This window comes from Lysobacter olei (assembly GCF_054777355.1).
The window spans coordinates 173,015-227,961 of the sequence record NZ_BAAHAT010000002.1 but is presented as its reverse complement, the minus strand read 5'-3'; the positions used below and the strand labels follow the sequence as shown (position 1 = coordinate 227,961).

Here is a 54,947-nt window from a genome sequence, read left to right as displayed (position 1 = left end):
CAGGGTCGCCTTCAACCGCCGGCCTTCCGCATTGAAGTAGCGGCGCTCGTCGCGCCACGTGGGAAAGCGGGCTTCGACTTCGCGCCAGAACGCGCGCGAGTGGTCGTGGTGGATCAGGTGACAGAGCTCGTGCACCAGCACGTACTTGAAGGCCGATGGGCGCGCCAGCACCAGCGACAGGTCCAGCGTGACCGACCCGTCCGGCGCCAGCGAACCCCATTGCGAAGACATCACCTTGAACCGCACCTGGCGCGGCGCGCGGGGCAGGCCGGGCAGGTAACGCGGCAGCCAGCGGCCGACATCGGTGCGCCCCTGGGCTTCGTAGAAATCACGTGCGGCACGCTGGATGGCGGTGTCGCGGGCCTGCTGCGGCAGCGAGAACACCAGCGCCTCGGCATCGTCCTCGGGTTGCAGCCGGGTGGTGCGACCGGCTTCCCAGCGCAAGGGCACGCTGCGCCCGCGCAGGGGCAAGTGCGTGGTCTGGTCGCGGACCAGCGTGGCGCTGGCTTCGCCGGCGAAGCGTTGCAGTTGCGCGTCCAGCCACGCGGCGTGTTCGGCGACGAAACGCTCGCCCGTGGCGCTGCTGGCACGCGGGGGCAGGGTCAGGCGTGCACCGCGCTCATCCACTGACAGCTTCAGGCGTCGTGCCCGCGGATCGCGAACGCGAGCGACCTCGATCGTGCGGCCGTCGGGCAGCACCAGGTCGAACGCGTCGCGCTCGATCGCGCGGGGCGATGGCGCCAGAAGGCGGAACAGGGAAGTCATGCGTGGCCGTGGGGTGGCTTGCCACGATTGTACGGATCGGCGCGCGGCGTGCGTGACGACGTCCGTGCCATTCATCGCCGATCGCGCGTCCATCGCTGGCTCGGGTCGCGCATTGTCGGATCATCCTTGATGCCGGCCGGCCCCGGTCGACGTCAGGCCGGCAATGGCGCATTCCCGATGCAGCCCCTTGGTCGGAGGCGCGCCGCGCGAAGATCAGGCCTCGGCCTTGCTCAGCTTCAGCGCGCCTTCCAGCACGGTGAACAGGCGGCGCACCTCGGCGGACAGCAGGATGAAGCGTGCGTCCAATTCGGCGCGCAGGTCGTCGCGCTCGGTGCTTTCCAGTTCATCCACCGCACCATCGAGCAGCTTGAACTTGCGCACCACCAGGTCCTCGCCCAGCACGAACGACACGTGGTCATCCAGCGTCAGCGCCAGGCGCGTGACCTGCTTGCCGGATTCCAGGTGCTTGGCGATCTCATCGCTCTGCAGCTCCATGCGCTGCACCTTCACCACCGCGCCCTGGTCGATGGGGTCGCGCAGCTCGCACTCATCCCCGAGCGACAGGCCCTCGGGCAGCGGGTCGCCGGCCACCCAGCCGGTCAGCACTGAGCGCGGCGCGACTTCGGCGTTGAGCGGCAGCGCGGGGAAGCTGCCCAGCGCGCGGCGGATCTCGCTGACCACGTTCTCGCCGCTCTTGCGGCTGCTGGTGTCGACCACCACGATGCCGTGGCCCAGGTCGAGCAGTGCGTCGGTGCGGGTGGGTTTCACGAACGCGCGCGGCAGCAGGTCGGTGACCAGCTCGTCCTTCAGGCGCTTGCGGGTGCGGCCGCCGGGCTTGCGCCCTTCCTTCTGCTCGATCTCCGCCAGCTTCTTCTGCAGCATGTCGTTGACCACCGCGCCCGGCAGGATCTTGTCCTCGCCGCCCACGGCCAGCCAGATTGCGTCGCCCTGGCGGTGCGACAGCGCTTCGGCATCGCGGCCGAACGGGCTGATGAAGCCGCGGCTGGACAATTCCAGCGGGCCGACCGGCTTGAGCTGGCATTCGTCCAGGCCGGTGTCGAGGTCGTCGAGCTTGGTGGTGGTCGGGAAGCGGAACAGCGTCAGGTTGCGGAAGAACATCAGAGGCCCTGGTTCGATACGGGGAGGGCGCCGGCGGCACCCTGGCTATCAGAAACGATCATCGTGTCAGGTGCTGCGACGCGGGTCGCGGCATGCGCGCAACGGATGCAATCACGCACGCGCGGCGCTGCGGGCAGTTGTCGCACGGCGGCATTCAACCCGCGGGTACCGAGTCGCCCTCCCGACCAGCGGCGTCCTCGGTTGCTGCCTCACCGGCGAGCCACGCGTGCGCGTCGGCCTTCGTGCCGTGCGCGCCCAGCGACAGGAAGTCGAAGAGGTTGGGGTCGCTGAGCTGCGACGGGCGGATGTCGCCCAGCGCGCGCGCGATGGTCTCGATGCGGCCCGGCGTCTCCTTCTCCCACGCGTCCATCATCCGTTTGACCTGCTTGCGCTGCAGGTTTTCCTGCGAGCCGCACAGGTTGCACGGAATGATCGGGAACGCCTTGGCCTCGGCGTAGGCGCTGATGTCATCCTCCCGCACGTAGGCCAGCGGGCGGATCACCACGTGCTTGCCGTTGTCCGACAGCAGCTTGGGCGGCATGCCGCTGAGCTTGGCGTGGAAGAACAGGTTGAGGAAGAACGTGGCCACCAGGTCGTCGCGGTGGTGCCCCAGCGCGATCTTGGTGATGCCGTTTTCCTCGGCCCAGGTGTACAGCGCGCCGCGACGCAGGCGCGAGCACAGCGAGCACATGGTCTTGCCTTCCGGCACCACGCGGGTGACCACCGAGTAGGTGTCCTGCTCGATGATGTGGAACGGCACGCCGATCGACGTCAGGTAGTCCGGCAGCACGTGCTCCGGGAAGTCCGGCTGCTTCTGGTCTAGGTTGACCGCGATGATCTCGAAGCGCACCGGCGCCTTGGCCTGCAGCTGCAGCAGGATGTCGAGCATCGTGTAGCTGTCCTTGCCGCCGGACAGGCACACCATGACCTTGTCGCCGTCCTCGATCATGCCGAAGTCGGCGATGGCGCGGCCCACCTGGTGGCGCAGGCGCTTGGCCAGCTTGTTGGCTTCGTGCGCGGCGCGACGCGCGCGCGGCACGAACGCCGCCGGCTCGGTCAGCGCGAGGGGCTCCACGCCCGGTGCGGACGCGGAGAGGGAGTCGGGGTGCAGGGGCAGGGCGGTACTCATGGACCGGCCATTCTACCGGGACCGCGCACCCTGACGTTTGAACGGGTGGCGCGGTAAGCTCGGCACATGCACGAGTGCGACGACCCCGCCACCATCGCCCGCCGTCTGGCCGAATTGCGCCAGGAGCATCGCGACCTGGACATGGCCATCGGCCGCCTGCATGCCGACATTGCCGCCGACGAGCTCGCCGTCAAGCGGCTGAAGAAGCGCAAGCTGTGGCTGAAGGACTGCATCACGCGGCTGGAATCGTCGCTGATCCCCGACGAGCCTGCCTGAGGCCACCCTTCACGCGCGCGGTTCGCGACCGGCCGGCGCAGCGCCCGCCGGCCTGGTCGATGCCGTGGCTCAGCCCGCCGGCGTTTCTGCCACCGAAGCCGGCGCGGCCTTTGCGCCCGCTTCCGGACTGACCTTCTCGATCGTGTGCCGCAGCTCGCGGCCCAGGATCACCTTCGCATCCTTGGCCCACGCGTCCAGGCGATCGTCGAAGGTGAGCTTGCCGTTGCTGTCCACCCAGACCAGCTTGAGTTCACGCAGCTTCTGGATGAAGCCGCGGAACAGGGTCTTGTCGAAGAACTCCGGCGCGGCCGGCGCGTACAGCAGCGACAGGCGCTGCGCGGCCTGCTGGCACAGGCTCTCCAGCTCGCCGGCGCTGAGCGTGCCGGCGCCGTTCTTGGCCAGCACCGAGATGGTGATGTAGTAGCGCTCGAACGCCTGTTGCAGCGAGTGGCCGATGGCGCGCAGGCGGAACACCTCGTCGGTCTGCCCGGCGTAGCGGCTGAGAATGCCGCCGTCATCGTCGCTGACGCGTTCCAGCAGGCCTTCGTGGATGAAGGCGTCGACGGTGCGGTGCAGGCGTTGGGCGAACTCGTCCTCGCTCCACGGCAGGAACAGTTCGCCCTGCAGGAACGGGTACACGCTGCGGCCCAGGCGTTCGACCGTGCGCAGGCTCATGCGCCGGTTGTTCTGGAAACAGCACGCAATCCACGAGGCGGCCGTGAACAGGTGCAGCACGTTGTTGCGGAAGTAGCTCAGCAACACCGCGTTGTCGCCGCCCACGCTCAGCACGTCGCCGAGCGGGTGCGGGGTGCGGGTCAGCACGCTGATCTCCTCGCCGTGGGCGATGATCTCGGCGGGGGTATGCGGAGTAACGGTGACGCGGTCCGAATACGGCAGTTCGGCCAGCAGGTGCTGGCTCAGCGCGATCTGCGCCAGCAGGTCGCCCTCGCCCATCGCATGCTTGGGCGTGGACAGCAGCGCCAGCGCGAGCAGGTTGATCGGGTTGACGTCGGCGGCACGGTTGACGTTGACCTGGATGCGCTGGCCCAGCGCGCTGACCGTGTCGGCCAGCCACGCCGGCTTCTCGTCCTCGGGCACCGGCCTGCCGTCCCAGTCCGGGGCGTGCTCGCCCAGCACTTCGGTCAGCTTGATCGGCTCGCCGAAGTTGACCACCACCTGGCCGTAGTTGCTGCGCAGCACCTTGGGGATGCCCATCAGCAGCTGCCAGATCGATTCCTTCTCCTTGGGCTTGCCGGAGAGTTCGTCGAGGTAGCTGTTGCCTTCCATCAGCTTCTCGTAGCCGACGTACACCGGCTGGAACATCACCGGGCGCGTGGGCTGGCGCAGGTACGCGCGCACGGTCATCGCCAGCGTGCCGCCCTTGGGCGGCAGCAGCCGGCCGGTGCGCGAGCGCCCGCCTTCGATGAAGTACTCGATGGAGTAGCCGCCCGACACCAGCTGCGCCATGTATTCGGAGAACACCGCCGAGTACAGCGCGCTGCCGCGGATGCTGCGGCGGATGAAGAACGCGCCACCCTTGCGCAGGATGGTGCCGACCACCGGCAGGTTGAGGTTCACGCCGGCCACGATGTGCGGCGGCACGATGCCCTTGGTGTACAGCAGGTAGCTGAGCAGCAGGTAGTCCATGTGGCTGCGGTGGCAGGGCACGTAGATCACTTCGTGCCCGGGCGCGGCTTGCTTGAGCTTGTCCAGGTGGTGCACCAGCACGCCGCGGTAGATGCGGTTCCACACCGGGGTGAGGATGAAGCTGAGCGAGCGCACCACCGGGTGCGAGTAGTCGGCCGCGATTTCGTAGGCGTAGGCGTGCGCCTTTTTCCACGCTTCGCCCAGCGAGGACTTGTCGCGGCGGGCCTGGTCGGCGATGGCGTCCTTGACCGTCTCCGCGGCGAGAACCGCGTCCACCAGCAGGCGGCGGGTCGAGAGGTCGGGTCCGATCACCGCGGCGCGGATGCGGTGGAAGTGGGTGCGCAGCACGCGCGAGAGCTTGCGAACGGTGCGTTCGGGCGGCAGGCCTTCGTCCACCTGCTGGCGCAGGCTGATCGGCGGCGAGAAGCGCACCAGCGTGCCGCGGCCGTTGAGCGCAATGGCCATCAGGCGGCGGAAACGGCCGACCAGGGTCCAGTTCTCGGAGAACAGCACCGAGAACCAGCCGCTCTGCTTGTCCGGGGCGCGGCCGACGAAGATCGACACCGGCACCAGTTGCACGTCCAGGGCCGGGTCGGCGCGGTGGGCCTCAAGCAGGCGCGAAAGCGATTCGGAGCGGGTCTTGCCCGAGGGCGGGCCGGACGGGGCCAGCGCGCTGGCGTTGCGCCGCGACAGCGCCACGTAGGCGCGCTTGCGCCCCAGCGGGTCGCCGGGCAGCGGCTGCATCGGCGAGGGCAGGCCGTATTCGCGGCAGGCGCGCTCCAGGATCAGGGCGTTGGACAGCCCGTAGTCCTCAAGCACGTAGCAGACCGGGCCGCCGGTCCAGTCGCGCGCGTAGTCGCCGGGCGACTCCGGTTCCACGGTCAAGGTGATCCACGGCTCCAGCACGCGGCCGAGCAGGCGCGTCCACCACGGGCGACGCGCGGGAGCGCCGGGGCGCCGCTCGGGCGGCGTCGGGGCCGCCGGAGGCAACGGGTCCGGCGGCAGGGCGGCGCGGTCGGCCTCGGATTCGGGAAACGGCAGGGGTGTCTGGTTCGGCATCCGCGCCATTATGCCGGCATGCCGATGGCGGACGGCTAGCGGGCGGCCGCCGCGGGGGCGCTTGCCGGGGTCCCTGCAGGGGCGGGCGCCGGCCGGGAGGGCGGTGCGGCGGGTGGCGCCGCCGGTTCGTCGGGCCCGGCAGGGGCCGGCTGGACCGCGGCCGCTTCGGCCTCGGCGTGGCGCACCAGGTCGGCCAGGTACCACTGGCCGTCGCGTCGCTCCGCGCGCACCTGCGCGTCGATGGGGCGCCCGGCCAGCGTGTAGCGCACGCGCAGCCGCGCCGTGTCGCCGGTCTGCTGGGCCACGGTGGCCTGGACGCTGTCCAGGGCGGCGTCCAGGTCCAGGTCGTAACTGCGCAGCACGTCCTTGGTGGTGCGGAAGAACGGCCCCAGCCGCCCCAGGGACTTGTCCATGCCCGCGCTGGCAAAGCCGTCCGGGCCGGACAGCCCCGTGCCCCGCGCGGCCCGGATCAGCTTGGGCAGGGCGGCACGGGCGCGCTTGCCGTCGGCCAGCGGCGCGCGTTGGCCCCAGTGGCTGAAGGCCGCGATCATCTGCATGTAGTGGTCGCGTTCCTCCTTGCTGTACTCCTCGGCACTGGCCACGTACTGGCCCGCAAACAGGCCGAGCGTGGACGCCGCCGAGCGCAACTCGCGCTCGGCGCCCGAGAACTGCTGCTTGAACGTGGCCTTGAGCTGGCGGTCCGCGCCGGGGGCCGACAACGCCGTGATCATCGGGCCGATGCGGTCGTCCAGCGGCAGCTCCGTGAGCGGCCATACGGTGTGGCCCTCGCGCCACGCCTGCTCGAGGCGGGCGTGCACGGCCGGGGGTGCCGCATGCCGGGCGTAGCCGGCCAGGTCGTTGCGGCGCAGGTCCTGCATCAGGCGGCTGAGGGCCTCCGCCGGGCCGAGCGGTTTGGGCGGCGGCGGGGGCGGCGCCGGCGCACGCTCGCATCCCGCCAGCAGCAGGGCGAGAGTGAGCGTGCTCAGCAGGCGTCGGAACGAGGTCATGGTGGGCGGCTTCCCCAAGTCGCCACCGCATCTTGGCGGGCGACGGGCGACGGGACAAGCCAAGCCGGTTCCGGATCGGCCGGTTCGCGGACAAGAAAAAGGAGGCCAGAGGCCTCCCTTAAGTCCGGCCGAAGCCGGAGGACATCGAGTTGTGGCGCAGTTCCGGGAAGCCCCGGGACGGAATACAGCGTACCTGCGCCGCATATTTAATGCAACACATTCGACAGCAGTCGTAAGTTGTTGATTTTTGACGATGGATCAGGGCGCAACGTTCAAAACATCGAACTTGGCCTGGCGTCGGGCCTCGCGCGGCTGGCGCCAATCGTTGTTGAACACCGCCGGCTCCCAGCCACCATAACTGGGATTGGGCAACATCCACCAGCGTTCGCCGAACCAGGCCTGGTGCTGGGCGTACAGCGCATCACGCGCCTCGGGGGTGTTGGCCACGACCTGGACGAAGTCGCCCAGCTGGTCGCCGAACTGCATCAGCACGCGGTAGTGGCGGCCGGCGAGCTGGCGGCGGCAGTTCTTCTCGCTGCCCTCCTGCTCGCAGCCCTCGACCACGGTGCCAAGTCCGAGGAACACGTCGTCGTTGGCCACCGGCATGCCGACCGCCTTGAGGTTGGCGATGGTCGCGTCCTTCAGGTGCACGGCGCGGTTGGACAGGTACAGGATGGTGACGCCACGCGCACTGGCCGCGCGCGCGAACTCCACCACGCCGGGCACGGCCGAGGCCTTCTGCTCGCGCACCCACGCGTCCCAGGTGGCTTCGTTGTATTCGCCGCCGTCGCGCACCAGGCGCGCCTGGTAGGGCGAGTTGTCGAGCACGGTCTCGTCGATGTCCATCACGACGGCCGGCTTGAGCTTCCCGGCGGCGTTGGCGCGTTCCTCCGGCACCAGTGCGTCCCAGCCCGGCGTCTTGAGCGCGCGATCGAGGTTGGCGGCGGCGGCGCGGTAGGCCTGCAGGCTGGTGGCGCGGTATTCCACGGCACGCTGCATCCACAGCACCGCGTTGAGGTTGTCGTTCGCCGCGGCGGCGTCAGCGGTGGCCGTCGCCGACGTCGTGGGCGAGGTGTCCGGCGCGGTGACGAGGGCGCCGGTGTGCTGGCAAGCGCTCAGCGCGAAGGCACAGGCCAGGGCGATCAGGGCGGGGGCGCGGAAGTGCATGGCAGTCCGGACGGGGAAAAGGACGGGCGAGTGTAGCCCACGTCCATGACAGTGCCGATGGCGTGGCGTGGCGGTCGTGACGGTCGTCCGCGGCTGCCGCGTCCACGTGCCGAAGGCCTCAAACCGCGGGCGGATGCGGCGGGAGCCTGTCGGGCGTCTAGGCCGATGCCGCCTCGTACAATTCGATCGGCAGACCGTCCGGGTCGGCGAAGAAGGTGAAGCGGCGGCCGGTGTACTCGTCCACGCGCAGCGGTTCCACGGCCACCCCTTGCGCGAGCAGGTGCGCGGCCGCCCCAGCGACGTCATCGACTTCGAGCGCGAGGTGACGCAAACCGCAGGCTTCCGGACGCGAGGGCCGCGGTGGCGGCTCGGGAAACGAGAACAGCTCGAGTTGGCTGCCGTCGGGCAGGGCCAGGTCGAGCTTCCACGAGTCACGGGCGTCGCGATACGCCTCGGCCACCACTGGCAGGCCCAGCACGGTGGTGTAGAACGTCTTGGAACGCGCGTAGTTCGAACAGATGACGGCGACGTGGTGGATGCGGCGCAGGCCGAGTGGCACGGATCAGCTCTCCAGTAGCGCGCGGATCGCGTCGAACCCGGCTTTGGCACGCTCCTTCTTGTGCTCGGCATCGAGCGCGGGGTCGGCGCCATCGCGCTGCAGCTCCGCAGCGGGCAACTCGTCGAGGAAGCGGCTGGGCTTGAGGCGGATCCTCTCGCCCCAGCGCTGCGTTTCCTTCGAGTGCGACAGCCACAGCCGCTCCTTGGCGCGGGTGATGCCCACGTACAGCAGGCGCCGTTCTTCGTCGATGCGGCCCTCGTCTAGGCTGGCGTCGTGGGGCAGGTTGCCGTCCTCCACGCCGACGATGAACACGTAACGGAACTCCAGGCCCTTGGAGCCGTGCATCGACATCAGCCGCACCTGGTTGCCGGCGTCGCCCTTGTCGGCGTGCGACAGCAGCGCCAGTTGCGCGGCCAGTTCACCCGGGCCGGCGCCCTTGCCGCCGTCGAACCAGTCGGCCAGCTCTTCCAGGTTGGCCTTGCGCCGCTGGAAGCCGGCCTCGTCCTTGCTCTGCTCGCGCATGGCGTTGAGCAGGCCGCTGCGTTGCGCCAGTTCGCGCACCAGTTCGGCAGGCGTCAGGCGCTGAGCGTCGCGGCGCAGGTTCTTGACGATCGTGCTGAAGCCATCGACGGCGTTGGCCGCGCGCGGCGCCAGCTGCTTGAGCACGCCGATCTGCTCGGCCGCGCGCGCCATCGGCATCCCGCCGTGCTGCGCCATCTCGGCCAGCTTGGCCAGCGTGGTGGCGCCGACCTCGCGTTTGGGCGAGGTGACTGCGCGCAGGAACGCCGCGTCGTCGTCGGGGTTGGCAATCAGGCGCAGCCACGCCAGCGCGTCCTTGACCTCGCCGCGCTCCAGGAACGCGGTGCCGCCGGTGAGGTGGTACGGCACTCGCAGCAGCTGCAGCGCCTTTTCCAGCGCGCGGCTCTGGTGGTTGCCGCGGAACAGGATGCAGAAGTCGCTCCACGGTGCCTGCTTGGCGCTGGCGATGAACGCGATCTCGGCGGCGACCTTCTCCGCTTCATGCGCGCTGTCGCGGCACTCCCACACGCGGATACGCTCGCCGTCGGCCTGGTCGGACCACAGCGTCTTGGGGTGCTCGTGCGGGTTGTTGGCGATCAGCGCGTTGGCGGTGCGCAGCACGCGGTTGGAGCAGCGGTAGTTCTGCTCCAGCTTGATGATCTCCAGCGTGGGGTAATCCACGCCGAGCGAGAGCAGGTTGTCGGGGTTGGCGCCGCGCCAGGCGTAGATCGACTGGTCGTCGTCGCCCACGCAGGTGAACAGGCCCTTGGGCCCGGCGATCGCCTTGAGCAGGCGGTACTGCGCGTCGTTGGTGTCCTGGCATTCGTCTACCAGCAGGTAGCCGATGCGCTCACGCCAGGCCAGGCGCAGGTCCTCGTGTGATTCGAGCAACTGCACCGGCAGGCGGATCAGGTCGTCGAAATCCACCGCATTGAAGGTGGTCAGGCGCGCCTGGTAGCGCGCGTACAGCAGCGCGGCCTCGGTCTCGCGGGTGCTGCGTGCGGCGGCCAGCGCCTCTTCCGGCGACAGGCCCGCGTTCTTGGCGCGCGAGATCAGGTTGCGGGCGTCGTCGACCACGTCAGGCTTGCTGCCCGGTGGCAGCAGGTCCTTGATCTGCGCCGCGCTGTCGTCGCTGTCGAACACGCTGAAGCCGCGGCGCAGACCGGCGTGCGCGTGATCGATCTGCAGCATCTTCAAGCCCAGCGCGTGGAAGGTGCAAATGGTCAGGCCTTCGGCGGCGTCGCCCTTGATGCGCTTGGCCACGCGCTCGCGCATTTCCTTCGCCGATTTGTTGGTGAAGGTGATGGCGGCGATGCGCTTGGCGGGCATACGCCCGGACGCGATGAGGTGCGCGATCTTCTCGACGATGACGCGCGTCTTGCCGCTGCCCGCGCCGGCAAGCACGAGCAGGGGGCCGTCGGTGTGCAGGACGGCGGCGTGTTGGGGGGGATTGAGGCCGTGCATGGAGACGATGAAGGCCCGCGGGCCGGCATGGCCCATCAGTTTACCTGTCTCCGGCGGTCTGGACCGGTACCCTTGTCGACCTCCCCGATAAGGAATGCAAGGAATGCCCCTGTTCAGACCCGCGCTCGTCGCCCTGTGCCTGACCGTGCCGCTGGCCGCGCCTGCCAAGGAACGTGCCGCGCCGCCGCCCGACCCGATGCTGGCGCCGGAACTGATGCGCGCGGGCTTCATGGAAGGCCACCAGGACATGAAGTACCGCCTGCTGGGTCAACGCGCCTACCGCGAGAAGCGCTACGACGACGCCTTTCGTTTCTTTCGCCGCGCGGCTTTTTATGCCGACAAGCCGTCGCAGGGCATGATCGCCGAGATGTACTGGAACGGCGACGGCATGCCGCGCGACCGCGCGCTGGCCTATGCCTGGATGGACCTGGCCGCCGAACGTGGCTACCAGGGGTTCGCAGGGTTGCGGGAGCGCTACTGGGCCGCGCTGGACCCGGCCGAGCGTGAACGGGCACTGGGCGAGGGTGCGGCGATCTATGCCCGGTATGGCGACGAGGCGGCGCGCCCCCGGGCCGACTTCCAGCTGCGCCTGGCCCGCCGCAGCGTCACCGGCAGCCGGACCGGCATGGTCGGGGCGCTGACGATCACCATCCCGACGCCCGCTGGCGAAGAAGTCGTGGATGGCAGCAAGTTCTACGACGAGCGCTACTGGGACCCCAAGAAGTACTGGGCGTGGCAGGACCAGGTGTGGATGAAGCCGCGGATCGGCAAGGTCACGGTGGGCGAGGCCGAAGTGGTGCGCGATGAGCCGGCGGCGTCGCGCATTCCTGCCACCGCCCCCGAAGTGAACGCGCCCGTGCCTGAGGTGCCGCCCGAGCCGTGAGTGGGCCCCTTGGCGCGCAACCCACCTCGTTGTTAGGGTAGCCCGGGGCCAAGGGTGGTCCTGTCGATGGCGGCACTGACTCGGAGGAGCAAGGGATATGTGGACAGGTGCGTGGAAGGGGCGGGTGCTGGTCGCCGCCTTGGCGGTGGCGCCGGTGGTCGTGGCGGGCGAGCCGGTCAAGCTGACCGACGCGAGCTTTCTGGACGTCGACGCGCAGTTGAAGGCGGTCGAGGGCAAGCCCAATGAGGTGTCCCGGCTCGCCGGGCTGAAGGCCTATCTCAGCCGGGACTACAACGGTGCGCGCACGCAGTTCGAGCGGGCCGCGTATTACGCCGACAAGTTTTCGCAGCACTACCTCAGCCTGATGTATTGGCATGGCTCCGGCGTGCCCACCGACCGTGTCCAGGCGTATATCTGGGCAGACCTGGCTGCCGAACGTGGCAGCCGGCAGATGCTGCTGATCCGCGAGAAGATGTGGTCGGAGCTGACGGCCGCACAGCAAGCCCAAGCCGCCGAGCAGGGCGTGAACTTCTACGCACGTTACGGCGACGAGGTCGCCCAGCCGCGCGCGGAGAGTGCATTGCGGCGGTTTGCCGATGACATGACCGGCAGCCGGGCGGGCTATGACGGACAGATGCTGGCCACATCGGGCAAGCCCGTGAGCGGTCAGTTCTTCGCCAAAACCGGCAGCAATGCATCCTCGTTCACCCAGACCGCGGTGGGCACGCGAGAGCAGCTGTATGGTGCCGCCAGCCATGGGATGGACCGCTACTGGGCTGAGCAGGACTGGATGCTGGAAGGCAAGGTGAAGGTCGGCCCCGCCGTGCCCGTGAGCGACGCCAAGACGGACTGAACCCGCCCGGACGGGCATCGCGCCCAGGCGTTGGAGCGCGGCCGGTGGGCCCGCCCCCGTTACACTGGCGCGATGGCCAAGCTCTACTTCTACCACTCGGCGATGAACGCCGGTAAGACCACCACGCTGCTGCAATCGGCGTACAACTACCGCGAGCGCGGCATGCGCGCCTTGATCCTCACGCCGCGGCTCGATCATCGCGGCGGCAGCGGCACGGTGGCCTCGCGCATTGGCCTGCAGTCCGACGGCATCGCCTTCGACCGTGACCAGGACCTGCTGGCCGCGGTGCAGGCCGACATCGCCGCGCATGGCCCGCTGCATTGCGTGCTGGTGGACGAGGCGCAGTTCCTGTCGAAGGCACAGGTGTGGCAGCTGAGCGAAGTGGTCGACGCGCTGCGGGTGCCGGTGCTGTGCTACGGGCTGCGCACCGACTTCCGCGGCGAGCTGTTCGAGGGCAGCCAGTACCTGCTGGCGTGGGCCGACGAGATCACTGAAATCAAGACCATCTGCCACAGCGGCAAGAAGGCGACGATGACCGTGCGCGTGGACGAGCAGGGACGCGCGGTGCAGGACGGCCCGCAGGTGGAGATCGGCGGCAACGAACGCTACGTGTCGGTGTCGCGCGCGGAGTTCAAGAAGGTGATGCGCGGTGAGGGCGTGATCGAGCCGCTTCAGCCGCCGCTGTTGTAAGCGGCGGCCAGCGTTCCCCGCGATGGGTGGGGTCCGCGGTTGACATTGCCTTGGCGTCGGGCCGCGTGATACCACTGCTGGTGGCGTGATCAGCCGATATCGGACACGGACATGGACTGGCGTCTTCGAACACTCTGTTGGACGTTCCTGCTGGCCTGCGGTGTTTCTTCCGCCGAGGCATCCCCCCGCGAACTGCCCAGGCTCACCGAGGCCTCCGTTGGCACGCTCAGCGAAATGGTTGCCAAGGCCAAAGGCAGGCCCAATGAGGAGTATCGGCTGCACGGCCTCATCGCCTATGCCCAGCGTGACTACAAGCAGGCGGTGCGGCACTTCGAGCGGGCGGCCTTCCATGCCGACAAGTACGCGCAGCATTACCTGAGCCTGATGCATTGGCACGGCATCGGTGCGCCGGTGGACCACGTGCTTGGCTACGCGTGGTCGGATCTGGCTGCCGAACGCGGCACCACCAAGCTGCTGTTGTTGCGCGAGAAGATGTGGCAGGAACTTTCACTGGACGAACAGTCCGATGTCGGTGTCCGGGGCGCTGCGTTGTACGTCCGCTATGGCGACAGCGCCGCTCAACGGCGTACCGAGAATGCGATGCGTCGCTTTGCCAGCAACATGACGGGAAGTCGGGTCGGCTGGGGCGGACAGCTGGAGGTGGCTGGCAGGCCTTCGGGTGGCTCGTTCGAGATCTGTGGGGCAATCAACGCCAGCGGCAGTGCCAACGTGCAGTTTGCTTCTGCCGCGGATCTCTACGGGATTGATTTTGACCAGTACTGGCGACAACAGGATCTGTTAATCCAGACGGGTTCGGTGGAGATTGGGCCGGTGGAGCCAATTCGCTCCCCCACGCCTTGAGCCCGCTTGCGATGGGTGCCGTGCGGCGCGTGGGTCGGCGCGAAGCCGTCGCGACCGCCTGCTTCTTCTGCCGTCGCTGCAACAAGGTTTAGCGCAAGCGCCGGCAGGTTGCCTCGATGGCGACGATCTCTCGGGTCAGTGACCCGCCTTCGGGCCGCCATCGGGCCAAGGGCGTGCGCACGGCGTCCAGCGAAGCCGCGGCGGCCGGTGACGGTGGCTGCTGGCGGCAGGCGGCTTCGGCGCGATACGCGGCCACGCGCACGCGGGCCAGCATCGCGTCCGGTGAGGTGCCCGCTCGCGCGGCCTGCGCCTCGAGGTCGCGCAGCGCCCGGTCGTCACCGGCCTGCGCCCGCAGACGTGCCCAGGCGGCGGCCGCGGTGATCGACTCCGGGTGATGCGGGCCCCACGCGCGCTGCAGGGTGGTGGTGGCGGTGCGCAGGGTGGCCGCCGCCGCAGCGGTTTCGCCTGCCGCCCCTTGGGCCAGCCCCAGTTCCAGCAGTGTTTGGCCGTGGGCGGGGTGGTCATCCCCGTCGAGCCGTTGGCGCAGGCGGGCGGCTTCCTGGAGGGGGGGCACCGCTTCTGTGGCGAGCCCGGTCTGGCGCAGCGCGTTCCCGTGCGCCATCAGGGCTTCGGCCACTAATCCGGCATCGCCGGTGCCGCGGGCGGCACTGACAGCCTGTGCCAGCACGGCCAGTGCGCGGCCTTCGTCGCCCAACTCCCAGTCGGCGCGGCCCTGTGCGACCAGACTGCGGATCACGTCCGGGTGTTGCGGGCCCAAGCGTGCCCCCAGCTGTTGCGCTACCCGGCCCCACTCCTCGCGCGCTTGGCGGTAGTGACCGCTCCGCATCTGCAGCGCGGCCAGCTGTTGGCGCGCGGCGATGCTGGCGGGGTGGTCCACGCCATTGGCCTGCACACTGATCGCCAGCGCATTGCCGGCCTCGCGCTCGGCGGCCGCCAGCTGGCCGCGTGCCTGGTACAGGCTGGCCAGGCTGCGGCCGATGTCGACCAGCATCGGGTGGCGCGGCCCGGCGGCTTCGCGCAGCGTCGCGCGTGCATCCTCCAGCTGGCGTATCGCGGTGGCCACTTCGCCTTCGTCGGCATGCAGGTTGGCGATGTCCATCCGGCTGGCCACCTCGCCGATGCGGTCGCCCGTGCCCTCCCGACGGAGGGCCAAGGCCTGCTCGAACAACTGGCGCGCGCCCTTGCGCTCGCCGTTGGCGCGGCGGCAACGGCCCAGCTGCGAATAGAAGTCGGCCACCTGGGGCGGCAGTTGTGCCTGCTGCCGGCGAGCCCCGGCCAAGGCCGGTTGCATCAGGTCGATGCAGTCGCGCGGGCGATCCAGCAGCCGCAGTACGCGGCCGCGCTGGGTCAGCGATTCCAAGTGCAGGCTGTCTGGCACATCCGGGCTGTTGTCCAGGATCATGGCTTGCCGCTCCAGGAGGCTCTTGGCTTCGGTGTAGTCACCCAGTCCAATCCGCAGCCGTGCGACCAAGCCGATCAACTCGGCGCGCGCGCGGGGCTGCCGCGCCAATTCACGCTGGCCGCGGTCCAGCGATGCGTCCAGCAGGCCACGCAGGTCCAGCGGTTGTCCGCCACCGCCCACGCTGGCGTTCTCGAACACGCCCAGCATGAAGTCCTGGATGGCCTGGGCGCGCCCGGCTTCACGCACGGCCTCGCGCGCTTGCCACGCCACCAATCCCAGCGCGGTGATCATCACCAGCACCACCAGCGTGCCGCTGGCCAGGGCCCAGCGGTGGCGGCGCACGTACTTGCGCAGCCGGTAGCCAACGCTGTCCGGCCGCGCCATCACCGGGCGCCCCAACTCGTGGCGACGCAGGTCCAGGGCCAGAGCCTCCACCGAGGCGTAGCGCTGCACGGCCTGCTTGGACAGCGCCTTCAGCACGATGTTGTCGAGGTCGCCGGCCAGCACGCGCGCCCGGCGGCGGAGGACGTGCGCATCGCGCGGGTGCCGCTCGGCCTCCCGCAGCAGGGTCTGCGACGGTCGCAGCGGGTCCGCGGTGAGAATGGCCTCTTCCCACGCAGCGTCGCTCTTGCGCGTGGGCCGGTACGGCTTGCTGTCGGTGAACAGCTCGTACAGCACCACGCCCAGCGAGTACACATCGGTCATGGTGCTGACCGGTTCCCCGCGCACCTGTTCGGGGGCGGCATAGTGCAGGGTGAAAGCGCGCGCGCCGGTGCGCGTGCGCTCGACCACGGGCGCCTCGCGATCGAGCAGCTTGGCGATGCCAAAGTCGAGCAGGCGCACGTCGCCCGCCGGGGTGACCAGGATGTTGGAGGGCTTGAGGTCGCGGTGGACGATGAGGTTGGCGTGGGCGTGGCTGACCGCGTCGCAGATCTGGTGGAACATCTGCAGGCGCCGTTCCAACGGCGTGTGGTTGTCGCGGCACCAGTCGGTGATGGGCACGCCATCGACGTACTCCAGCGCCAGGTACGGCAGCCCGTCCTGGCTGACACCGGCGTCCAGCAGGCGTGCGATGTGCGGATGGGTGAGGCGTGCCAGGATCTCGCGCTCGCGCGTGAAGCGCAGGCGCAGGTTGGTGTCGGCCAAGCCGGGGCGCAGCAGCTTGAGTGCGACCCGTCGCTGGTACAGGCCATCGGCCCGTCCCGCCAGCCACACTTGCCCCATGCCACCCTCGCCCAGCAGCCGCTCCAGCCGATACGGTCCAATGACCGCACCGGGGCCCGGTCCGGCCGGAATGTTGATGGCGGGCTCGGCGAGGAAATCCGCGTGCGATTCGTCCAGCGAAATCAGCGTGCCCAGCTCGTCCGCCAGTGCCGCGTCCTCGTTGCGCATCGCCTCCAGGTGCTGGGCGCGTGCATCGGGCTCAAGCTCCAGCAGCGCGTCGAGCAGCGGTGACAGCCGTTGCCAGCGCTCGGGGTCCATTGCGCGGCCGTTAGGACTCTCGCAGCGATGCGAGCAGGAACATGCGCGCCTTCTGCCAGTCGCGCCGGATGCTGCGCTCGGAGCGCTGCAGCAGGGCGGCGATTTCCAGTTCCGACAGCCCACCGAAATAGCGCAGTTCCACCACCTGCGCCAGGCGGGGGTCGACGGCGGCCAGCCGGTTCAGCGCGGTGTCCAGCCCGAGCGTTTCCTCGTCCAGCCGCAGGCCGCCGGAAATGTCCTCCGGCAGGTCGGTCACGCGGTGCAGGTCACCGCCGCGTTTCTGCGCCAAGCGCTGGCGGGCATAGTCCACCACCACGCTGCGCATCGCCGAGGCGGCGTAGGCGAAGAAATGGCCGCGGTCGTCAAACTGCGCCTCGCGTCGTCCGATGAGCTTGAGGTAGGCCTCGTGCACCAGCGCGGTGGCGTCGAGCGTGTGGCCGTGCTGCCCGGCGAGTTGCCGGCGGGCCATGGTGTGGAGTTCCTGATACAGCGTTGCGAGCACGCGATCGAGCGCACCGCGGTCACCGTCGCGCGCTGCATCCAGCAACACCGTGATTTCGGCGGTATCGGACATTCCACCTCCCCCGAGGCTTTTCTGAGGCGACTATAGCGCGTTGCAAAGCGGTGTCACGCGGCGGCGCGGCGACATTTTCTTGGCATTGAAATTGCGAATGCGTGGTGTCGGCCCAAGCCGTGACCGCGCGCACGAACCCGGCGGGCCGCCGGCCGGCGTCACCGGACTCAGCGTTGGCAGTGGCCGCACCAGACGCTGGCGCGCTGGCCGATGGTCGCCTGCTTCAACAACCGCCCGCAGCGGGGGCAGGGCTCGCCGCCGCGCCCGTAGGCCGACAGCTCCTGCTCGAAGTAGCCGGGCGCACCGTCAGGGCTGATGAAGTCGCGCAGCGTCGTCCCGCCGCGGGTGATGGCGTGGCCGAGGATGGCCTTCACCGCATCGGCCAGTGCCGCGTAGCGCTCGCGCGAGACCTTGCCCGCTTCCCGCAAAGGCGAAATCCCCGCGGCAAACAGCGCCTCGGCGGCATAGATGTTGCCCACGCCCACCACCACTTTCTGGTCCATGAGGAAGCTCTTGACCGGCGCGACGCGCTTGCGGCTGCGCGTGAACAGGTAATCGCCGTCGAAGGCGTCCGAGAGCGGCTCGGGTCCGAGGTCGCGCAGCAGTTCGTGCTGCTCGCCGGCCGGCTGCCACAGCAGGCAGCCAAAGCGGCGCGGGTCGTTGAAGCGCAGCACCTGGCCGGAGTCGAGGGCGATATCGACATGATCGTGCGCGCGAAGCGGCGTGTCGGCGGGCAGCACGCGCAGGCTGCCGGACATGCCCAGGTGCAACAGCGCGCTGCCGGCCGACGTGTCCAGCAACAGGTATTTCGCCCGCCGCCGCACCGCGTCGATGCGCTGGCCGGGCAGGGTGTCCACGATCTCGTACGGGATGGGCCAGCGCAGGTCGGGGCGGCGCAGCACCACGCCCGTCACGCGACGGCCTTCGACGTGCGGGGCCAGGCCACGGCGGGTGGTTTCGACTTCGGGCAACTCGGGCATGCGCGCAGCTTACCGGCTGCTACGGGTGACCGGAGGGCAGTAACGCGGCGGCGCGGCCGCCACGCACGCGGCGGTCGGTGATGGTTCATGCGTCGGGCGGTGGGCCGATGGCATGATCGGGTGGTCCTGGTCCCGTTCCGGAATGCCTGATGCCGGCCCCCGATTCCGCCTGCCCGCGCCCCGCCGCGCGTCGTCACCCTCGCCCCTCGCGACGGGGCGGCCTGGTGCTGGTCGCCGCATTGGCCGCATTGGGGTCGGTCGGCGTGGCGGCCCAGGTGACGGCGACGCGCGATTACCTGGCGCGCATGGACGCCGACGGCAACGGCCGTGTATCGCTGCCCGAGTACCAGGCCTGGATGGGCTACGCCTTCGCGCAGATGGACCGCAACCGGGATGACCGCCTGACCCCGGATGAGCTGCCCGGCGGCCGCGGCCGAGAAGTCAGCCTGGCCGAGCACCGTCAACGTCTGGCGGACGCCTTCCACCGCCAGGACGCCAATCGCGACGGCGCGCTGGACGCACGCGAACTGGCGGCGCCGCCCCGCTGAGCGCGGTGGTGGCCGGCGGCATGGCCCGCCCGTCGGGCTGATGCGACAACACGCCCACGCACCCCCGCGACACCACCGCGCCGCAAAAGAACAACGCCGGCCCAGGGCCGGCGTCGTCCTTTCAGCACACGACGGGGGTAATCACTCGCGGATATCCACGTCCTTGGTCTCGCGCAGGAACAGCGAGCCGATCACGAAGGTCATCACCGCGATCACGATGGGGTACCACAGGCCGTAGTAGATGTTGCCGGTGGCCGCCACCAGGGCGAAGGCGATGGTCGGCAGGAAGCCACCGAACCAGCCGTTGCCGATGTGGTACGGCAGCGACATCGAGGTGTAGCGGATGCGGGTCGGGAACAGCTCGACCAGCCACGCCGCGATCGGGCCGTAGACCATGGTCACGTAGATCACCAGGATGGTCAGGATCAGCAGCACCATCGGCTTGTTGATGCGCGCCGGGTCCGCCTTCTCCGGATAGCCGGCCTGCGTCAACACGGGCTTGAGCTCGCCGAGGAACTTCTCCGATGCGGCCTTCGCCGCCGCCTTGTCCAAGCCTGCGCCTTCGTAGCTGGCGGTTTCGGCCGAACCGACCATCACCTTGGCCACGCTGCCCGCCGGAGCGGCTTCCACCGTGTACGGCACGCCCGCCTTGGCCAGGGCCGAGGTGGCGATGTCGCACGAGCTGTTGAACACCTTCTTGCCGATCGGGTCGAACTGGAACGAGCAGGTCGCGGGGTCGGCGATGACCTTGGCCGGCGCGCTGATGCTGGCTTCCTCGATGGCCGGGTTGGCGTAGTGGGTCAGCGCCTTGAACAGCGGGAAGTAGGTCAGCGCGGCGATCAGGCAGCCGGCCATCACGATCTTCTTGCGGCCGATCTTGTCCGACAGCCAACCGAAGAACACGAAGAACGGCGTGCCCACGATCAGCGCGCCGCCGATCAACAACCACGTGGTGGTGCTGTCGACCTTGAGCGACTGGCTGAGGAAGTACATCGCGTAGAACTGGCCGGCGTACCACACCACGGCCTGGCCGGCGGTGGCGCCGAGCAGGGCCAGCAGCACGATGCGGCCGTTCTTGGAGAGGAAGCTCTCGGTCAGCGGGGCCTTCGACAGCTTGCCTTCGTTCTTCATCTGCTGGAACAGCGGCGACTCCGACAGCTGCATGCGGATCCACACCGACACGCCCAGCAGCACGATCGAGACCAGGAACGGAATGCGCCAGCCCCAGGCCTCGAAGGCTTCCACACCGATCGATTCGCGCACACTCAGGATCACGACCAGCGACAGCAGCAGGCCGATGGTTGCGGTGGTCTGGATGAAGCTGGTGTACAGACCGCGCTTGCCATCCGGCGCGTGCTCGGCGACGTAGGTCGCCGCGCCACCGTACTCGCCGCCCAAGGCCAGGCCCTGGAGCAATCGCAGCACGATCAGGATCGCCGGTGCCGTGATGCCGATGCTGGCGTAGCTGGGCAGCACGCCCACCAGGAAGGTGGAGATGCCCATGATGACGATGGTGACCAGGAACGTGTACTTGCGCCCGATCATGTCGCCGAGTCGGCCGAACACCAGTGCGCCGAACGGACGCACCGCGAAGCCGGCGGCGAAGGCCAGCAGCGCGAAGATGAAGCCGGTGGTTTCATTGACGCCACTGAAGAACTGCTTGGCGATGATCGCCGCGAGCGAGCCGTACAGGTAGAAGTCGTACCACTCGAACACGGTGCCGAGGCTGGAGGCGAAGATGACCTTCTTGTGGCCTTTGGTCAGCTCGCCCGCCGACGTGTGGGATGCAGTGATGCTGGACATGCGGTGGTCCTCGCTCAGAAGCTGTACTTGACGTGGGTCTGCAGGCGATTGAGCTCGCCGGCGTCACCGTTTTCGAGTTCGCGCTTGCCCCAGATCAGCTCGGCGCCCACTTCCAGCTTCGGCAGCGGGGCGTAGATCAGGTTCACGTGCGCCGACTCGGCAGACTTGGTGATGCCAAGCCCGGTCAGGTCGGTGGGGTTGTCGTATTCGGCGAACGAATAGAACAGGTTGCCGCGCAGCTTCGGGCTGAAGACATGGCGCCAGCCAGCGAAACCGGAGATCAGGTCGATGTTCTCCAGGTCGCCCGTGGCATCGAGCACCGCGTCGTTGTTCAGCGCCAGGCCCACGTAGCGGCCGATGCCGCTGCCGCCGGTGACCATGTAGCGGAAGTCGTCGCTCTTGCCGACATTGAACTTGCCCGACACGCTCACGCCGTAGCCGGTGCCGCTGGAGCTGATGTCCGCCGGACCGTTCTGGTACTTCAGCTGGCGGGCCAGGCCGGCGATGCCGAAGTGGCCCCACGCGCCCTTGGCGGTGTAGCGCGCGGTGACGTCCGGCATCGCGCCGTCGTCGCCGGCCACCTGCGCCATGTTGCCGCGGAACGGCGTGTACACGGTCTCCGGGTTCTCCACCGAGAACGACCACGGCCCCTTGGTGTAACGCACCTGGGCCTGGCGCACGAATACGGTGCCTTCCGTGGGGCCGAGGAAGTCGACCGCATCGGGCAGCGCCGCCGCATCCTGGAAATTGGACCAGGTCTGGCCGGCCAGCCAGTTGTTCCAGCTCACATAGGCGTGGCGCAGCGTGACCGCATAGGTGTTGGTCGCGACCTCGTTGCCGGTGAAGGCGGTGCTGCCGCCACCGAACAGGTCGAACTCGAAGTAGGACTTGAGCTTGTCGCCGCTCTCCAGCTCGGTATCGGCGCCAAGCCAGAAGCGCGAGAACGCCACGCCCATGTCGGTGTCGGTGCCCGACTCCTTGTTGGCGCCACCGCCCACCGGGATGGTCTTGGGCACGTAGAACAGCCGGCCCACCGTGCCATCGGCGATGTCGCCGTCGTTGGTGCGGGTGATGGACGAATCCAGCTTGATGAAGCCGCCATAGCTGAAGCGCGTGCCGGCGTTGGCACCCGTCAGGATCGGCGTGGACTGGATCCCGGGCTTCGCGGCAGGCGCCGGTGCGGGCGTGGCCTGCGCGGTTTTGACTTCGGTGATCTGGGTCTGCTGTTGCTGCTGCTGGGACACCAGCTGCTGCACCATCTTCTCCAGTTCGACGACGCGTGCTTCGAGCTCTTTCTCCTTCGCGGTCTGCGCGAAGGACAGGCCCGGCAGGCCCATTGCGAGCACCAGCGCGGCGGCGAGCGCGCGCTTGCGCGGCGTCGGCGGCAAGCCGTGCGAACTACTGCGGTTTGACATGTTCCCTCCCAAGGACAGCCGTGCCGTCTGCACGGTCGCGGCCAGCCTGCGTGGCTATCGCGCTGCACAACCATTCGCCATTGGTCTAGGAAACCTGCTTGAATGCGCGGCTTTAAGACCATGGTCTAAACGTTGGGCCTACCTGCTGCAGGGTGTGCTTGCGGCACACTTGGGCCAACGGCGCCGTGCCTGCCGCGCCACGCCAACGCTTAGTGCCACCGACCTTGGGAGTGCGCCATGAACCAGTCTGCCAACGTGTATCCGGTCAAGCCCGACTTCGCCGCGAAGGCGCGCTACACGCGCGAGCGCTACGAGCAGGACTACGCCGAGTCGGTGGCGCAGCCTGAAGCGTTCTGGGGCCGCATCGGCCATCGACTGGACTGGATGCGCGCACCCACCCAGATCAAGGATGTCAGCTACGACCTCAACCATTTCCGCATCCACTGGTATGCCGACGGCGAGCTCAACGCCAGCGTCAACTGCCTCGACCGCCACCTCGCCACGCGCGGGGACAAGACCGCGCTGATTTTCGAGCCGGACTCGCCGGACCAGCCCGCCCAGCACATCACCTATCGCGACCTGCACGCGCGCGTGTGCCGCCTGGCCAACGCCCTGCGCGGCCTGGGCGTGGTCAAGGGCGACCGCGTGACGCTCTACCTGCCGATGATCCCCGAGGCGGTGGTGGCGATGCTGGCCTGCGCGCGCATCGGCGCGATCCACTCAGTGGTGTTCGGGGGCTTTGCCGCCAACTCGATCGCCGACCGCGTGGCCGACTGCGGCAGCAAGCTGATCATCACCGCCGACGAAGGCCTGCGCGGCGGCAAGAAGGTGCCGCTGAAGGCCAACGTCGATGCCGCGCTGAAGATGCCCGGCACCAACAGCGTGGAAACCGTGTTGGTGGTGCGCCACACCGGCGGCGCCGTGGACATGCAGATGCCGCGCGACCGCTGGTACGACGCGGTCATCGAAGGCCAGCCGCTCGAGTGCCTGCCCGAGCGCATGAACGCCGAGGATCCGCTCTTCATCCTCTACACCTCCGGTAGCACCGGCAAGCCCAAGGGCGTGCTGCACACCACCGCCGGTTACCTGGTCTATGCCTCGTATACCCACGAAGCCGTGTTCGATCTGCAGGACGACGACGTCTATTGGTGCACTGCCGACGTGGGCTGGGTCACCGGCCACAGCTACATCGTGTACGGGCCGCTGGCCAACGGCGCCACTTCGCTGGTGTTCGAAGGCGTGCCCAACTACCCGGACTACTCGCGCTTCTGGCAGGTGATCGACAAGCATCAGGTCACCATCTTCTACACCGCGCCCACCGCCATCCGCGCGCTGATGCGCGAAGGCGAGGAGCCGGTGCAGAAGACCTCGCGCAAATCATTGCGCCTGCTGGGCAGCGTCGGCGAGCCGATCAACCCGGAGGCCTGGCGCTGGTACTACGACGTGGTGGGCGAGGGCCGCTGCCCCATCGTCGACACCTGGTGGCAGACCGAGACCGGCGGCATCCTGATCAGCCCGCTGCCCGGCGCCACCGACCTCAAGCCCGGCTCGGCCACCAAGCCGTTCTTCGGCGTGGTGCCCGCGCTGGTTGATGCCAGCGGCCAGGTGCTGGAAGGCGAGGCCGAAGGCAACCTGGTGCTGCTCGACTCGTGGCCGGGCCAGATGCGCACCGTGTACGGCGACCACCAGCGCTTCATCGACACCTATTTCCGCACCTATCCCGGCACTTACTTCACCGGCGACGGCTGCCGCCGCGACGCCGACGGCTACTACTGGATCACCGGCCGCGTGGATGACGTGATCAACGTGTCCGGCCACCGCATCGGCACCGCCGAGGTGGAAAGCGCGCTGGTCAGCCACCCCAAGGTGGCCGAGGCGGCGGTGGTCGGCTTCCCGCACGACCTCAAGGGCCAGGGCATCTATGCCTACGTGACCCTCAACGCCGGCGAGACAGCCAGCGAGACGCTGCACAAGGAGCTCATCGCGCACGTGCGCAAGGAGATCGGCCCCATCGCCACGCCCGACCACCTGCAGTGGGCGCCGGGCCTGCCGAAGACCCGCTCGGGCAAGATCATGCGCCGCATCCTGCGCAAGATCGCCGAGAACGCGCCGGACCAGCTGGGCGACACCAGCACCCTGGCCGACCCCTCGGTGGTGGACTCGCTCGTTAAGGAACGCCGGGTGCCGTAAGGTATGGCGATGGCCACCCTGCTCATTGCCGACGACCACCCCCTGTTCCGCGAGGCGCTGCGCGGCGCCGTGGCGCGCGTGCTGCCCAATGCCGCGCTGCACGAGGCCGACAGCGTAGACGCGCTGTATGCGCTGGTCGAGTCCTATCCTGACGCCGACCTGCTGCTGCTGGACCTCAACATGCCGGGTGCGCAGGGCTTCAGCGCGCTGGTGCATCTGCGCGCGTTGTACCCGCAGCTGCCCATCGTGGTGGTGTCGGCGCGCGAGGAGCCCGCGGTGATGCGCCGCGCACTGGACCACGGCGCCATTGGCTTCATCCCCAAGTCGGCCGATGCTGCGACCTTGGGGCAGGCGATCGCCACCGTGCTGGACGGCGACCGCTGGGCGCCGGCGTCGGCGCTGAGCGCACCCGCCGCGGCGGCCGACGAGCACGACGCCGCCAACCGCCTGCGCGACCTCACGCCGCAGCAGTTCCGCGTGCTGCAGATGCTGGGCAGCGGCCTGCTCAACAAGCAGATCGGCTACGAGCTGGGCGTGTCCGAAGCCACGGTCAAGGCGCACGTCACCGCCATCCTGCGCAAGCTGGGCGCCAACAACCGCACCCAGGCGGTGCTGATTGCGGGGCGGCTGGCGCTGGACCCGAGTGCCATCGTGCCGCCGCCTGAGGAAGGCGACTGAGCGCACGTCGCGTACGACCGTCAAAACCCGCGGCCCGCCCATGAGGAGCCGACGGCTGTCCCTCCGTCTCCTCGACGCCGATGGCGTCGGTGACAAGGCGCTCTACATCCACCTGTACACCGATCCGGCCGTGATGCGCCGGATCGCCATTGACACCTCGCCGGAGGGCGCCGCGCGCGCGTTCCAGACGGTGTGTCGCCACAACCGGCGCGAGGTTCCCGGGCACCGCACCTGGCGCATCGACTGGCACGGCGAAGACGGCCTGGCGCCGGCTGCCGAAGGCGTTGGCATCGCCGCCTTGTCGCGCGCGGGCGACGCCGCCGAGCTGGGGGTGATGCTGCGCGAAGGCTGGTGGAACCGCGGCGTGTCCAGCGAGGCGTTCACCCTGGTGCTGGCGCACGCATTCGGGCCAATGGGGTTGGCGCTTGTGCACGCCGAACGGCCGGACGACGACCACGCGCTGATCATCGACCGCCTGCTGGCGCCCTTCGGTTTCCGCCGCGCGCCCGAGCGTGCGTCCGCACCGGGCCGCTGTCGCTGGGAACTGCCCCGCACCCACTGGCGACCGGCCGCCGCCAGAACGTGACAGGCTTTGCACTATCGGGCGGTGTATGGTTAATGTGACGGCTCTGCCAGCGCTGGGGAGAGCGGTCGCAGCATGTCCACGTCGGTTGCCAACCTGCCGGGCAGTCTTACCTGCGTCGGCCTGGGGATGATGCTGGGGGCCCACCTCGGCCCACGGGCGCGTGCGCACATCGAACAGGCCGACGTGGTGTTCGTACTGGCATCCGACCCGCTGGTGGAACTCTGGCTGCAGGACATGAACGCCGACGTGCGCAGCCTCCAGCCCTATTACGCCGAGGGCAAGCCGCGCCACGGCACCTACCGTGAGATGGTCGAGGCCATGCTGGCCGAAGTGCGCGCCGGTCGCCGCGTCTGCGGCGCGTTCTACGGCCACCCCGGCGTGTTCGCCAAGGTGCCACACGACGCCATCACCCGCGCACGCGCCGAGGGCCACGCTACCAGCATGGAGCCTGGGGTTTCAGCTGAGGATTGCCTGTACGCCGACTTGGGGATCGACCCCGGGCGATACGGTTGCCAGCATTACGAGGCCAGCCAGCTGTTGTTCTACCGCCGCCGCATCGACCCCAGCGCCTACCTGGTGTTGTGGCAGGTCGGCGTCGCAGGGGATCGCACGTATCGGCGCTTCTCCACCGGCGCAGCGCACCGGCACCTGCTGGTGGAGCGACTGCTCGAGGACTACCCCGCCGATCACGAGGTGGTGATCTACGAGGCGGCCACCGTGCCGATCATGGAGCCCCGCATCGAGCGAGTTGCCTTGCGCCAGCTGACCGACGCGGAGATCCATCTGCATTCCACCGTTGTGTTACCACCTGCGCGGTCGCTGCTCCAAGATGAAGTCATGCTTGCGCGCATTGAGGCGCTGGAGCAGTCCCTGGCGCGCAGGGAAACGGCCAGCATCCATGCAATTAGTCAGATGCATTCCACTGCTGAATCTTGAAGGAGTCGAAGAATGTCGAAAGTCGTGCAGTTTCTCGAAGTCCTCGGTGCTGGACCCGGCGGGCTAACCGACTCGCAATACCTCGCCGCCGTCGATGCTGCGAACCTCGACAACAACAGCCGGTCCGCCCTGGTTCGGCGCGACAGAGAATCACTCAACGAGCTGCTTGGCGGACGGGCCCAGGTAATCGCCTATGTGTTCACGCCGGAGGAGGAGCCAGATGGCGACGCGCCTATGCGGGATGTTCCGGACGATGACGATGGAGGGGCTCCTGAAGATGAACCCAAGGTCTCGATCGCGGCTTGATGAGCCGAGCATGGAATTGCAGATTGGCTGCAGGCCCAAGGGGATGATAAGAGCATGTGCGGCCTGCTTCCTGCTGGCCGCAATTCTCTCATTCCCAGGTGTCGGATTTGCTTCAGGCAATATCGATGCCCTGCTTGCGCGGGCTGAAGGTGCACGCAACGTCGATGCGAAAGAATTTCAGGACACGCTTGCGCAGCTTAGGTCGATTCGCGAGAAGGCCACGGCAACCCAAGCAGATCACATTGATCTGCTTGGTGCGTATGGTTGCATCCTCGAAGGTGATCATGCCAAGGCGATCAAGGTCGCGTCACAGTTATTCAAGGGGGCAAGGGACGTCAACATCCGGTTTCGTGCTGGATTGTTGGTCACTAACAGCGCAGCTGCAATCCGTGATTTTCCGCTTGGACTGCGCTACCTGACCACTACCCTTGCGCTCGATGCCGGCAATGTCGAGCCCAACCTGCGCCAAACGGCACTGGGCGTTTCGGCCTTGCTTCACAACCAGCTCGGCCAATATTCGCTGGGGAAACACTACGCTGAGCGCTTGCTGCTTCAGCGGTCAACCCCTCGTAACCGATGTGTTGCCAAGCAGTTGCGGCTTGAAGCGCTATATGGGTTAGGCAGTTGGGCCAAGTCGGACGACGAAGTTGACGAGGCAATCGCCGACTGCGATGCGCAAGGCGAAGCTATAGCCAGCAACCTGTTGCGCGGCTATTTGGCTAGACATTTTGTCTCACTAGGACAGGTATCCCGTGCTGTCGAACTTCTTGAGTCCCATCTTCCCGAAGTGGAGGAAACCCGATATCCATACTTGATCGGCGAGATAAATGGATTGCTCGCCGAGTACAAACTGATGATGGGCGATCCAGATGCCGCTGACCGACACGCGCAGGCAGTGCTTGAGCGGGGTGAGAAGGATGTTCATTCGCTGCCCGTCGTCACAGCGCATAGAGTGCAGTACGAGACTGCGTTAAAGCGAGGTGATATTGCCATCGCCCTTGGGGAGTACCGTAAGTACGCAGAAGCGGATAAAGCCCGCCTCGACGAGATCAAGGCCCGCGAGTTCGCGTTCCAGCTCAGCCGCCACGAACTGCAACAGAAGAACCAGGCCATCGAGTTGCTGGAGAAGCAGAACGAGGTGCTGACGTTGCAGCAACAGGTCTCGCAGGCGTCGGTCCAGAATTCACGTCTGTTGCTGACCCTGTTGGGCTTGGTCATCACGGCCATCGCCTTGTGGGCCTACAAAGTCAAACGCGTGCAGGTCGCCTTCCGCCGCCAGGCAGAGGTGGACGGGCTCACGGGCATCAGCAACCGCTCGCACTTCCGCGAGAACGCCGAGGCGCTGCTGCAGAAGTGTGCCGGCGCCGGCCGCGAGGCCTCGCTGGTGCTGCTGGACTTGGACTACTTCAAGCAGATCAACGACACGCACGGTCACGCCGTGGGCGACTGGGTGCTGCAACAGGTCGCGGTGGCCTGCAAGGCGGCCTGCCGCGAAGGCGACGTGTGCGGCCGACTGGGTGGCGAGGAGTTCGGCATCCTGTCCTGCGGCAGCGACATGGACGCCGCGCGACGCATCGCGCAGCGCGTGCGTGAAAATCTGGCGGCCATCGACACAACCGTCATTGGCCAGCCGGTCACGGCCAGCTTTGGCCTGACCACGTCGGGGCGCTCGGGCCATGCGTTTGAGGCCATGTTCACCCACGCCGATGCCGCGATGTACCAGGCCAAGGCCGGCGGCCGCGACCGGGTGCGCGCCTTTGGCGAAGACGGCGTGGCCTCGGCGACCGTGCTGGAGCTGGTGCGCGGCTAAGCGGACGTCCGCGCGTCGCCGCCCGGGGAGGCGACCGTGTGCCGCTGCGCTGCCAGGAAGGCGCGCAGCGACGCCGGCTTGAGCGGCTTGGTCAGCACCGGACAGCCGCGCTCGCGTGCGGCCAGCTTGACCGCATCGCTGCCGTCGCCCGTGACCAGCGCCGCCGGCAGCGGCGCGCCCAGGCGCTCGCGCAGCGCGTCGATCACGCCCAGGCCATCCAGCCGATCGTGCAGGTGGTAGTCCACCAGCAGCACGTGCGGCAACTCGCCCAGCAGCGCCATCGCCTCGTCGGCACTGGCGGCGGTGAACACGGTGACCCGCCAGCGCTCCAGCAGCGTGCGCATGCCATCGAGGATCTCGCGGTCGTTGTCCACGCACAGCACGCGCAGCCCGGCCAGGGAGTCGGCGATGACGTTGCCGTCTGGCGCAGGCGCCTTGGGCGCCTGCAGCGCCGGTGCGGGCGGCACGGTGATGGTGAACACGCTGCCAAGCCCCACCCGCGAGCGCACCGACAGCGGGTGGTTCAGCGTGCGCGCGATGCGCTGGCAGATCGACAGGCCCAGCCCGAGGCCGCGCTCGCCGCCGACGCCCGGTTGGTCGAAGCGGCGGAACTCGTCGAAGATCTGCTCCAGGTGGTGCGCGGCGATGCCCGGGCCGGTGTCCCACACCTGCAGCTCGATGCGACCGGCCGCGCGTTGGCGCGCGGTCATCAGCACGCCGCCTTCGCGGGTGTAGCGCAGCGCGTTGGCGAGGAAGTTCTGCAGCGCGCGACGCAGCAACCGGCGGTCGCTGCGCACCGGCAGCGGTGTCGTCGGTGCGCGCACGCGCAGCTGCAGCCCACGCCCCGCGGCGCTGGGGGCGTACTGCGCGGCCAGTTCACGCAGCAGTTCGCCGGCATCGAAATCGGTGATCTCCGGTTTCAGCACGCCGGCATCCAGGCGCGAGATGTCCAGCAGGCCGTCCAGCAGGTCTTCGGCGGCGCGCAGGGAGGCGTCGATGCGTTCGGCCAGGTGCTGCTGCTCGCTGCCGTCGGGACTTTCGCGCAGCGCGGTGGTGAACAGGCGCGCGGCGTTGAGCGGCTGCAGCACGTCGTGGCTCACCGCAGCCAGGAAGCGGGTCTTGGACTGCTGCGCGGCCTCGGCCTCACGCGTGCGCAAATCCACGCGCTGTTCCAGTGTTTCGTTGACCTCGCGCAGCTGCTGCTCGGCGCGCTTGTAGTCGGTGACGTCGCTGTAGCTGGTGACGTAGCCGCCGCCGGGCAGCGGGCGGCCGCGCATTTCGATCACCTGGCCGCTGGCGCGCACGCGCTCGAACACGTGGGGCGTGCCGGCGCGCATGTGGTCCATGCGCCGACGCACCTTTTCCTCGATGGGACCGGGGCCGAGTTCGCCACGCTCGGCGTTCCAGCGGATCAGGTCGGCGACCGGGCGGCCGACGTACAGCATGCCGTCGGGGTAATCGAGCAGCTCCTGGTAGCGCTTGTTCCACGCCACCAGGCGCATGTCGCGGTCGACCACGCTGACGCCCTGGCTGATGTTGTCCAGCGTGGTGGACAGCACCTGCCGGTTGAAGCGCAGCTCCTCATTGGCCTCGTCCAGCACCGCGACCACCTCGCCCAACTCCATGCCCGAGCCGCGCAGCGCGGTGGTCAGGGTCAGGCGCGCAGAGGCGGCGCCGATGGCGGAGGCCAGCAGGCGCTCGGTGAACTGGGCGAGGGCGCGGTCGGCGGGGCGCTCGGGGTTCCAGGTGTCGTACTGCTGCGCGGCGTAATCCTCGAATGCGCGACGGGCGTGGCGGTCGCCGACGATGCGCTCGGCCAGCGCCAGCAGTTCACCGCTGCGCACGCTGCCGGCCCAGCCGCCCGGACCGAGCGGCGGGCGCTGCACGTAGGGGTCAAGGAACGGCGCGGCGGCCAGCTGGTCCTGCAGGCGCGGGCGCTTGCGCACCGAGACATAGACAAACCCTGCCACGTTGAACAACAACGACCAGAACGTGCCGTGCGTCAGACGGTCCCAGCCGGTGACGCCAAACAACTGCTCCGGCCGCAGCGACTGGATCCCCAGCGGCCCGGTCGCGATCCATTCACCCTCAATCCATCCGCCCTGCGCCAGGGCGGGCAACAGCAGCGTGTAGGCCCACACGAGGGTGCCGGCCAGCACGCCGGCCAACGCGCCCTGGCGGCTGGCGCCGCGCCAGTACAGGCCGCCGATCAGGGCCGGCGCAAACTGTGCGACCGCCGCAAACGCGAGCAGGCCGTGCTGGGCCAGCGTGTCCTGCCCGATGGAGCCGCGGTGGTACGCATAGGCCGTCATCGCCAGTGCGAGGATGGTGATGCGCCGCACCCACAGCACCTGGCGGCCAATATCCGGCCCCTGGCGCAGCGCTTTCGAACGCAGCAGCACGGGCATGACCAGGTCATTGCTGACCATGGTCGCCAAGGCCACGCTGGAGACGATCACCATGCCGGTGGCCGCGGAGAAGCCGCCGATGTAGACCACCAGCGCCAGGGTGTCCTGGTTGAGCGCCAGCGGCAGCGCCAGCACGTACGTGTCCGGAAGGGCGCCGGTGCCGGCCAGCACCGACTGCCCCGCCAGCGTGATCGGCACCACCAGCAGCGAGAACAGCACCAGGTAGCCGCCAAACAGCCAGCGCGCGGCGCGCACGTCGTTGGGGTCCTGGCACTCCACCACCGCCACGTGGAACTGGCGCGGCAGGCACAGGATGGCGGCGAAGGCGAGCAGGGTCTGAGCCACGAAACCGGTGGGCAGGTCGGGTGTCACCACCACCCTCGCTGCATCGGCCATGCGTTCGCCCAATCCCCCCGTGCCGGGCAGGTGGGTCAGGGCGAACGCGCCGATGGCCACGAACGCCAACAGCTTGACCAGCGACTCCAGCGCAACCGCCAGCACCATGCCGTGGTGGTGCTCGGTGGCATCGATCTCACGGGTGCCGAACAGGATGGAGAACACTGCCAGCAGCAGCGCGATGTAGAACGCGGGGTCGCCCAGCACGCCGGGATTGGCCGGGGTGTCGGCCAGCACCTGCACGCTCATCGCCACCGCCTTGAACTGCAGCGCCACGTACGGCACCGCGGCGACCAGCGCCACCGTCGCCACCAATGCCGCCAGCCCCGGTGCGCGCCCGTAACGCGAGGACAGGAAGTCGGCGATGGAGACGATGCGGTGCTCGCCCGAGATCAGCACCAGCCGCTCGAGGATGCGCCAGCTGAAGATCAGCAGCAGCAACGGGCCGAGGTAGATCGGCAGGAAGCCCAAGCCGGTGCGGGCCGCCGTGCCCACCGCGCCGTAGAAGGTCCACGACGAGCAGTAGACCGCCAACGCCAGCGAGTAGACCAAGGGGCGCAGCCATTTCGCCTTGGGCGTGGTTTCGCGCTGGTCGCCGTAATAGGCCACGGTGAACAGCACGCCCACGTAGCCCACCGATACCAGCAGCAGCAACCAGCCTGGAATCACCCGTGCACGCCTCAGTACCGTGATGGCCTGAGTGTACGGTTGCGGCAGGCCCTGCGTGCAATGGCATTATTCGCTCAATGAGCCTGCCGACGCCCCGACCGCTGACGACCGCCGCCGGTCTGGCACCCGTTGCCGAGGCGTGGGGGCGTCCTTTCATCTGTCGCGCCGGCGTCGGGATGATGGTGGTCGCAGTCGTCGTGTTGCTGGGTTGGCAGTTCGACGTGGTGGCGCTGCGTACCGTGCTGCCGGGCGCCAATTCGATGAAGCCGGTGTCGGCCCTGGCATTCCTGCTGGCCGGCTTGGCCTTGCTCAACCGGTGCAGCGTCGTTCCCGTGCCGGAGCTCTGCCGGGTCCTGTCGGTGGTGGTCGCGACGTTGGGGGCGGGCAGCCTGGTCGCCTTCGGGCTCGAACTGCCGTTGCCCACGGACCGCTGGTACCCCGACCCCGAGTCTGCGGTGATCGGCCGGATCCCGGGGCGGATGTCGGAGGTGACCGCCGCGGGATTCGTGGTGCTGGGCATGCTGGGGTTGTTGCCCGACCGTGCGCCGTGGTGGCGCGTGCAGCAGCTGCTGGCCTTGCTGTTGCTCGGCCTCTCGATGTTCGCGCTGGCGTCGTTCGGCTATCAGGCGGGAGTACGCGCGGGGCAGATGGAGCCCACACCGGTGGCGATCCACACCGCCATCCTGTTCCTGGTCGCGGCGCTGGCGTGGCTGGCCAGCCTGCCGCCGAAGGGGCTGATGAGGGTGATGCACGCCGCGGGCCTGGGCGGGCTCGTGGCCCGGCGCCTGCTGTTGCCAGCCCTGCTGGTGCCCAGCCTGCTGGGCCTGTTCGCGCGGGTGGCGGGCGACTGGCTGGCGTGGACGCCGACCACGGTGGTCTCCACGCTGGCCTTGCTCAGCGGGAGCGCGCTGGCGGGCCTGATCTGGTGGGTGGCCCTGCTGCTGGATCGGCTGGAGCACGAGCGGGCGAACGCGCTGGCGCTGCATGACGAGAGCCACACCGACGCCCTGACCGGGCTGCCCAATCGGCGTGCCTTCGACGAAGCCATGCGCGGCCTGGTGCACGGTCGCCGGCATGCCGACCGCAGCTTTGCGCTGTTGATGCTCGACCTGGACCGGTTCAAGGACTACAACGACACCTTCGGCCACCTGGCGGGTGACCAAGTGCTGCGGCAATTGGCTGTGTTGTTGCGAAACACCTTGCGGCCCGGCGATCTGCCGGTCCGCTATGGCGGCGAGGAATTCGCGGTGTTGCTGCCCGACACCGACGCGCGTGAGGCTGCCGCCGTGGCGGAGCGCATCGTGCAGGCCTTCCGCGACGAGACCTGGCCGGGCCGGCCGGTCACGGTCAGCATCGGCTGGGCCGCCGCGGGCCGCGATGAAGCCGCCGAGACCCTGGTGGGGCGGGCCGACGCGGCGCTGTATGCGGCCAAGGCCGCGGGGCGCGACCGGGTGATGCAGGCGGTCGAGCCGGCGCCGTAGGGGCCGTGCCTGGGGTTCTCGGGCGTCGGGTTTGACCCCGGGCAACACCCGGAAACGCGAAAGCCCGCCAGGCGGCGGGCTTCCGGGATTGCATCCGACAAGGCGGAAGGCTTACTTGATCTTGCCTTCCTTGTACGGCACGTGCTTGCGCACGACGGGATCGTACTTCTTGATCTCCATCTTGCCGGGGGTGTTCTTCTTGTTCTTGTCGGTGGTGTAGAAGTGGCCGGTGCCGGCCGACGAGATCAGGCGGATCTTGTCACGCTTGGAAGCCATGGTTCAGTCCTCCTCAGATCTTTTCGCCGCGGGCACGCAGGTCGGCCAGAACGGAGTCGATGCCGTTCTTGTCGATGGTGCGCAGGGCAGCAGTGGAAACACGCAGCTTCACCCAGCGGTTTTCGCTGGCAACCCAGAACTTGCGCTCGTGCAGGTTCGGGAGGAAACGGCGACGGGTCTTGTTCATGGCGTGCGAGACGTTGTTGCCGGTCGTCGTACGCTTGCCGGTCACTTGGCAAACTCGGGACATACGCACCTCGAAAGGTAATTGGGGCTTCCCTTGGCCAGGGAGGCGGGCGGCCCTGCCGGCTGCGGACATCCGCGGGCGGCGCGCGATACGGGTGGGGTTCGTGCCCCCGTGTCGGCGGGCGGCCACTGGAACCGGGCGGGCCGGAATCGCGCTTCCGGGGATCCGCCTTGCTTGCCTTGTGGGCAGGCTGGACGCAGTGAGCCGCACATTATTCCAGAAGGGCTGCCTGTGGGCAACTTTGGGTGTGTTGGGCGGGGGTGGGCGCTGGGGCGTGGCGGGGCGGTCCGGCGCCACCCGGGGGTGCTCCGCCGGCGCGACGGCATCCATGCCTTTGGCGCCGAGCGCGGGCAATCCTGCCCGCTCTACGCACCCCCGGGTGGCGCCGGACCTCATCTGACGGTGAGGTGGGTCGGCGCCCAAGCCGCTGTTTGGGGGGGCGGAGAGAGCGGAAAGCTCAGCCCTTGGCCGTTGCCCCGCGCTCCGCTGGCGCCGCCTTCGTCTCGGCGATCCAGCGGCGCACCTCGGTCTCCAGCACCGGCAGGGGCAGCGAGCCCTGGCGCAGGAGGGCGTCGTGGAAGGCCTTCACGTCGAACTTGGGGCCCAGCTCGCGCTCGGCCTCGGCGCGCAACTTCACGATGGCGATCTCGCCCAGCTTGTAGCTCAGCGCCTGGCCCGGCCAGGAGATGTAGCGGTCGACCTCGGTGGTGACCTCGTGCTCGCTCAGCGCGGTGCGGTCGCGCAGGTAGGCCAGCGCCTGCTCACGGGTCCAGCCCTTCGCGTGGATGCCGGTGTCGATCACCAGGCGGCAGGCGCGCCACATCTCGTAGGTCAGGCGGCCGAACTCCTCGTACGGGGTCTGGTAGATGCCCATCTCCTGGCCCAGCTTCTCGGTGTACAGCGCCCAGCCCTCGCCGTAGGCGGAGATGTAGGACTTGCGGCGGAAGTCGGGCTGGCCGGTCTGCTCCTCGGCCAATGCGCCCTGCAGCGCGTGCCCCGGCGAGGCCTCGTGCAGGGTCAATGCCGGCAGGTTGTACAGCGGGCGCGAGGGCAGGTTGTAGGTGTTGACCCAGTAGGTGCCGTTGCCGCCGCGGCCGGCGGTCCAGAACGGGGCGATGTCGTCGGGCACCGGGATGATGGTGAAGCGACCGCGCGGCAGGGTGCCGATGACCTTGCCCACCTCGCCGTCCACGCGCTTGGCGATCCACGCGGCGCGTTCCAGCAGCGCCTGCGGGGTGGTCACGTAGAACTGCGGGTCGGTGCGCAGGAAGTGCAGGAACGCGGGGAAGGTGGCCTGGCCTTCCGGTGCCTTGAACCCGACCTCACGGATGATCGCGTCCATCTGCGCCTGGATGCGCGCGACTTCTTCCAGGCCGATGGCGTGGATCTCGTCGGGCGACAGGTCGAGTGTGGTGTATTCGCGGATCTGCTGGCGGTAGAACTCGGCGCCGCCGGGCATCTGCGAAGCGCCCAGCGTGGTGCGCGCCTTCGGCACGTATTCGTTGCGGAAGAAGGTGAGCAGCGTGCCGTAGGCCGGTACGACGCGGTCCTTGATGGCGGCGCGCGCGGCTTCGCGCAGGCGCTCTTGGTCAGCGGCGGAGATGCTCGCCGCCAGCTTGCGGAATGGCGCGTACAGCGAGGCCTGCTCCGGGTCCTTCAGTCCGGCGATGGCGGCGATCGACACGTCGCGCCCGTCGAGCACCGCGCGCGGCACGCTGAAGCCCCGCGCCAGGCCGGCGCGCATGTTGGTGATCTGCTGGCCGAAGTGGCGCGGCACGTCGTTGAGCCGCGCGATGTAGGCCTCGGCGGCCTTCGTGTCCTTGAAGGTGGTGCGCGCCATGAAGCCGAGGTTGGACCAGAAAGACGAGTCCGAATTGAACGGCATCTCATAGCCGCCAAGGCGCACGTCGGCCGCGAGGTTCTGCACTTGCGCGCGATACACGGCGAGATTGATGCGGTTTTCGGCCGAGAGCTTGCTCGCATCGATGCGATCGAGCTGGCGCAGCACGTCATCCCACACCTTCAGCCGTGCCTGCTGGCTGGCCGCGTCCACGGAAGGCAGACGCGTATTGCCGCCGGAGGTGTCGCTGTCCTCGTCGGCGCCGCCGGTTTCGCGCTGCCGCCAGGCCCATTCCTTGGTGTAGATCGCCTCGAATCGGGCATCCGCCGTCGATGCCGAGGCAGTCGGCACGGAGGTAGCGGCAGAGGCGACGGCGACTGGCGTGATGGCCAGATGGAGGGCAAGAAGGCTGGGCAGCAGAGGCTTCACGATGCGTGGCGTCGGGCAATGGCGGAAGGCCGATCTTCGCACCTTGCCGGCGGCGCTGCATTTGCCCTTTTGAGGGGTTTAATCAATGCGAAGCGCGATCGCGCTTCCATCCACGGTGCTTGATGTCCAAATACAGGCTGTACCCCGCGGTAAACGCCGGAAACAGGTTCTGGATGATGCCCACCGAATCCTGCTTCTGCGAGAACACGAAATAGCTCAGCGTCATCCCGCTGCCCAGCAGGCTCATGTACCAGAACAGCCGCGGGATCACCGGCTTGCCGTGCCGGCGCGACGCGAAGAACTGCACGACCCAGCGCCCGCCAAACATCAGCGCGCCGGTCAGGCCGATCACCTTCCACGGCGACATGTGCACGCCGGTCCACTCCAGCCACGCGATCGGCGTGTTCATGAAGTCCACGGCTAGGGCCTCCACCGGCATGCTCAGAGCTCCTGCACGCGCGTAACCTTACCGCGCTTGATCAGCCACGCCACGCCGCGCAGGTCGCTGATGCCGACCAGCGCGCGGTTGAGGTTGTTGTACTTGGACACGCCCGCGGTGCGATGGCGATGGTGCACCGGCACGCTCACCGTCTTCCAGCCCGCGCGCTGCATCAGCGCCGGCAGATAGCGGTGCATGTGGTTGAAGTGCGGCAGATCGAGGAACGCCTCGCGCTCAAACAACTTGATGCCGCAGCCGGTGTCCGGCGTGTCGTCGCGCAGCATGCGGCTGCGGATCGCATTGGCCCACTTCGAGGCCCAGCGCTTGCTGCCACTGTCCTGGCGGTTCACGCGCCAGCCGGCGAACAGCTTGACCTCCGGCGCGGCCTTGGCGCGCTCGGCGATCAGCTTGGGGATATCCGCCGGGTCGTTCTGGCCGTCGCCGTCGAGCGTGGCGATCCAGGCGCCGCGCGCGGCCTTGACGCCGTTGCGGATGGCAGTGCTCTGCCCGCTCTGGGTGACGTGGTGCACGACGCGCAGCTCCGGCACTTCCGTCTTGAGCTGCTGCAGCACCGCCAGCGTGTCGTCCTTCGAATGATCATCGACATAGACGATCTCGAAGTCGCCGCCGTCAGCCGGGGCGCGTCCGCGCAGGGCGGCGGTGATCTCGTGCACCAGCGGGGCGACGTTGTCGCGCTCGTTGAACACGGGGACCACGACGGAAAGTTGGGGGCTGGTCGTCATCGGTCTCTGGAGTGAGGGCCTGCGGGGCCGTCTGCGGGGCCAATTGTCCGCGAAAACGGTGACCGTCGGACAGCTTTGGCGGGTCGTCTCGGAAGCGCCGGCCCTCACGATCGAGGCCTGGCGCCTGGAAGCGCCGTCGGTACGTCCCGTGGCGGTGGATCAAAACGAACGCTGAGAACGAACGCGTGGCCCGTCAACCGGGGCGGCGCGGTCCGGTGGCCGGGGCTCAGGCCTCGACGCGGCCGCGCAGGCGTTCCAGCACGCCTTCCAGCGAGTCCAGGTCGGTGTAGTGGATCACCAGCCGGCCCTTGCCGCCGCGCCCGTGCAGCACGTTGACCTTGGTGCTGAGCGATTCGGACAGTTCGCGCTCCAGCGCGGCGATGTCGGCCTGCGGCTTGGCCTTGGCCGGCTTGGCCTTGGCGGTGCTGCTGGTCGGGATCTGGCCGGCGGTCAGCTGCTGCACGCGGTGCTCGACCTCGCGCACCGACCATCCGGCCTCGGCCGCCTGGCGGGCCAGGGCAATCGCGGCCTGCGGGGTCAGCGACAGCAGGGCGCGGGCGTGGCCCATGTCCAGCGCACGGGTTTCGACCAGCACGCGGATCTCCGGCGGCAGCTCCAGCAGGCGCAGCAGGTTGGACACCGCCACGCGCGAACGGCCCACGGCCTCGGCGGCCTGGGCGTGGGTCAGGTCGAACTCGTCGATCAGCCGCTGCAGCGCGTTGGCCTCTTCCAGCGGGTTGAGGTCCTCGCGCTGGATGTTCTCGATCAGCGCCATGGCGACCACGGTGCGGTCGTCCACTTCGCGGATCACCACCGGGATTTCGGTCAGGCCGGCCAGCTTGCTGGCGCGCCAGCGGCGTTCGCCGGCGATGATCTCGTAGGTCTTGCCGCCCAAGTCGCGCACGACGATGGGCTGGATCACGCCCTGCGCCTTGATCGACTCAGCCAGCTCGGCCAGCTTGTTTTCGTCCCACACCTTGCGCGGCTGGTACTTGCCGGCCTGCAGCGCGTCGATCGGCAGGGTGCGCAGCGAGTCGCCCGGGACCGCTTCCAGCACTGGCGCCTCGGCGGCGGCCTCGGGGCCCAGCAACGCGGCCAGCCCGCGGCCCAGCCCACGCTTCTTCGCGGCGGCGCCGCCCTTGGCGTTGCTCATGCCGCGACCTCCGGGGTGGCGGCCGGCGCGGCCTTGGCGGCCTGTTCGCGTTCGCGCTGGCGGCGCAGCACTTCGCCGGCCAGGCCCAGGTAGGCGATGCCGCCGCGGCTGGCCTTGTCGTAGCCGACGATGCTCTGGCCGTGGCTGGGTGCTTCGGCCAGGCGCACATTGCGCGGCACGATGGTGCGGAACACGCGGTCGCCGAAGTGGTTGGTCAGCTCCGCCGACACTGCATTGGCCAGGTTGTTGCGCACGTCGAACATGGTGCGCAGCACGCCTTCGACCTCCAGCGCCGGGTTGAGCCTGGCCTTGAGCGCGTTGATGGTGTCGAGCAGGGCGCTGATGCCTTCCAGCGCGTAGTACTCGCACTGCATCGGCACGATCACCGAGTCGGCGGCGGTCAGCGCGTTGAGCGTGAGCAGCGACAGCGCCGGTGGGCAGTCGATCAGGATGAAGTCGTAGTTGGCACGCAGCGGCGCGAGCGCATTCTTGAGACGCTGCTCGCGGCCGTCCTCGTTCATCAGGGTGATTTCGGCCGCGGTCAGCTCGATGTTGGCCGGCAGCAGGTCGAAGTCCTCGGCGGTCCGCTTGAGGATGCTGGCCGCATCGGCCTCGCCCAGCAGCACGTCGCAGATGGTGGCGTCGATCTCGCGCTTGTCGATGCCGCTGCCCATGGTCGCGTTGCCCTGCGCGTCCAGGTCGACGAGCAGCACGCGCTTGGGCGTCTTGGCCAGGGCGGCGGCCAGGTTGACGGCGGTGGTGGTCTTGCCGACCCCGCCCTTCTGGTTGGCGACGGCGATGATGCGGGCCATGCGGCTCGTCCTGGTCAATGACGGAAGGGATCCGGCGCGGGGCCGGACCAATGATTATGCACGCTGCCGCCGGGCGCTGCCGAGCGGGTGAAAACGTGACCCCAGTCGCGGAGTGTGGCGCGTGCAGCGGCGTGGGCGCGGCGCGCGACAACGGCAAGCGGCACGCCGTAGCCGTTATTGGTGGCCAAGCTGGGCGGAGGCCCGGACCGGCGTCCGAGCGCGGGCGGTGGTCCCGGGCTCAGCCGGCCGTCGTGCGACCGACCACCACCAGATGCCGCTCGGCGTCCAGGCCCGGCACTTCCAGCGGGTGCGAGACGCGGACCGCCCAGCCGGCGGGCAGGCCGGTGATCTCGTCGACCGGCTGCACGCCCTTCATTGCCAGCAGTTCGCCGTCAGGTTTGAGCAGGTGGCCGCCCAGTTCGATGATCAGCGGCAGCGTGGCCAGGGCGCGGGCGGTGATGGCGTCATAGGCACCAGGCTCGGCCAGGGCCTCGATCCGCGATTCGGCCACGCGCACGTCCTTCAGCCCCAGCTGGCGCACGGCTTCGCGCATGAAACGCGCCTTCTTGCCGTTGCTCTCCACCAGGGTCACACGCAGGCCCGGTTTGACGATGGCCAGCGGGATGCCGGGCAGGCCGGCGCCGGTGCCGAGGTCGGCCAGTGCGCCGCCGCGGGCGGCGATCGCATCGACGTACGGGTGCATCGCCAACGAGTCGAGCAGGTGCTTGGTCACCATCTCGTGCGGGTCGCGCACGGCGGTGAGGTTGTAGGTCCTGTTCCAGCGCACCAGCAGGGCCAGGTAGGCCAGCAACGGGGTGGCGAGCGCCGGGTCCAGGCCGAGGCGGACGAGGCCGGATTCCAGCACGGGGCGCAGGTCGGCGGGCAGGTCAGGGGTGTTCATGCGGTGCGCAGTATGACGGCTGCGCTCAGGCGTCGCGAGCGCGCCACGCCAGCGCGCCGAGGTAACCGGGGGCGGGCGCCAGTTCGCGCACGTGCCAGGCGCCGGCGGGGCCGAGCGCGTCCTCGCAGGCGTGCAGCTCGAGGGTTCCGTCGGCGTCAGCGAAGACCAGCCGGTGCAGGCCGAAGGACAGGCCCTGCCCGTGCGCCTTCAATACCGCCTCCTTGGCGCACCACAGGCGCAGGAACTGCCGCTCGCGTTCGGCGTCCGGTTGCGCGCGCAGCCACTGCAGTTCCTGCGGCGCGAAGAAGCGCTCGGCCAGCGCGAGCGCGCGCGGTCGCGGGCGGACCCACTCCAGGTCGATGCCCACGCGCAGGCCGTCGCCCACGGCCACCAGCAGGCCTTCGCCACTGTGGCTCCAGTTGCAGTCCAGCGTTTGCAGGGGTGGCTGCAGGTGTGGGCGGCCGTGCGCGTCGCGCTCGAAGGCGACCTGCGCCGGTGGGCAGGACAGGGTTTCCGCCAGCCACGCGCCGGCTTGTGCCTGTGCGGTCCGCGTGCGGTCGCGCGGCAGCCACGCAATGCGCGGTGCAGCGGCAAGGGCGGAGGTCGGCGCCGGAGGCTTCATGCGGACCAGTGTACGCACGCCGTGCGCGCGGTCGGCTCTGCACGTGATCGACACGATGCTGAACGCCCGCGCGCGCCCTCACCTGGTCGTCACGCAAACCCCTGATTTCGAAGACATCGCCGTCACGTATCGCGACTGACACTGCATCCACCCCAACGACGCGGGGTGTGATTCACCCCTACGACCATTTCCACCATCACAAGGAGAGACGCACCATGGGCATCATCATTTGGCTGATCGTCGGCGGCATCATCGGTTGGCTGGCCAGCATGGTCATGAAGACCGACGGTCAGCAGGGCATTTTCCTCAACGTCATCGTCGGTATCGTCGGCGCGTTCGTCGGCGGCTGGCTGGGCGGCATGCTCGGCCTGGGCGGCGGCGACATCAACGACGGCAATTTCTCGATCACCGGCCTGCTGCTGTCGCTGGTCGGCGCGATTGTCCTGCTGGGCATCGTCAACCTGTTCCGCCGCGGTCGCGTGCGCTAAGCCGCAGCACTGCTTCAACGTCAAAGGCCCGGACAGGATGTCCGGGCCTTTTGCGTTCCAGGTCGGGTGTCCAACCTTTTGGTGCGCCGCGTTGCCACCCAACAGCCTGATCGGACTCGGGCGGCCTCGCGCATTTGCCCGATGCGACGTCAGGCCCCCAGTTCGACCCACGCCGGCGCGTGGTCGCTCGGGCGCTCCCAGGTGCGCGGCTCGCGGTCGATGCCGGCGGCGGCACACCGCGTGCGCAGCGCGTCCGAGACCAGGGTCAGGTCGATGCGCAGGCCGAGGTTGCGGCGGAACGCGGCCTGGCGGTAATCCCACCAGCTGAATTCGCCCGCGGCGTCGCTGTGCAGGCGGAAGGCATCGTGCAGGCCGAGCGCGCACAGGCGGCGCAGGCCGTCGCGCTCGGCGGTGGAGGTGAGGATGTGCTCGTCGTTCCACACCGCCGGGTCGTGCACGTCGCGCTCGTCCGGCGCGATGTTGAAATCACCCAGCACCACCAGCTCCGGATGGCGTTGCAGTTCCTGCGCGATCCAGTCGTGGACCGCCTCCAGCCAGCGCAGCTTGTAGGCGTACTTGTCGGTGCCCACGTCCTGGCCGTTGACCACGTACAGGTTGACGATGCGCACCCCGCCCACGGTCGCGGCGATCACTCGCTTCTGCTCGTCCTCAAAACCGGGGATGCCGATCTGCACGTCCTGCGCCGGCTCGCGCGAAAGGATCGCCACGCCGTTGTAGGTCTTCTGCCCGGCGAACACGCTGCGGTAGCCCGCGCCGATCAGCGCGGCGTCGGGGAAGCGGCTGTCTTCCAGCTTGGTCTCCTGCAGGCCGACGATGTCCGGCGCGAACGTCGCCAGCCACTGCTCCAGGTGCGGCAGGCGGACGTTGAGCGAATTGACGTTCCAACTGGCGATCTTCATCCGCACAGTCTAGTCGGCGGCGATGGCATGATGGGATTTTCCATCCCCGACCGGCCTTTCCATGTCCATCAGCCCGTCCGTCATCGACCTGCGCAGCGACACCGTGACCCGGCCCACGCCCGCGATGCGCGAGGCGATGGCGCGCGCCGAGGTGGGCGACGATGTCTACGGCGAAGACCCCACCGTCAAGGCGCTGCAGGCGCGGCTGGCTGGCGACCTGGGGTTTGAGGCCGGGCTGTTCGTGCCCAGTGGCACCCAGTCCAACCTGCTGGCATTGCTGGCGCACTGCGAACGGGGCGACGAGTACATCGTCGGCATGGACGCGCACACGTACCGTTACGAAGGCGGTGGCGCGGCGGTGCTCGGCTCGATCCAGCCGCAGCCCCTGGTGCAGGCCGCCGACGGCAGCCTGCCGTTGGACGCCGTGGAGCAGGCGATCAAACCCGATGATCCGCATTACGCGCGCACGCGGCTGCTGTGCCTGGAGAACACCTGGCACGGGCGCGTGCTGCCGATGGACTACCTGGCGGCCGCGCGCGCGCTGTGCGACCGGCGTGGCCTGTCGCTGCACCTGGACGGTGCGCGCCTGTTCAATGCTGCCGTGGCGCTGGGGTTGCCAGCGCGCGCCATCGCCGGCCACTTCGACAGCGTGTCGGTGTGCCTGTCCAAGGGTCTGGGCGCGCCGGTAGGTTCGGTGCTGCTGGGCTCACAGGCACTGATCGTGCGCGCGCGGCGCTGGCGCAAGGTCGCCGGCGGGGGCATGCGCCAGGCCGGCATCATTGCCGCGGCCGGCCTGCACGCGCTGGACCACCACGTCGCCGCATTGGCCGAAGACCACGCGCGCGCGGCGCGGCTCGCGGCCGCGCTGGAAGGCCTGTCGGCGGTGCGGCTTGCAGCGCAGCACACCAACATGGTGTTCATCGACGTGACGGACGGACGAGTGGACGCCTTCCGCACGCACATGGAGGCCTCCGGGGTGCGCGTGTCGGTGGGCTACACGCCGCGGGTGCGCCTGGTGCTGCACCGTGACGTCGACGACGCGGGCGTGCAGCGCACGATCGAGGCGTTGCGCGCCTTTACCGGTTGAGCGCGTTAACCGCCCTTACTTCGACAACCAGCGGATCATGCGGTCGATGGGGCCGCGATACGGCGGCTTGAGCCAGTCGCTGGCGGCGAAACGGCGCTGGCGCAGCACCGGCAGCGCCTTGCTGAAGGTCTCGAAACCGTGCCGGCCGTGGATCGCACCGATGCCGCTGGCGCCGATGCCACCGAACGGCAGGCCGTGCGCGCCGAAATGCAGCAGGGTGTCGTTGACCGTGACTCCGCCCGCCAGGGTGTTGGCCAGGATGTGCTCGACGCGGCCCCGGTCATTGCTGAATGGGTACAGCGCCAGTGGCCGCTCCAGCGCGTTGATGCGCGCGATTGCCTCGTCCAGGTTCTGATACGACAGCACCGGCAGGATCGGGCCGAAGATCTCGTGGCGCATGACCTCGGCGTCCATTGCCGGCTCGATGACCAGCACCGGCGGAAACAGGTGCTCCTCCTCGATCAGCGCGGCGTGCCGTTGCGCGGCGTCGGCGAAGGGCTCGATCACGGTGTGGCCGCGTTCGCGCGCATCCGCCAGGTAGCCGTGCAGCCGACGGAACTGGCTTTCGTTGATGACCCGCGTGTACGCGTCGGTGTGGACGAAATCGTGGCCGTAGCGCTGGCGCAGTTCGTGCACCAGCGCATGCACCAGCGCGTCGCGGCGCGCCGCATCGACCAGCACGTAGTCCACGCCAATGCAGGTCTGGCCGGCGTTGAACCATTTGCCGGTGGCGATGCGCGCGGCGGCGGTGCCGATCGGGAAGTCGGCGCAGACCACCGCCGGCGCCTTCCCGCCCAGCTCCAGCGTCACCGGGGTCAGGTTGGGCGCGGCGGCAGCCATCACCTTGCGCCCCACCGCAGTGGAGCCGGTGAACAGCAGGTGGTCGAACGGCAGCGCGGCAAAGGCGGCGCCCACCTCCGCGCCACCCAGTGCCACGGCCACGCGGCTGGCGGGGAAGACGTCGGCCAGCAACTGGCGCAGCCAGGCACTGGTGCGCGGCGTGTGTTCGGAGGGCTTGAGGTAGACGTGGTTGCCGGCGGCAATCGCGGAGACCAGCGGCACCAGCGCCAGGTTCACCGGGTAGTTCCACGGCGCGATGATCCCGACCACGCCCACCGGCTCATAGCGCAGTTCGGCGGTGGCGGGCCACAGTTTCCAGCCCACTGCGGCGCGTTGCGGCCGCGTCCAGCGCCGCAGGTGGCGCAGTGCGTGGTCGATCTCGGCCAGCGTCACCATCGCCTCGGAGATCAGGTTCTCGTGTTCGGAGCGATGCCCGAAGTCGCCGCGGATCGCCGTGTCCATGGCCGGTACGGCGGCGCGAAAGGCGTCGCGTAGCCGCTCCAGGTCACGGCGGCGCTGGGCGAGGTCGGGCTTGCGGGCCTGCCAGGCCACGCGCAGGCGCTCGCGCGTGGCGGCCAGTTCCTGGGGCGTGGTGTCGGCGGTGATGTCCATACGGCCGAGTTTAGTCCCATCCCTGGCCCGTGCGTCGAGCGCGCCGGCCGCCCAAAAGGGCACGCCCCTTCACACGAGCCGGCTACCGGCGGGCACCGATGGCGGCCGTCCGCCGGCCCCGCCCCGGCATCGGTACGGGCGTAAAATCGCCGGATGACCCTGCGCCCCTACCTCGAGCATTTCCCTGTCACCGGCGAGCGCGTGTACGTCGACCCGGCCGCCACCGTCATCGGCGACGTCGTGCTGGGCGACGATGTGTCGATCTGGCCGGGCTGCGTGATTCGTGGCGACGTCAACCACATCCGCATCGGCGCACGCACCAACGTGCAGGACGGCACCATCGTCCACGTGACGCACGAAGGGCCGTACACACGCCCGGGCGGGCTGCCGACGCTGATCGGCAACGACGTGACCATCGGCCACGGCGCGATCATTCACGCCTGCACCGTCGACGAGTTCGCGCTGATCGGCATGGGCGCGCGCCTGCTGGACGGCTGCCACGTGCAGCGCTTCGGTTTCGTCGGCGCCGGCGCGGTGGTGTCACCGGGCAAGGTCGTGGGCGAGGGCGAGCTGTGGCTGGGCAGCCCGGCGCGGTTCGCGCGCAAGCTGACCGAGCGCGAGCTGGAACAATTGCAGTACAGCGCCGGCCACTACGTGCGGCTCAAGGACCACTACCTCGGCATGGCGACGGATGCTCCGCGGATCGTCCGCTGACCGTGAAGTGACGCCGGGGCCTTAGCCGCACAGGGCTGGGACATCCTCCAAGTGCTCACCGCACGGACGGTGGCAGCGTTGGTTCTGACCGGCGGGACGGCGACAACGGTGACCTCACGGCCGCGTCTGAAGCTCCAGCAGATCGATCAGGCGGAAGGCCTCTTCCCGCGATTGCCCGCACAAGTCCGGAGCCGGCTGCAGTGAGGCGCAGAAGGCCGGCCGTTCGGGCTTTCCGAACAGGCGGCAGCGAAACGCGTCATCCAGCTGCACGCACGGCACGCCCGCCGGCTTGCCATCCGGCATGCCGGGAATGGGCGAGGTGATGGAGGGCGCGATGCAGCACGCGCCGCAGCGCGCGCGGCAGTCCATGGTCGCGGGCGTCAGTCCGCGGTGACCAGCGCGTCATCGCGCTCGCGCAGGGCGGCGTAGACCTCGTCGGTGTACGGGCGCACGCCGTGCCAGCGCTGGAAGCTCTCGGCGGCCTGCTCGACCAGCATGCCCAAGCCGTCGATGACGAGGTGGGCGCCCGCGGCGCGCGCCCACGCCAGGAACGGGATCGCGGCCTCGCCGTAGCTGAGATCGACGGCGTCGCAGCGCGGCGCCAGCAGCGTCCCGGGCAGCGGCGGCAAACCGGTGCCACGTGCCGCCGAGGTGGCGTTGATGATCAGGTCGAAGTTGCCCAGTGCGCCGATGTCGTCGAAGTAGCGCGGGTGCACGCGGTCCGGCTCGCCCAATGCATCGGCCAGTGCGTCCACGCGGCTCGCGGTGCGGTTGACGATGTACAGGCTGGCGATGCCGGCATCGAGCAGGGTCGGGGCCACGCCACGCGCCGCGCCGCCCGCGCCGATCAACAGCACCTTGCGACCGCGCAGGTCGCGGCTGTGGCGCTCGGTCAGGTCGCGGACCAGGCCGGCGCCGTCGGTGTTGTCGCCGTCCCAGCCCGTGGCAGTACGGATGAGGGTGTTGACCGCACCGGCGCGACGCGCCCGCTCACTGAGGTTGTTGCAGATGCTGGCGGCATGTTCCTTGTGCGGCAGGGTCACGTTGGCGCCCGCACCACTCTCGGCGGCGAAGGCTGCCAGCGCCGCATCGAAGTCTTCCGGCGCCGCATCGATCGCGGTGTATTCCAGCGCAATGCCGGTCTGCCGCCCGAATGCGGCATGAATGCGCGGCGACAGCGAGTGCGCGACCGGGTGGCCGATGACCGCGAATCGTTTTGCAACGGCGTTCGGATTCGACATGGCAATTCCCTCGCTAGACTGCGTGGCACGTACCCAGGAGACGCACGATGCGGCGCAACCCGGCCTTCGTTGGATCCAGTCTACTCCCGCTGTTGCTGGTGGGCGGCACCGCCTTCGCCCTGTCCGAATTCGGGATCGAGGGCATGGGCGTGGTGTCCACCAAGGCCAACGAGGTCCGCGCCACGGTCAGCCCCGACGGCCAGCGCATCGTCTGGGGCAGCCCCGATCGCGCGGGTGGCCCGGGCGGCGGCGACCTGTGGCAGGCGACGATGAAGGACGGCCGTTGGCAGGACCCCGTGCCGCTGCCGCTGAACACCGCGCAGCACGAGTCGGCGCCAATGTTCAGCGCCGATGGCCTATGGCTGTACTTCGCCAGCAACCGCGCGGGTGGCCGCGGTGGCGACGACCTGTACCGCGTGCCCGTGCGCGGCGGCAATTACGGCAAGCCCGAATCCCTCGGCCCCAGCGTGAACACCGCCGGTGACGAAGGCGCCCCCGCGCCCAGCCGCGACGGCCAATCGCTGCTGTTTGCCAGCAACGGCCAGGCCGGCGCGCGGGGACACGACCTGTTCAATGCCCGCTGGGATGGCGCCGCGTTCGGCAAGGCCAAGCCGGTGCCCGGGGTGAACACCGGCGATGATGAGTTTGATGGCGCCTGGCTCGGTGACGGCGAGGCAATCGTCTTCGCGCGCTCGAACGATGCGGCGACCAAGCCCATTCAGTTGCAACTGGCGCAGTGCGATGGCCGGCGTTACGCCGGCATCGCGCCGCTGAAGCTGTCATTCAACACCGATACGGGCACCACCCGTGGCCCGATGGTGGAGTGGAACAAGCCGGGTGAACTGCTGGTCACCAGCAGCGCACGCGCGCCGCGCGCCGGCGGATTGGACCTGTACCGGATGAAGGCGCCGGCCGTGACGGGCAAGCGCGGCTGCGTCGATTGAGCGATGTCCCGAAGGAGTGTCCCGTCTGCGTGGGCTCGGACCGGGTGCGTGCCGTGCAATGAAAAACCCGCCGGATGGGCGGGTCTTTCGTGAACACGCGGTGAGGCAACCTCGCGTGCGTCAGGAGGCCTCGCGCAGCCACCGCGCCGCGTCGAGCGCGAAGTAGGTCAGCACGCCATCGGCGCCGGCGCGCTTAATGCTGGTCAGCGCCTCCAGCGCGCAGCCGCGCTCGTCGATCCAGCCGTTGAGCGCGGCGGCCTTGAGCATCGCGTACTCGCCGCTGACCTGGTAGACGAAGGTCGGCGCGCCGAACTCGTCCTTGGCGCGGCGCACGATGTCCAGGTACGGCATGCCCGGCTTGACCATGATCATGTCGGCGCCTTCGTCCAGGTCCAGCGCGATCTCGCGCATGGCCTCGTCGGAGTTGGCCGGGTCCATCTGGTAGGTGTACTTGTTGCCCTTGCCCAGCGCCCCGGCGCTGCCGACCGCGTCGCGGAACGGGCCGTAGAACGCGCTGGCGTACTTGGCGCTGTAGGCCAGGATGCGGGTGTGGATGTGGCCTTCGACCTCCAGTTCGCCGCGGATGGCACCAATGCGGCCGTCCATCATGTCGCTGGGCGCGACCACGTCGGCGCCGGCGCGCGCGTGCGAGATCGCCTGCTTGACCAGCGCCTCGACGGTCTCGTCGTTCATCACATAGCCGCTGTCATCCAGCAGGCCGTCCTGGCCGTGCACGGTGTAGGGGTCCAGCGCGACGTCGGTGATCACGCCCAGTTGCGGAAAGCGCTCCTTCAGCGCACGCACCGCGCGCTGCGCGAGGCCGTCGTCCTGCCAGGCGGCCTCGGCGGTTAGCGACTTGGCGTCCGGTGCGGTGACAGGGAACAGGGCGAGCGCAGGCACGCGCAACTCGCTGGCCTGTTCGGCGACCTTGAGCAGTTCGTCGATCGACAGGCGCTCAATGCCGGGCATGGAGGCGACGGCTTCGCGCCCCTTCAGTTCGTGGACGAAGACCGGGTAGATCAGGTCGTTCGCGGTGAGGACCGTCTCGCGCATCAGCCGGCGCGAGAACTCGTCGCGGCGCATCCGCCGCGGGCGCGTGTAGGGGTAGCTCATGGGCCGGCATTGTACGCCCGGCGACCCGGGCGGGCTTGATCGCGATCAGGCGGCATGGCCGGGACGTCGGGCGCGCGCGGGCGCCTGGACGCACGCCGTCCTTTGTCTGGCGCGGCATTTGACAAGGGTCAATGCACGCGGCCGGGAGCGGGCTAGGATGTCGTCATCCTCGCCACGTCGTGTACCCCGCCATGGATCTCAGCAACCCCGGTCGCCGTCGTTTCCTTGCCTACTCCGCCGCCGCCGCGGCCATCCCGCTGGTGCTCAAGGCGTTGCCGGCGCAGGCCGCCCCTGCCGCGCTGCCCAAGCTGACCGCTGCCAATCCGCAGGCCAAGGCGCTGGCCTACACCGAGAACGCCGCTGCCGTGAAGCACCCGGTGTTCAAGGCCGGCAGCAATTGCGCCAACTGCACCCTGTACAAGGGCGCCAAGGGCCAGGCCTACGGGCCGTGCACGCTGTTCCCGCAGAACACCGTGGCCGCCAAGGGCTGGTGCAGCGCCTGGGCGAAGAAGGCCTGATCCGCGCGAGCGGATGAGCGATCCGGTCGCGGGGCGGCCGGCAATCCTTCGGACTGACCTGCGCGGGCGCGCGCCGATGCGTGCGCCCGGCGGCTACGCGCTGCTCAGATGACGCCGCCGCCGATCCCGAGGCGGAAGATGGCGACGATGATCACCAGGCCGTTGAGCACGAGGCCCGCCTTGGCCCGCCCGCGGTGCCCCGAGCGGCTGACCAGGATGCCGATGGCGGCAATGATCGCCCCGACGGCGGCGAACGGGATCAGGAACCAGTTGCCCCACCCCAGCAGCGGCACCAGCGCCACGATCATCCACAGCATCGCGACGATGCCCCACAGCAGGCTGATCAGTCCCATCCCCAAATCTCCATGGCATTGGCGCAGGCGCCGGTGCCGTGATCATGCCGCATTGCCGGCCGGTGCGCGGACTCAGCCGCCGTGCACGCCATCGATCTCCACGCGCAATTCGCGGCGGCACACGGCGCCGTGCAGCACGATCCGCGGCACCGATGACGGCAGGCGCTCGGCCAGGGCCGCGGCCACGCGCGGCAGCTCGGCGGCATCGCGCACGTAGACCTTGAGGCGGCTGTCGGGGCCGAAGGCTTCCGGCAGCTTGGGACGGGTCGCCCGCGCGCGCTCGATGAGGTGGTCGAGGTTGACCAGCACCTCGTCCAGCTGCGCTTCGACCGAATCGCGGTGCTGCGATTCATGGCCGACGATGGCCGCGGTGCCCGACAGCATCAACGGCATCGCGCTGGCGGCCGGTGGCAGCATCGCGCGGGCAAAGCCAGGCGGTTGCGGCCCGTATTGGCGTGGGTAACGCCATGCGCTGACCTGCCGCGGGTTCTCCAGCGGCGTGCCGGGGGTGCGGGCGGCGAGCCAGTACACCTGCAGGCGGCGCTCGCCGTCGACGCGGCCGATGGCCGTCGCGGCCGGCAGGGTACCGGGTTCCACGGTGCCCAGCGCACGTGCGCGGCCCACGCAGAAGCGGCGGTAGCGCTCGGCGTCGCCGTCACCGCTGGTGATGCCGTCGAGGTAGTTCCACATCCGCAGCAGGTGCGGGTAGCCGCGCGCGGCGATGAACGCCGACAGGCGGCGGTAGATCGCCTCGGTGGTGCGCTCGATGTCGCTGTCGTCGTCGCCCGGGAGCTCATCCAGCTCGATGGCGCCGAACTGAAGCGTGCCGTCCTCGGCCCAGGCGACGTCGCCGTCGTGCCCGCGGGTCACCGGGCCGGCCACGCGCCAAACTTCCAGCGGGGCTGGGCCATGGGGCTGCAGCGACACGCGCAGGTAGCGCGGGTCCGCGTGTTGCGGCGCGTCGCGGCCGAAGCCGAACACGGCCAGCGTGTCGTCGCGCGCCAGCAGCGCGTCGAGGTCAGCGTCGGTGTAGTCCACCGCCCAGCGTGGGGAGGGCGTGGACGGGGTGGGGGCTTCGGCCTCCGGCGGGCAGCCGGCGGTCGGGTGCGGTGAAGTCATGCCGACATGATACCGGGCGCCCCCCGGGCGCAGCGGGATCCGGTTCAGGCGTGCGGAGTATGCTCGGAACACCCTGCCGAGCCCTGCTGCCATGCTGCCGCGTCGACTGCTGTCCGCCCTCGTCCTGTCCGTCCTGCTGCTGGGCGGCTGCGCCAGTACCCACCGGGTGATCCTGGCGCCACCGCGCCCGGCCATCGCCGTCGAGCAGGTGAAGGTCTACCACGTGGCCCCGAAGCGCTTCGAAGAGATCGCGCGGCTGGAGTCGTCCAGTGCGATCGGTTTCGGTACGGCCGGACAGACCGATGCGGCGATCCTGCGGCTGCGCCGCGAGGCGGCGAAGCTGGGGGCCAACGGCGTACTGCTGCTGGGCGTGGGCAGTATCGCGCCGCCGGTGTCGGTCGGAGTGGGTACCGGCGTGCACCGCAGCCACGTGGGCATCTACGGTGGCGTGGGCATCCCCACTACGCAGCGCCAGGCCGTGGGCGTGGCGATCCATGTGATCGAGGAGTAACGCGTCAGGACGGGGCGGGCGAAGCGCAGGCGGTGCGGTCTCGACCCGTTCAGCGCGTGGCGACCGGCTGTGCTTCGGCCGGCGCCGTGAACTCGCCGCTCGGATCGTCAATCAGGGGCGGATTGGCGCGGATGCTGCGATACACCGACCACATCCCCCCGCGGCGCAGGACCTGCGCGACCACGTGCGAGGTGATGCGCCCCAGGTCCTGCAGCGGGCGGAAGTGACTCGCACGGAACTGTTCCTCGCCGCCGGCCTGCTGGTAGCGCGATTCGATCGGCACCGACACCACGCGCGTGCCCAGCTGGCGCGCCGCGGAAATGAGGATTTGCGCTTCGAACACGAAGCCCTCGCCGGGGATGTCCCGCAGCGCGCACACCTCGGCCGGGTAGAAGCGCTGCCCGCTCTGCGTGTCGGCGATCTGGTAGCCGGTGCCCCACGCGATGCCCCAGTCGCCGAAGCGGTTGGCCAGCTTGCGATACAGCGGCGCCTGCGCGCGCTTGCGCAGGCGCGCGCCGATCACCAGGTGGCGGGGATGGCGGTTGGCCGCGTCAAGCAGGCGCGGGATGTCCTCGGCGCGGTGCTGGCCGTCACCGTCCATGGTGACCACGCCACGCAGGCCGCGCTGCAAGGCCTCGTTGAAGCCGGTGCGCAGGCTGGCACCCTTGCCGCGACGCGTCGGGTGGCGAACCACCGTGATGGGCAAGTCGGCGATGCAGGCGGCCGTGCCGTCGTCGGAACCGTCGTCCACCACGATCACATGGTCGCTTTCGCGCAAGGCGGCTTCGACCACGCCGCGGATGCGCAGGGATTCGTTGAGGGCGGGGATGACAACGGCGACGTTGTGGCGATCGAGCATGCGCGGTTCCGGCGTGAAGTAGCGACGGAAGCCCTGTGCGACGTGTCGTAGGGCGACTTGGAACCGAGTATAGGCAGTGGTGCGTGAGGAGGAAGCCCACGCCCGCCCAGTCCGGTCGCCCCGTTCAGGCGGGCCGCGCACCTCGCAGGGGTGCCTGGCGGGTCGCCGCGTGCGACCCGCGCGCCGGAAGGACGCAAGGCAGGCCGCGGCTGACGCCCTTCTGGGCTGGGGCGCGTCGGTGACGGTGCCCGCCACCGACGCGCCCGTGTGCATCAGCTGCGCGGCGTGGCCTTCTGCGCCGGCACGAACACTTCGCGCACCGCCTTGGCCAGCTGGTCGGGCGGCAGCAGCCCTTGGTCGAGCAGGAAGTCGTTGAACGCCTTGCGGTTGAAGCGGTCGCCCAGCGCGACTTCGGTCTCGGCGCGCAACGCCATGATCCGCGAATAGCCGTAGAAGTAGCTGCCGGCCTGGCCCGGTGAGTTGACGGTGTAGCGGTCCACTTCCTGGCGCGCCATCGCCTTGCTGAAGCCCACCTGCTCGGTCAGCACCTTGAACGCGGTGTCGCGGTCGGTGAGGCCGAGGTTGAGCATCGGGTCGAGCATCGCGCGTGCGGCGCGCAGCAGGCGGAACTGCAACGCGATCAGTTGCCCTTCGAGTGGTTCGAACGGGACCATCTCGGCCTCGGCGTACAGCGCCCAGCCTTCGACATTGACCGAGTTGAATGCGTACAGCGTGCGCGCCAGCGACACGCCGCGCTCGACCATGGCGGTGAACTGCAGCTCATGGCCGGGGCGGCCTTCGTGCGCGGTCAGCGTCCATGCGCCGGCCGGGTAGTTGAAGTCGTCATACGCGCCATCGGCACCGGCGTTGGGGTTGCCCAGCGGCAGCACGAAGGTGCCCTGCTGGCCGGTGTTGCCGACCAGAGGCGCCGGCAGGAAGTGCGGTGCGGGCTGCGCGGCGCTCTCGGCCTCGGAGCCCAGGCGCATCTGCATGGGACGCTGGGGCAGCGAGACCACGTCGTGCTTGGCGATCAGGCGGTCGAGCTCCGGCATCACCGTGGTGCGGTAGAACGGTTCGATCTGGTCGTTGGCCAGTTGCGGCTGCTTGAGCGCCTTGATCACGCCGATGTAATCGGTGGCGGCGATGCCCTTCTTCTGGGCCACCAGCGGCGCCAGCTGCTGCATGGCGTTGCGGGTTTCCATGAATTCCAGCTGCGCGCGCTCGATCAGCACGCGCGGGTCGATGTCGATGCCGACGTTCTTCAGCGAGAGGGCGTACAGCTCGTCGGGCAGCTGGTAGGTGGCGCGCGCGGTGGGCAGCACGGTCGCCTTCGACCACGCGGCATAGTCGTTGAGCTGTTTGTCCAGTGCGTCCATCGCGGCGTCGGCGCCTTCGACCTTGTACTTGGCGAACAGGCCGCGGATGCCCTTGAGGTAGGCGGGCAGGTTGTCGATGGATTGCTGCACCGACAGCTGGGTGGGCTGCAGCAGGCCGGCTTCGCCACGTTCCTCGTAGCGCTGGCGCGCCTGCAGGGCCAGCGGCGTGCTGCCGGCGGCCTGGCCGACATAGCGCTGCAGGCGCTTGAGCGCCATCGCGCGGCGCTCGGGCGGAGTCTGGTCGCTGAGCAGGCCCTGCATGCCCTGGAACACGGCCTGGCCAACGTCGGCGAACGGCCGGGTCAGGCGCTCGTTGACTTCGCTGGCCTCGATGGCGTCGTCGGCGGCCTTGATCAGGATTTCGAGATCCTGGCGGACGTTGGGATCGCGTTCCAGTTGCAGCTTGGTCGAGAGTTCGGCGCGCGCCTTGGCCGTGGCCGCGCGGAAGCGCTTGCCGTTGTCGGGACCGAAGTCGAAGGTCTTGTCGTCGTAACCGGGGATGCCGAAGAACGACAACTGCTCGGGCATGAACTCGCCCTGGGCCTTGAGCAGGATCCCGGTGTACTCGTTGCTGCGCGCGACCCAGGCCGGAGCGGCCTTGGCGGCGGGCGCCTTGGCTGCGGCGGTGGCGAAGGCGGGTGCGAGGTGCGCGGACGCGGCGAGGGCCGGCACGGGCGCGAGCAGCGCCACGGCGATGGCAAGAACGAGCGGCTTGGTCATTGGGGTGGCCCCGGGGCGGAAAGGCCCCCAGCATCGCTGCCGGGGCCCCTGTGGGCCATCTGCTGAAGGTCACGGTCGTGACCGCCGGACGTCACCCGTCCATCTGGCAAGAGTGCGCCGCCGGGGCAGGACGCCCCGGCGGCGTGGCGGTCAACGTGCGGCCGGCTTCAGGCAGCGCCCGAAGAAGTCCTCGGTCAGGCGGAAGCGGTGCAGCAGGTCGGCGCCGCTGAGGCCGTGCTTGGCACCCGGGTAGGTCATCAGCTCGAACGGCTGCGCGCGCTTCTGCAGGGCGCTCATCAGCACGGTGGAGTTGCTGAACAGCACGTTGTCGTCGGCCATTCCGTGGATCAGCAGCAGCGGCGACTTGAGCCCGTCGATGTGGGTCAG

Annotated in this window: 52 protein-coding genes (2 of these 52 running past the window's edge); 19 read left to right on the top strand and 33 right to left on the bottom strand. The window is 69.1% G+C overall.

Features of this window, described 5'->3' with window-relative positions; genetic code table 11:
* The 3 genes from ACYVBS_RS03680 to ttcA form a co-directional block, all read right to left on the bottom strand.
* Nucleotides 1-765 carry the 5' portion of a M48 family metallopeptidase gene (locus ACYVBS_RS03680; protein ID WP_460821860.1) on the bottom strand. It extends 21 nt beyond the left edge of the window, so only the first 765 of its 786 coding nucleotides appear in the window; the start codon lies at nucleotides 763-765; the stop codon falls past the left edge of the window.
* Between the two features lie 213 nt (nucleotides 766-978).
* Complete coding sequence (locus ACYVBS_RS03675) at nucleotides 979-1,884, bottom strand: recombination-associated protein RdgC (protein ID WP_460821859.1); 906 nt, start codon at nucleotides 1,882-1,884, stop codon at nucleotides 979-981.
* 154 nt (nucleotides 1,885-2,038) lie between these two features.
* A complete protein-coding gene (ttcA, locus tag ACYVBS_RS03670; protein WP_460821858.1) occupies nucleotides 2,039-3,013 on the bottom strand; it encodes a tRNA 2-thiocytidine(32) synthetase TtcA in 975 nt (324 codons plus the stop codon).
* Nucleotides 3,014-3,079: 66 nt separating this feature from the next.
* On the opposite strand from ttcA, the gene ACYVBS_RS03665 reads away from it, so the two are divergent.
* Entirely contained in the window at nucleotides 3,080-3,289 is a 210-nt protein-coding gene (locus ACYVBS_RS03665) for a YdcH family protein (RefSeq protein ID WP_460821856.1), read from the top strand.
* 69 nt (nucleotides 3,290-3,358) lie between these two features.
* Here the strand turns inward: ACYVBS_RS03665 and plsB are convergent, their stop codons facing one another.
* The 5 genes from plsB to ACYVBS_RS03640 form a co-directional block, all read right to left on the bottom strand.
* The gene (gene plsB, locus ACYVBS_RS03660; protein WP_460821855.1) at nucleotides 3,359-6,004 is read right to left on the bottom strand and encodes a glycerol-3-phosphate 1-O-acyltransferase PlsB; all 2,646 of its coding nucleotides are present in this window, start codon (nucleotides 6,002-6,004) and stop codon (nucleotides 3,359-3,361) included.
* 26 nt (nucleotides 6,005-6,030) lie between these two features.
* Nucleotides 6,031-7,002 (bottom strand): hypothetical protein, encoded by a 972-nt coding sequence (locus ACYVBS_RS03655; RefSeq protein ID WP_460821854.1) that lies wholly within the window; start codon nucleotides 7,000-7,002, stop codon nucleotides 6,031-6,033.
* Between the two features lie 258 nt (nucleotides 7,003-7,260).
* Entirely contained in the window at nucleotides 7,261-8,169 is a 909-nt protein-coding gene (locus ACYVBS_RS03650) for a 5'-nucleotidase, lipoprotein e(P4) family (protein WP_460821852.1), read from the bottom strand.
* Between the two features lie 157 nt (nucleotides 8,170-8,326).
* Entirely contained in the window at nucleotides 8,327-8,728 is a 402-nt protein-coding gene (gloA2, locus tag ACYVBS_RS03645; protein WP_460821850.1) for an SMU1112c/YaeR family gloxylase I-like metalloprotein, read from the bottom strand.
* Nucleotides 8,729-8,731: 3 nt separating this feature from the next.
* The gene (locus ACYVBS_RS03640; RefSeq protein WP_460822171.1) at nucleotides 8,732-10,711 is read right to left on the bottom strand and encodes a UvrD-helicase domain-containing protein; all 1,980 of its coding nucleotides are present in this window, start codon (nucleotides 10,709-10,711) and stop codon (nucleotides 8,732-8,734) included.
* A gap of 103 nt (nucleotides 10,712-10,814) precedes the next feature.
* Between ACYVBS_RS03640 and ACYVBS_RS03635 the strand changes: the two genes are divergently transcribed.
* The 4 genes from ACYVBS_RS03635 (at nucleotide 10,815) to ACYVBS_RS03620 (ending at nucleotide 13,998) form a co-directional block, all read left to right on the top strand.
* Nucleotides 10,815-11,594, top strand: a complete 780-nt coding sequence (locus tag ACYVBS_RS03635) for an SEL1-like repeat protein (protein ID WP_460821849.1) — start codon at nucleotides 10,815-10,817, stop codon at nucleotides 11,592-11,594.
* A gap of 97 nt (nucleotides 11,595-11,691) precedes the next feature.
* Nucleotides 11,692-12,447 (top strand): hypothetical protein, encoded by a 756-nt coding sequence (locus ACYVBS_RS03630; protein ID WP_460821847.1) that lies wholly within the window; start codon nucleotides 11,692-11,694, stop codon nucleotides 12,445-12,447.
* 72 nt (nucleotides 12,448-12,519) lie between these two features.
* Nucleotides 12,520-13,137: a thymidine kinase gene (locus ACYVBS_RS03625; protein WP_460821846.1), complete on the top strand. Its 618-nt coding sequence runs from the start codon at nucleotides 12,520-12,522 to the stop codon at nucleotides 13,135-13,137.
* Between the two features lie 111 nt (nucleotides 13,138-13,248).
* Nucleotides 13,249-13,998, top strand: coding sequence for a hypothetical protein (locus tag ACYVBS_RS03620; protein WP_460821845.1), 750 nt, complete (start codon nucleotides 13,249-13,251; stop codon nucleotides 13,996-13,998).
* Between the two features lie 88 nt (nucleotides 13,999-14,086).
* Here ACYVBS_RS03620 and ACYVBS_RS03615 read toward each other — a convergent pair whose 3' ends face one another.
* From ACYVBS_RS03615 to mutM, 3 genes are all read right to left on the bottom strand, one after another.
* Complete coding sequence (locus tag ACYVBS_RS03615) at nucleotides 14,087-16,903, bottom strand: serine/threonine-protein kinase (RefSeq protein ID WP_460821843.1); 2,817 nt, start codon at nucleotides 16,901-16,903, stop codon at nucleotides 14,087-14,089.
* 10 nt (nucleotides 16,904-16,913) lie between these two features.
* Nucleotides 16,914-17,477 carry an ECF-type sigma factor gene (locus ACYVBS_RS03610; RefSeq protein ID WP_460821841.1) on the bottom strand — a complete coding sequence of 188 codons (564 nt, stop codon included), beginning with the start codon at nucleotides 17,475-17,477 and terminating at the stop codon, nucleotides 16,914-16,916.
* Nucleotides 17,478-17,644: 167 nt separating this feature from the next.
* On the bottom strand, nucleotides 17,645-18,457 hold the full coding sequence (gene mutM / locus ACYVBS_RS03605; protein WP_460821839.1) for a bifunctional DNA-formamidopyrimidine glycosylase/DNA-(apurinic or apyrimidinic site) lyase: 813 nt from the start codon (nucleotides 18,455-18,457) through the stop codon (nucleotides 17,645-17,647).
* A 149-nt stretch (nucleotides 18,458-18,606) separates the two neighbouring features.
* On the opposite strand from mutM, the gene ACYVBS_RS03600 reads away from it, so the two are divergent.
* Entirely contained in the window at nucleotides 18,607-19,005 is a 399-nt protein-coding gene (locus ACYVBS_RS03600; protein ID WP_460821838.1) for an EF-hand domain-containing protein, read from the top strand.
* A gap of 141 nt (nucleotides 19,006-19,146) precedes the next feature.
* Here the strand turns inward: ACYVBS_RS03600 and ACYVBS_RS03595 are convergent, their stop codons facing one another.
* Both ACYVBS_RS03595 and ACYVBS_RS03590 read right to left on the bottom strand, forming a co-directional pair.
* Nucleotides 19,147-20,808, bottom strand: a complete 1,662-nt coding sequence (locus ACYVBS_RS03595) for an MFS transporter (protein ID WP_460821836.1) — start codon at nucleotides 20,806-20,808, stop codon at nucleotides 19,147-19,149.
* Between the two features lie 14 nt (nucleotides 20,809-20,822).
* The gene (locus ACYVBS_RS03590; protein WP_460821835.1) at nucleotides 20,823-22,223 is read right to left on the bottom strand and encodes a DcaP family trimeric outer membrane transporter; all 1,401 of its coding nucleotides are present in this window, start codon (nucleotides 22,221-22,223) and stop codon (nucleotides 20,823-20,825) included.
* A gap of 237 nt (nucleotides 22,224-22,460) precedes the next feature.
* Here ACYVBS_RS03590 and acs point away from each other — a divergent pair, with 237 nt between their 5' ends.
* The 6 genes from acs (at nucleotide 22,461) to ACYVBS_RS03560 (ending at nucleotide 28,729) form a co-directional block, all read left to right on the top strand.
* Nucleotides 22,461-24,413: an acetate--CoA ligase gene (gene acs, locus ACYVBS_RS03585; protein ID WP_460821833.1), complete on the top strand. Its 1,953-nt coding sequence runs from the start codon at nucleotides 22,461-22,463 to the stop codon at nucleotides 24,411-24,413.
* 9 nt (nucleotides 24,414-24,422) lie between these two features.
* Nucleotides 24,423-25,091 (top strand): response regulator, encoded by a 669-nt coding sequence (locus ACYVBS_RS03580; protein WP_460821832.1) that lies wholly within the window; start codon nucleotides 24,423-24,425, stop codon nucleotides 25,089-25,091.
* 40 nt (nucleotides 25,092-25,131) lie between these two features.
* Nucleotides 25,132-25,677 carry a GNAT family N-acetyltransferase gene (locus ACYVBS_RS03575; RefSeq protein WP_460821831.1) on the top strand — a complete coding sequence of 182 codons (546 nt, stop codon included), beginning with the start codon at nucleotides 25,132-25,134 and terminating at the stop codon, nucleotides 25,675-25,677.
* Between the two features lie 72 nt (nucleotides 25,678-25,749).
* Nucleotides 25,750-26,613 carry an SAM-dependent methyltransferase gene (locus ACYVBS_RS03570; protein WP_460821830.1) on the top strand — a complete coding sequence of 288 codons (864 nt, stop codon included), beginning with the start codon at nucleotides 25,750-25,752 and terminating at the stop codon, nucleotides 26,611-26,613.
* 12 nt (nucleotides 26,614-26,625) lie between these two features.
* Complete coding sequence (locus ACYVBS_RS03565; RefSeq protein ID WP_460821829.1) at nucleotides 26,626-26,919, top strand: hypothetical protein; 294 nt, start codon at nucleotides 26,626-26,628, stop codon at nucleotides 26,917-26,919.
* Nucleotides 26,920-26,929: 10 nt separating this feature from the next.
* The gene (locus ACYVBS_RS03560) at nucleotides 26,930-28,729 is read left to right on the top strand and encodes a tetratricopeptide repeat-containing diguanylate cyclase (protein WP_460821827.1); all 1,800 of its coding nucleotides are present in this window, start codon (nucleotides 26,930-26,932) and stop codon (nucleotides 28,727-28,729) included.
* On the opposite strand, the gene ACYVBS_RS03555 is transcribed toward ACYVBS_RS03560, so the two are convergent.
* Nucleotides 28,726-32,202, bottom strand: coding sequence for a hybrid sensor histidine kinase/response regulator (locus ACYVBS_RS03555; protein WP_460821825.1), 3,477 nt, complete (start codon nucleotides 32,200-32,202; stop codon nucleotides 28,726-28,728). The genes ACYVBS_RS03560 and ACYVBS_RS03555 overlap by 4 nt on opposite strands.
* 77 nt (nucleotides 32,203-32,279) lie before the next feature.
* Between ACYVBS_RS03555 and ACYVBS_RS03550 the strand changes: the two genes are divergently transcribed.
* Nucleotides 32,280-33,683, top strand: a complete 1,404-nt coding sequence (locus tag ACYVBS_RS03550) for a GGDEF domain-containing protein (RefSeq protein ID WP_460821824.1) — start codon at nucleotides 32,280-32,282, stop codon at nucleotides 33,681-33,683.
* A gap of 111 nt (nucleotides 33,684-33,794) precedes the next feature.
* Here ACYVBS_RS03550 and rpmG read toward each other — a convergent pair whose 3' ends face one another.
* The 9 genes from rpmG to ACYVBS_RS03505 form a co-directional block, all read right to left on the bottom strand.
* Nucleotides 33,795-33,959 carry a 50S ribosomal protein L33 gene (gene rpmG / locus ACYVBS_RS03545; RefSeq protein WP_036137644.1) on the bottom strand — a complete coding sequence of 55 codons (165 nt, stop codon included), beginning with the start codon at nucleotides 33,957-33,959 and terminating at the stop codon, nucleotides 33,795-33,797.
* A 13-nt stretch (nucleotides 33,960-33,972) separates the two neighbouring features.
* Complete coding sequence (rpmB, locus tag ACYVBS_RS03540) at nucleotides 33,973-34,209, bottom strand: 50S ribosomal protein L28 (RefSeq protein ID WP_460821823.1); 237 nt, start codon at nucleotides 34,207-34,209, stop codon at nucleotides 33,973-33,975.
* Nucleotides 34,210-34,663: 454 nt separating this feature from the next.
* Nucleotides 34,664-36,475, bottom strand: a complete 1,812-nt coding sequence (locus tag ACYVBS_RS03535) for a DUF885 domain-containing protein (protein ID WP_460821822.1) — start codon at nucleotides 36,473-36,475, stop codon at nucleotides 34,664-34,666.
* A gap of 82 nt (nucleotides 36,476-36,557) precedes the next feature.
* Nucleotides 36,558-36,884: a lipid-A-disaccharide synthase N-terminal domain-containing protein gene (locus ACYVBS_RS03530; protein WP_460822170.1), complete on the bottom strand. Its 327-nt coding sequence runs from the start codon at nucleotides 36,882-36,884 to the stop codon at nucleotides 36,558-36,560.
* Nucleotides 36,885-36,916: 32 nt separating this feature from the next.
* Entirely contained in the window at nucleotides 36,917-37,657 is a 741-nt protein-coding gene (locus ACYVBS_RS03525) for a glycosyltransferase family 2 protein (protein WP_460821820.1), read from the bottom strand.
* A gap of 226 nt (nucleotides 37,658-37,883) precedes the next feature.
* Nucleotides 37,884-38,810, bottom strand: a complete 927-nt coding sequence (locus tag ACYVBS_RS03520; RefSeq protein WP_460821819.1) for a ParB/RepB/Spo0J family partition protein — start codon at nucleotides 38,808-38,810, stop codon at nucleotides 37,884-37,886.
* A complete protein-coding gene (locus ACYVBS_RS03515) occupies nucleotides 38,807-39,622 on the bottom strand; it encodes a ParA family protein (protein ID WP_460821818.1) in 816 nt (271 codons plus the stop codon). Before ACYVBS_RS03515 ends, ACYVBS_RS03520 begins: the two co-directional genes overlap by 4 nt.
* 238 nt (nucleotides 39,623-39,860) lie before the next feature.
* Complete coding sequence (rsmG, locus tag ACYVBS_RS03510) at nucleotides 39,861-40,523, bottom strand: 16S rRNA (guanine(527)-N(7))-methyltransferase RsmG (protein WP_460821817.1); 663 nt, start codon at nucleotides 40,521-40,523, stop codon at nucleotides 39,861-39,863.
* 25 nt (nucleotides 40,524-40,548) lie between these two features.
* Nucleotides 40,549-41,145 carry a 4'-phosphopantetheinyl transferase family protein gene (locus ACYVBS_RS03505; RefSeq protein WP_460821816.1) on the bottom strand — a complete coding sequence of 199 codons (597 nt, stop codon included), beginning with the start codon at nucleotides 41,143-41,145 and terminating at the stop codon, nucleotides 40,549-40,551.
* Between the two features lie 215 nt (nucleotides 41,146-41,360).
* Here ACYVBS_RS03505 and ACYVBS_RS03500 point away from each other — a divergent pair, with 215 nt between their 5' ends.
* Nucleotides 41,361-41,633 (top strand): GlsB/YeaQ/YmgE family stress response membrane protein, encoded by a 273-nt coding sequence (locus ACYVBS_RS03500; RefSeq protein ID WP_460821815.1) that lies wholly within the window; start codon nucleotides 41,361-41,363, stop codon nucleotides 41,631-41,633.
* A 149-nt stretch (nucleotides 41,634-41,782) separates the two neighbouring features.
* Here the strand turns inward: ACYVBS_RS03500 and xth are convergent, their stop codons facing one another.
* The gene (gene xth, locus ACYVBS_RS03495; RefSeq protein WP_460821814.1) at nucleotides 41,783-42,553 is read right to left on the bottom strand and encodes an exodeoxyribonuclease III; all 771 of its coding nucleotides are present in this window, start codon (nucleotides 42,551-42,553) and stop codon (nucleotides 41,783-41,785) included.
* Nucleotides 42,554-42,614: 61 nt separating this feature from the next.
* Here xth and ltaE point away from each other — a divergent pair, with 61 nt between their 5' ends.
* The gene (gene ltaE, locus ACYVBS_RS03490; protein ID WP_460821813.1) at nucleotides 42,615-43,640 is read left to right on the top strand and encodes a low-specificity L-threonine aldolase; all 1,026 of its coding nucleotides are present in this window, start codon (nucleotides 42,615-42,617) and stop codon (nucleotides 43,638-43,640) included.
* Between the two features lie 15 nt (nucleotides 43,641-43,655).
* Here ltaE and ACYVBS_RS03485 read toward each other — a convergent pair whose 3' ends face one another.
* On the bottom strand, nucleotides 43,656-45,092 hold the full coding sequence (locus tag ACYVBS_RS03485; protein ID WP_460821812.1) for an aldehyde dehydrogenase family protein: 1,437 nt from the start codon (nucleotides 45,090-45,092) through the stop codon (nucleotides 43,656-43,658).
* 153 nt (nucleotides 45,093-45,245) lie between these two features.
* On the opposite strand from ACYVBS_RS03485, the gene ACYVBS_RS03480 reads away from it, so the two are divergent.
* On the top strand, nucleotides 45,246-45,806 hold the full coding sequence (locus ACYVBS_RS03480; RefSeq protein WP_460821810.1) for a gamma carbonic anhydrase family protein: 561 nt from the start codon (nucleotides 45,246-45,248) through the stop codon (nucleotides 45,804-45,806).
* Nucleotides 45,807-45,920: 114 nt separating this feature from the next.
* Here ACYVBS_RS03480 and ACYVBS_RS03475 read toward each other — a convergent pair whose 3' ends face one another.
* A complete protein-coding gene (locus tag ACYVBS_RS03475) occupies nucleotides 45,921-46,175 on the bottom strand; it encodes a YkgJ family cysteine cluster protein (protein ID WP_460821809.1) in 255 nt (84 codons plus the stop codon).
* 11 nt (nucleotides 46,176-46,186) lie between these two features.
* Complete coding sequence (aroE, locus tag ACYVBS_RS03470; protein ID WP_460821808.1) at nucleotides 46,187-47,047, bottom strand: shikimate dehydrogenase; 861 nt, start codon at nucleotides 47,045-47,047, stop codon at nucleotides 46,187-46,189.
* A 47-nt stretch (nucleotides 47,048-47,094) separates the two neighbouring features.
* Here aroE and ACYVBS_RS03465 point away from each other — a divergent pair, with 47 nt between their 5' ends.
* Nucleotides 47,095-47,991 (top strand): TolB family protein, encoded by an 897-nt coding sequence (locus tag ACYVBS_RS03465; protein WP_460821807.1) that lies wholly within the window; start codon nucleotides 47,095-47,097, stop codon nucleotides 47,989-47,991.
* Between the two features lie 120 nt (nucleotides 47,992-48,111).
* On the opposite strand, the gene hemB is transcribed toward ACYVBS_RS03465, so the two are convergent.
* Complete coding sequence (gene hemB / locus ACYVBS_RS03460; RefSeq protein ID WP_460821806.1) at nucleotides 48,112-49,104, bottom strand: porphobilinogen synthase; 993 nt, start codon at nucleotides 49,102-49,104, stop codon at nucleotides 48,112-48,114.
* Nucleotides 49,105-49,295: 191 nt separating this feature from the next.
* On the opposite strand from hemB, the gene ACYVBS_RS03455 reads away from it, so the two are divergent.
* A complete protein-coding gene (locus ACYVBS_RS03455) occupies nucleotides 49,296-49,622 on the top strand; it encodes a high-potential iron-sulfur protein (protein WP_460821804.1) in 327 nt (108 codons plus the stop codon).
* 104 nt (nucleotides 49,623-49,726) lie between these two features.
* Here ACYVBS_RS03455 and ACYVBS_RS03450 read toward each other — a convergent pair whose 3' ends face one another.
* Together ACYVBS_RS03450 and ACYVBS_RS03445 are read right to left on the bottom strand one after the other, a co-directional pair.
* Nucleotides 49,727-49,975, bottom strand: coding sequence for a hypothetical protein (locus ACYVBS_RS03450; protein ID WP_460821803.1), 249 nt, complete (start codon nucleotides 49,973-49,975; stop codon nucleotides 49,727-49,729).
* A gap of 72 nt (nucleotides 49,976-50,047) precedes the next feature.
* Nucleotides 50,048-51,094, bottom strand: a complete 1,047-nt coding sequence (locus tag ACYVBS_RS03445; RefSeq protein WP_460821802.1) for a chorismate transformation enzyme, FkbO/Hyg5 family — start codon at nucleotides 51,092-51,094, stop codon at nucleotides 50,048-50,050.
* 91 nt (nucleotides 51,095-51,185) lie between these two features.
* Between ACYVBS_RS03445 and ACYVBS_RS03440 the strand changes: the two genes are divergently transcribed.
* Nucleotides 51,186-51,605 carry a hypothetical protein gene (locus ACYVBS_RS03440; RefSeq protein WP_460821801.1) on the top strand — a complete coding sequence of 140 codons (420 nt, stop codon included), beginning with the start codon at nucleotides 51,186-51,188 and terminating at the stop codon, nucleotides 51,603-51,605.
* A gap of 49 nt (nucleotides 51,606-51,654) precedes the next feature.
* Here the strand turns inward: ACYVBS_RS03440 and ACYVBS_RS03435 are convergent, their stop codons facing one another.
* From ACYVBS_RS03435 to ACYVBS_RS03425, 3 genes are all read right to left on the bottom strand, one after another.
* On the bottom strand, nucleotides 51,655-52,464 hold the full coding sequence (locus tag ACYVBS_RS03435) for a glycosyltransferase family 2 protein (RefSeq protein WP_460821800.1): 810 nt from the start codon (nucleotides 52,462-52,464) through the stop codon (nucleotides 51,655-51,657).
* 272 nt (nucleotides 52,465-52,736) lie between these two features.
* Complete coding sequence (locus ACYVBS_RS03430) at nucleotides 52,737-54,560, bottom strand: DUF885 domain-containing protein (protein WP_460821799.1); 1,824 nt, start codon at nucleotides 54,558-54,560, stop codon at nucleotides 52,737-52,739.
* Between the two features lie 150 nt (nucleotides 54,561-54,710).
* A protein-coding gene (locus ACYVBS_RS03425) for a S9 family peptidase (RefSeq protein ID WP_460821798.1) crosses the window boundary here: on the bottom strand, nucleotides 54,711-54,947 show its 3' end. 2,034 nt of this gene lie beyond the right edge of the window; only the last 237 of its 2,271 coding nucleotides appear in the window; the start codon falls outside the window, past its right edge; the stop codon is at nucleotides 54,711-54,713.

Bases quoted from the DNA above. Each gene is read 5' to 3' on its own strand.
- ACYVBS_RS03675 (WP_460821859.1), bottom strand. From the start codon at position 1,884: ATGTTCTTCCGCAACCTGACGCTGTTCCGCTTCCCGACCACCACCAAG.
- ttcA (WP_460821858.1), bottom strand. From the start codon at position 3,013: ATGAGTACCGCCCTGCCCCTGCACCCCGACTCCCTCTCCGCGTCCGCA.
- ACYVBS_RS03665 (WP_460821856.1), top strand. From the start codon at position 3,080: ATGCACGAGTGCGACGACCCCGCCACCATCGCCCGCCGTCTGGCCGAA.
- plsB (WP_460821855.1), bottom strand. From the start codon at position 6,004: ATGGCGCGGATGCCGAACCAGACACCCCTGCCGTTTCCCGAATCCGAG.
- ACYVBS_RS03655 (WP_460821854.1), bottom strand. From the start codon at position 7,002: ATGACCTCGTTCCGACGCCTGCTGAGCACGCTCACTCTCGCCCTGCTG.
- ACYVBS_RS03650 (WP_460821852.1), bottom strand. From the start codon at position 8,169: ATGCACTTCCGCGCCCCCGCCCTGATCGCCCTGGCCTGTGCCTTCGCG.
- ACYVBS_RS03640 (WP_460822171.1), bottom strand. From the start codon at position 10,711: ATGCACGGCCTCAATCCCCCCCAACACGCCGCCGTCCTGCACACCGAC.
- ACYVBS_RS03635 (WP_460821849.1), top strand. From the start codon at position 10,815: ATGCCCCTGTTCAGACCCGCGCTCGTCGCCCTGTGCCTGACCGTGCCG.
- ACYVBS_RS03630 (WP_460821847.1), top strand. From the start codon at position 11,692: ATGTGGACAGGTGCGTGGAAGGGGCGGGTGCTGGTCGCCGCCTTGGCG.
- ACYVBS_RS03625 (WP_460821846.1), top strand. From the start codon at position 12,520: ATGGCCAAGCTCTACTTCTACCACTCGGCGATGAACGCCGGTAAGACC.
- ACYVBS_RS03620 (WP_460821845.1), top strand. From the start codon at position 13,249: ATGGACTGGCGTCTTCGAACACTCTGTTGGACGTTCCTGCTGGCCTGC.
- ACYVBS_RS03615 (WP_460821843.1), bottom strand. From the start codon at position 16,903: ATGGACCCCGAGCGCTGGCAACGGCTGTCACCGCTGCTCGACGCGCTG.
- ACYVBS_RS03610 (WP_460821841.1), bottom strand. From the start codon at position 17,477: ATGTCCGATACCGCCGAAATCACGGTGTTGCTGGATGCAGCGCGCGAC.
- mutM (WP_460821839.1), bottom strand. From the start codon at position 18,457: ATGCCCGAGTTGCCCGAAGTCGAAACCACCCGCCGTGGCCTGGCCCCG.
- ACYVBS_RS03600 (WP_460821838.1), top strand. From the start codon at position 18,607: ATGCCGGCCCCCGATTCCGCCTGCCCGCGCCCCGCCGCGCGTCGTCAC.
- ACYVBS_RS03595 (WP_460821836.1), bottom strand. From the start codon at position 20,808: ATGTCCAGCATCACTGCATCCCACACGTCGGCGGGCGAGCTGACCAAA.
- ACYVBS_RS03590 (WP_460821835.1), bottom strand. From the start codon at position 22,223: ATGTCAAACCGCAGTAGTTCGCACGGCTTGCCGCCGACGCCGCGCAAG.
- acs (WP_460821833.1), top strand. From the start codon at position 22,461: ATGAACCAGTCTGCCAACGTGTATCCGGTCAAGCCCGACTTCGCCGCG.
- ACYVBS_RS03580 (WP_460821832.1), top strand. From the start codon at position 24,423: ATGGCCACCCTGCTCATTGCCGACGACCACCCCCTGTTCCGCGAGGCG.
- ACYVBS_RS03575 (WP_460821831.1), top strand. From the start codon at position 25,132: ATGAGGAGCCGACGGCTGTCCCTCCGTCTCCTCGACGCCGATGGCGTC.
- ACYVBS_RS03570 (WP_460821830.1), top strand. From the start codon at position 25,750: ATGTCCACGTCGGTTGCCAACCTGCCGGGCAGTCTTACCTGCGTCGGC.
- ACYVBS_RS03565 (WP_460821829.1), top strand. From the start codon at position 26,626: ATGTCGAAAGTCGTGCAGTTTCTCGAAGTCCTCGGTGCTGGACCCGGC.
- ACYVBS_RS03560 (WP_460821827.1), top strand. From the start codon at position 26,930: ATGGAATTGCAGATTGGCTGCAGGCCCAAGGGGATGATAAGAGCATGT.
- ACYVBS_RS03550 (WP_460821824.1), top strand. From the start codon at position 32,280: ATGAGCCTGCCGACGCCCCGACCGCTGACGACCGCCGCCGGTCTGGCA.
- rpmG (WP_036137644.1), bottom strand. From the start codon at position 33,959: ATGGCTTCCAAGCGTGACAAGATCCGCCTGATCTCGTCGGCCGGCACC.
- rpmB (WP_460821823.1), bottom strand. From the start codon at position 34,209: ATGTCCCGAGTTTGCCAAGTGACCGGCAAGCGTACGACGACCGGCAAC.
- ACYVBS_RS03530 (WP_460822170.1), bottom strand. From the start codon at position 36,884: ATGAACACGCCGATCGCGTGGCTGGAGTGGACCGGCGTGCACATGTCG.
- ACYVBS_RS03525 (WP_460821820.1), bottom strand. From the start codon at position 37,657: ATGACGACCAGCCCCCAACTTTCCGTCGTGGTCCCCGTGTTCAACGAG.
- ACYVBS_RS03520 (WP_460821819.1), bottom strand. From the start codon at position 38,810: ATGAGCAACGCCAAGGGCGGCGCCGCCGCGAAGAAGCGTGGGCTGGGC.
- ACYVBS_RS03515 (WP_460821818.1), bottom strand. From the start codon at position 39,622: ATGGCCCGCATCATCGCCGTCGCCAACCAGAAGGGCGGGGTCGGCAAG.
- rsmG (WP_460821817.1), bottom strand. From the start codon at position 40,523: ATGAACACCCCTGACCTGCCCGCCGACCTGCGCCCCGTGCTGGAATCC.
- ACYVBS_RS03505 (WP_460821816.1), bottom strand. From the start codon at position 41,145: ATGAAGCCTCCGGCGCCGACCTCCGCCCTTGCCGCTGCACCGCGCATT.
- ACYVBS_RS03500 (WP_460821815.1), top strand. From the start codon at position 41,361: ATGGGCATCATCATTTGGCTGATCGTCGGCGGCATCATCGGTTGGCTG.
- xth (WP_460821814.1), bottom strand. From the start codon at position 42,553: ATGAAGATCGCCAGTTGGAACGTCAATTCGCTCAACGTCCGCCTGCCG.
- ltaE (WP_460821813.1), top strand. From the start codon at position 42,615: ATGTCCATCAGCCCGTCCGTCATCGACCTGCGCAGCGACACCGTGACC.
- ACYVBS_RS03485 (WP_460821812.1), bottom strand. From the start codon at position 45,092: ATGGACATCACCGCCGACACCACGCCCCAGGAACTGGCCGCCACGCGC.
- ACYVBS_RS03480 (WP_460821810.1), top strand. From the start codon at position 45,246: ATGACCCTGCGCCCCTACCTCGAGCATTTCCCTGTCACCGGCGAGCGC.
- ACYVBS_RS03475 (WP_460821809.1), bottom strand. From the start codon at position 46,175: ATGGACTGCCGCGCGCGCTGCGGCGCGTGCTGCATCGCGCCCTCCATC.
- aroE (WP_460821808.1), bottom strand. From the start codon at position 47,047: ATGTCGAATCCGAACGCCGTTGCAAAACGATTCGCGGTCATCGGCCAC.
- ACYVBS_RS03465 (WP_460821807.1), top strand. From the start codon at position 47,095: ATGCGGCGCAACCCGGCCTTCGTTGGATCCAGTCTACTCCCGCTGTTG.
- hemB (WP_460821806.1), bottom strand. From the start codon at position 49,104: ATGAGCTACCCCTACACGCGCCCGCGGCGGATGCGCCGCGACGAGTTC.
- ACYVBS_RS03455 (WP_460821804.1), top strand. From the start codon at position 49,296: ATGGATCTCAGCAACCCCGGTCGCCGTCGTTTCCTTGCCTACTCCGCC.
- ACYVBS_RS03450 (WP_460821803.1), bottom strand. From the start codon at position 49,975: ATGGGACTGATCAGCCTGCTGTGGGGCATCGTCGCGATGCTGTGGATG.
- ACYVBS_RS03445 (WP_460821802.1), bottom strand. From the start codon at position 51,094: ATGACTTCACCGCACCCGACCGCCGGCTGCCCGCCGGAGGCCGAAGCC.
- ACYVBS_RS03440 (WP_460821801.1), top strand. From the start codon at position 51,186: ATGCTGCCGCGTCGACTGCTGTCCGCCCTCGTCCTGTCCGTCCTGCTG.
- ACYVBS_RS03435 (WP_460821800.1), bottom strand. From the start codon at position 52,464: ATGCTCGATCGCCACAACGTCGCCGTTGTCATCCCCGCCCTCAACGAA.
- ACYVBS_RS03430 (WP_460821799.1), bottom strand. From the start codon at position 54,560: ATGACCAAGCCGCTCGTTCTTGCCATCGCCGTGGCGCTGCTCGCGCCC.